Below are 57671 nucleotides of genomic sequence, written 5' to 3' on the forward strand. Positions count from 1 at the left end.
GTGAAAAAGCTCTCCGGCAGCCGCAATCTGATTATCGATATCGATCCTGAATGGCCGTTCCAGCTCACCGCGCTGGACGCCTGGGGCAATAATCTGCAGCTGGCGCGTAACGGCGAATGGGGGATCTGGGGCGGCAACGCCACGCTCAACGCCGCCGCCGCGACGTTTAACCGCGTCGATGTGCGCCGCCCGTCGCTGACGCTGAACGCGAACCCTTCCACTATCGCCATTAGCGAGTTAAGCGCGTTTGCGGGCCAGGGCATGTTGCAGGCCACCGCGACGATTTCTCAGTTACCTCAGAGAATGACAACGGTGAGCCTGAATGGCCGCGCGGTGCCGGTCAACGTGTTGCATAACTGGGGATGGCCGCAGGTGCCGCTGGAGGGCGACGGTAATTTACAGCTCACCGCGAGCGGCAGCCTGGCGGCAGACGCGCCGCTGCGCCCGAGCGTTAACGGGCAGTTGCAGGCGACAGGCAAAAACGGGCAGCAGGTCCAGCAAACCATGCAGAACGGCGTGGTGCCGGGGGCGTGACCCTTGTGGTAACGGAACGTTGAAAGAGACGGCAGGTGCGCTGCGCTTACCTGCCCTACGTTATCGCGGTAACGTCACAGTTCCGTATTTCCGTAGGGCAGGTAAGCGCAGCGCACCCGCCGGATCAAAAAAACCCGGCATTGACGCCTACTCCTCCTCGTTGCCGCCCTCTTCCAGCGGCCCGAAAGGTTTGGCAGGCAACACAATGTAAATGCCTTCAAACACCGCGCCGGGCGTCTCGTCGCCCGAAAGCTCCACCTGCAACTGCACGCGCGCTTTGCGCCCGCGCGCGAGACGGTCGAGATCGCCACTGAGCGACCCTAAATCGGCCACCGCGCCGGGCTTGCCGCTAATCGGTCGGCTGTAACGAATATGCGCGTCGGCCAGGATAATCGTCCCGCCCAGATGCCGCTCGCGCAGCATCAGCCAGATAAGCCCCCAGCCCGTCAGCGTCGCCAGCGAAAACAGGCTGCCTGCGAACAGCGTATGGTGCGGATTCTGGTTGCCGGTCTCCGGCATCGTGGTAATAAATTTCTGCCCGGTATATTGCAGGATGCGCACGCCCATCTTTTCACTAAGCGGAATATGCTCATACCACGCCTGCTGCAACTGCGCGCACCAGTCGGCGCGGTGAAGAATATCATCCAGCGAGGCTATCGGTTTTATCATCAGGAAGTGGCGCAGCGGCGTGGTTTGCGGCGTGGTGATCTCGCCCTCATTCACAAACCCCAGCTTGGCGAAAAACTCCACGGCGTCCTCGCGCGCGCTACAGACCACGCGCTTTACGCCTTCCTGGCGCGCGACCGACTCCAGCGTCATCGCCACCAGCGTGCCGAGCCCTTTCTCCTGCACCGCCGGGTCGACCGCCATAAAGCGGATCGAGCCTTCGTTATCGGCATTGATATACAGCCGCCCGATGGCGACGGGGTTGCCCTCTTCATCCACCACCATCTGATGATGGGCCATCGCATCGTAGCCGTCCCGTTCGGAGCCTTTCGGCTGATGCAGCGGCTTGCGTAACATCTCCCAGCGGAACTGGTAGTAGCGCTCAAGTTCTTCTTCTGTTTCGGGTACACGAAGGTGATACATAGCGGTACTCTCTCTTGTTGTCCGCGACCACGATGGCATCTGGTTCATATCTGCAACCAGAACGTCACGGGGCCGTCATTCGTCAGTGAGACCTGCATATCGGCGGCGAAACGTCCTGTTTCGGTGGTCATGCCCGCAGCGCGGCAGCGGCTGACAAAATAGTCGTAAAGCGCCTCAGCCTGCTCCGGCGGCGCGCCGCGCGAAAAGCTCGGGCGCAGGCCTTTTTCGGTATCCGCCGGTAACGTAAATTGCGACACCACCAGCACGCTGCCGCCCGCCTGCTGCACGTTCAGGTTCATTTTGCCCTGCTCGTCGCTAAAGATGCGGTAGCCGAGCACGCGCTCGCACAGCCGGTTAGCTTTCTGCTCGTCGTCGTCTTTTTCGACACCTAACAGCACTAAAAGTCCCGGCCCGATTTCACCCGTCACTTCGTCTCCCACGCGCACGCTGGCGTGGGTCACACGTTGAATTAATGCAATCATACTGATTCAGCTTCTTCTCTGGCGGCCTGTCTTAATTTGCGATAATCCCCGAGAGTGACAGTAATTTCCGCGCCAAGCAAGACGATGCACCACGTCCAGTAGACCCAGAGAAAGAGGATTGGTATCACCGCCAGCACGCCGTAAATCAGCTGATAAGAAGGGAACATCGTGATGTAAAGGGCAAAACCCTTTTTGCCCAGTTCAAAGAGCAGCGCGGCCACCAGAGAACCTATCAGCGCATCACGAGCTGGCACGCGCGTCGTCGGCACCACGCTGTAAAGCAGCCAGAACGAAAGCCACGACAGCAACAGCGGAAAAATACGCAGCACTTCGTCAATCATAGTGTTAAAGCCGCTCGCCCAGCGCAGCGACAGCAGATACGAGCTAATCACCAGACTTGCGCCCGCGAGCAGCGGGCCTAGCGTCAGGATCATCCAGTAAACGGCAAATGAGTACACTTTTGGCCGTTGGCGAGTGCTGCGCCAGATCGTGTTAAGCGCGCTGTCGATGGCGTACATCAACAGCAGCGAAGTAACAATCAGCCCCAGCGCGCCAACAGCCGTCATCTTGCTGGAGTTAGCGACGAACTGTTCGATATAACGCTGAATAATATCGCCCGTGGCGGGCATAAAATTGGCGAACACAAAATGGCGCAGCTGAACGCTGACGTCAGAAAACATCGGGAACGCGGCAAACAGCGCGAAAATCACCGCCACAAAAGGCACGAGCGAGAGCAACGACACATACGCCAGGTTACCGGCAAGCGTCGTCATATGATCCTCATCGATTCGCACCCACAGCAGCTTAAGCCAGGCGAGCAGCGGCCCGGTTCGACGGGCCACTTTTTGATGAACGGATTTTAACATGCGGGATTCGAGAAATAGCTGGGCACAGTTTTACGGTCAGTCACCAGCACGCTGGTAATGCCCACTTTGCGCGCGCCGTCGATATTCGCTTCGTTATCATCGAAAAACACGGCGTCCCGGGCGCTAAAGCCTTCCTGCTCCAGTACCTTTTGATAGATTTCCGGCTCCGGCTTGCGCATCCCCATCTCCTGCGAAAGATAGATAGCGTCGGCGGCGGCCTGCACTTCCGGGTACTGTTCCGGCCAGTAGGTCGTATGCAGCCGGTTAGTATTGGAGAGCACCACCACACGATGCCCCTGCTCACGCAGCTGCTGCATGATAGTAATCACTTCCGGGCGCAGCCCGACAAACACCGCCTGCCAGCCCGCGGAGAACTGCTCAAAGCTCAGCGGCAACGCCATTTCTTCGCATAGCGCCTTCGCGAAATCCTCGTCGCTCAGCTCGCCACGCTCGTGCTGATGAAACGGCTCGCCCATGGAGAAACTCTGGCGCAGATTCGCCAGCGGCACGCGGCTGTAATCACTCCAGACGCCCAGCACGCGGTTAAAGTCGATATCTACAATGACATTACCTAAATCAAAGATATAGAGCATGACTCACTCTCCTTTCGGGCCATGTGAATGTTAACTGTAGCGAGAAAGGCGAACTTTGACTATGTGCTAACGCGCGGGTTTTGCATCACCCGCGCGCGGCATAAGAAATTAGCGGTCGGTGTCGTCGTCGCCAGACGGCAATTCCGCCTGAACCAGCTCAACCTGATGGGCTTTTAAAATCGTGTTCAGCGATGCGCCAGGCTGCCGATCGGTAAAGAGTGCCGTGGCCTGCGAAAGGTTGCCAATACTGACCGCCGCCGAGGCGTGGTATTTCGTATGATCGGCCGCCAGTAAGATGTGCCGCGAGTGGGCCATCATGGTTTTCACCACGTTCGCCTCGTTCACGTCAAACTCCAGCAGCTCGCCGTCACTCTCAATGGCACCGACGCTCGTTATCAGATAATCCGCACGAAATCCTTCCACAAACGCAGAAGCCCCCGGGCCGATAATACCGCCATTATGCGGGCGCAGCGTCCCGCCGGGCACCATCACTTCAAACCGACTGTTTTTATAGAGAATATGCGCCACGCGCAGGCTGTTGGTAATAATGCGCAGATGATTATGATTCAGCAGCGCGCGCGCTATCTGTTCTACTGTCGTGCCGATAGTGATAAAGAGCGTAGAGCCGTCCGGCACGTAGTCGGCGATCGCCTGAGCTATCGCGATTTTCTCCCCGGTCATCGAGATCTCGCGCTGCTCAAACGCGGTATTCACCACGCTTGATGCCCGCCCCGCGCCGCCGTGATGCCGGGTAATCAGTCCCTGTTCGCTTAGCTTGCGAATATCGCGCCGCACCGTCTGGGTAGAAACGTCCAGCAGTTGCGCCAGCTCGTCGATATTCATATATCCCCGCTCGGCGATAAGCCCGATCAGCTGATCGTGGCGCGGATTGCCCGTCACTCCGGTAAGGCTCATGAACGATCCCCTTAAAATCATTGCTCGCCGGGCATTTTATACAAAAAGAGACAGAAAAGAGCGGGTTTGATCACAGTCGGGGATCCCGGCGCGTCCGCCAGGACGGGTGCATTTCAGCGCGGCAACGGCGCTGGCGAAACGTACTGCCTCCTGCGGCGATTCGCCGCGAGCCAGCATTACCGCCAGCGCGCCGTGAAAAACATCACCCGCGCCGGTGGTGTCCACTGTTTCCACCGTAAACCCGGACTGGCGATGCAGGGTGTCGTCATTTTCAAGCCACAGACAGCCCTCTTTGCCAAGAGTGACATAAACATGACCGTTAGTGAGCATTTTTGTAGTTTTAAGGGCGTCTTGCGGCGCAAGCCCCGGTGCCAGGCGCGCCAGCCCCGGTGCAGAGAACGCGGCGTGATCGCTTAAGGCCACCAGCGAACGAATATCCTGCGGCGTCACGTCGCCATCCAGCAGTGTCATCACACCTGCCCGGCGCGCCAGCGTTAACGCGCGCGTCGCGCCTTCATGCCAGCGCACATCCGCCAGCACGGCGTCGTAGCGGCCGAAGTCGATGTCATCGAGCCAGCTCGCGTCGTCAGGCAGATCGGGGCTCGGATAGTTAACAATCACCCGCTCTCCCGCGGCATCCACAAGAATGGCCGACTGCGACGAGCGCGCGCCCGTAATCTGGCGCGCCCGCGTGGTGTTAACGCCCAGCGATTCCAGCTCCGCAAAGAGTTGTGCGCCCGTCGCGTCATCGCCGACACGCCCAATGAAATCCACCTGCGCGCCCAGCCTTGCCGCCGCCACAGCCGCCGTTGCCGCCGGGCCGCCGCCTACGTCGCGATACTGTTGCGCCACATATTTGCCCCCCTCATGCGGCAAGGCTTCCAGCGTATAAATGCGATCCTGTACGGCGATACCCACACACGCGATGCGAACCATAGCTTCCTCTCTGTTTGCGCTCAGGACGGGCCTGCGCCCGTCACGATTCCTGTCAATCAACATAGCGGCATTTTAATTTTCCCGGATCGTAAAAAAGTGATAGCTGTCAATTTTTTGACTTTAAATTACAAATACGCTCATAAACAGACAGAAATAGTCCACCATGAATGACAAAACTGACATCCCGCTTTTACGCTGACAGGAGCATGTTATGGCGACGATTGGATTTATCGGACTGGGACAGATGGGCGCGCCGATGGCGGCAAACCTGCTGCGCCACGGGCACCGGTTGCAGGTGTGCGATGTAAATACCACCGCCGTGGAGACGCTGGCGTCAGAGGGCGCGACGGCGTGCGCCACGCCGCAGGCCGCCGCCCAGGGCGCGGAATTCGTGATTACCATGCTGCCGAACGGCGATCTGGTGCGCGAGGTGCTGCTTGGCGATAACGGCGTCTGCCAGTCGCTCTCCCGCGAGGCGCTGGTTATCGACATGTCCACTATTCACCCGCTGCAAACCGACAGGCTGATAAGCGATCTCGCCGCGCGCGGTTTTAGCATGATGGATGTGCCGGTGGGTCGCACCTCGGATCATGCAAAATCCGGCACGTTGCTGCTGCTGGCAGGCGGTACGCCCGAGCAGGTGACGCGTGCCGAACCGGTGCTGATGGCGATGGGCTCAGAGCTTATCCGCGCAGGCGGGCCGGGAATGGGCATTCGCGTCAAGCTTATCAATAACTACATGAGCATCGCGCTCAACGCGCTCTCCGCCGAAGCCGCTGTGCTGTGCGAAGCGCTCGGGCTTTCATTCGATGTGGCGCTACAGGTGATGAGCGGCACGCCTGCCGGTAAAGGCCACTTCACTACCTCCTGGCCGAACAAAGTGCTGAAAGGCGATCTCTCGCCCGCTTTCATGATTGACCTTGCCCATAAAGATTTAGGCATCGCGCTGGACGTGGCGAATCAGCTGCACGTGCCGATGCCGCTCGGTGCCGCTTCGCGGGAAGTCTACAGCCAGGCGCGCGCCAGCGGGCGCGGTCGTCAGGACTGGTCCGCGATTTTAGAACAGGTTCGCGTCAGCGCCGGGCTGACGCCGCGCCAGGCCACGCTTTGACATTCACCCTTAAGGAAAACGTTGATGGAAAAATACACCCTGAAAGAGATTGCCCGCCCGTCCGGCGGTTTCGCCATGCTGGCGGTGGATCAGCGCGAAGCGATGCGCCTGATGTTCGCCGCCGCAGGCGCGACGACGCCTGTTGCCGATGCCGTACTGACTGACTTTAAGCTCAACGCCGCACGCGTTCTTTCACCGTATGCCTCCGCCATTCTGGTGGACCGCCAGTTCTGCTACCCGCAGGTAGTGGAGCAAAAGGCCATCGCAGAGAGCTGCGCCATGATTGTCGCCGCCGACCAGTTTATTCCCGGCAACGGCATTCCCGTCGACAGCGTGACGCTGGATGACGCCGTCGACGCGCAGGCGGTGCGCCGGCAGGGCGGCAAAGCGCTCAAGCTGCTGGTGCTGTGGCGCAGCGATGAAGACTCTCAGCAGCGCCTCGCGATGGTGAAAGCCTTTAACGAGAAATGCCACGCCCAGGGGCTACTTAGCATCATTGAACCGGTGGTACGCCCGCCGCGCCGCGGCGATAAGTTCGACCGTGAACAGGCGATTATCGCGGCGGCGAAAGAGCTCGGTGATAGCGGAGCCGATCTCTATAAAGTCGAGATGCCGCTTTCCGGACGCGGCGATGCCAGCACGCTGCTTGGCGCGTCGCAAAAACTGAATGACCAGATCAACATGCCGTGGGTGATCCTCTCCTCCGGCGTCGACGAAAAGCTCTTCCCGCGTGCCGTGCGCATCGCGATGAGCGCGGGCGCCAGCGGTTTCCTCGCCGGGCGCGCCGTCTGGTCGACGGTTATCGGGCTGCCGGATACCGACATGATGTTGCGCGACGTGGCGCTGCCGAAGCTACGCCGCTTAGGGGAAATTGTGGACGACATGATGGCTCGCCGCTGAAAGGAGAACAGACAATGAAATGGTTTAACACACTGAGTCACCACCGCTGGCTGGAACAGGAAACCGACCGTATTTTCGCGTTTGGCCGCAACGCCGCCGTACCCACCGGCTTTGGCTGGCTGGGAAACAACGGCCAGGTGAAAGAAGAGATGGGCACGCATCTGTGGATAACCGCCCGTATGCTGCACGTTTACGCCGTCGCCGCCCTGGCGCTTACTCACTGGTGGAGCATGGCATCAACGCCCTTAACGGCCCGCTGCGTGATAAAAAATATGGCGGCTGGTACGCCTGTGTGAATGACAAGGGCGTGATGGACGCCTCCAAGCAGGGCTATCAGCATTTCTTCGTGCTGCTTGGCGCAGCCAGCGCCGTCACCACCGGCCATCCCGCCGCCCGCGCGCTGCTGGATGACGCCATTGCGGTGATCGAAAAATATTTCTGGAGCGAAGAAGAGCAGATGTGCCTGGAGTCCTGGGATGAAGCCTTCACCGAGACGGAAAACTACCGCGGCGGCAACGCCAACATGCATGCCGTCGAAGCGTTTCTTATCGTCTACGACGTCACTCAGGAGAAAAAATGGCTGGATCGCGCGCTGCGCGTCGCCTCGGTCATCATTCACGATGTCGCCCGTAAAGGCGATTACCGCGTCAATGAACACTTCGACACCCGCTGGAACCCCATCCGCGATTACAACAAAGAGAACCCGGCTCACCGTTTCCGCGCTTACGGCGGCACGCCGGGCCACTGGATCGAATGGGGCCGCCTGATGCTGCACCTGCGCGCCGCACTGCTGGCGCGCGGCGACGCGGCTCCGGAATGGCTGCTGGAAGACGCCAAAGGCCTGTTTAACGCCACGATCCGCGACGCCTGGGCACCGGACGGCGCAGACGGTTTTGTCTACTCCGTTGGCTGGGACGGCAAACCGATCGTTCGCGAACGCGTGCGCTGGCCGATTGTCGAGGCGATGGGCACCGCCTGGGCGCTCTATAACGTCACCGGCGATCCGCAGTATGAAGCCTGGTATCAGAAATGGTGGGACTACTGCATGCAATACCTGATGGATTACGAAAACGGCTCATGGTGGCAGGAGCTGGACGAAAACAATCAGGTGACCACCAAAGTCTGGGACGGCAAACAGGATATCTACCATCTCCTGCACTGCCTGGTGATCCCTCGCCTGCCGCTCGCGCCGGGCCTTGCGCCTGCGGTCGCCGCCGGGTTGCTCGACAGCCTCGCGAAATAACGCGCTGACACCCTCGCGAGGAGACGGACATGCATAAAAGCGGCACCACCATTGCGTTAACGGCAGGTGAATGGCAGGCGACTATCGTGACGGTCGGAGCGGGATTAGCCTCGCTGACGCGGCGGCAGCGCCACGTCGTTATCCCGCACATCCCCGAAGAGATGCCGCTCGCGCATCTGGGCAAAGTGCTGATCCCCTGGCCGAATCGCATCACCGGCGGGCGCTTTACCTTTGAGGGCCAGACGCTGACGCCCGCGATTAACGATCGCGTCGGCAATACGGCCATTCACGGGTTGCTGGCGTGGCACAACTGGGCGATTCGGGAGCAAAGCCCCACGCACGTGGTGCTGAGCGCCTTTTTGCCGCCGACCTATGGTTACCCTTTTATGCTAACGGCAGACGTCACGTACCAGCTTGATGAAGCTGCGGGCCTGCGCGTGCGTATCTCAGGCTCAAACGCGGGTGATACCCCGGCGCCTTATGGCGTCGGGATTCATCCGTACCTGACCTGCAATCTGCATGACATCAGCGCCTGCGAGCTCACGCTGCCTGCCGCGCAAATCCTGGAGATTGACGCCGCGCAGCTTCATCCCGCCGGGGACGAGGGGCTCGATTTCTGCACGCCGCGCCGCATTGCCGATACGCACATTGACCACACCTTCAAAGCGCCGTCTTCCGCACGCTGGGAGGCAAGGCTTGCGCATCCGACGATGTCCGTCTGGCTACGGGCCGAAGCGCCCTGGATACAGGTCTATACCGGCGAAAAGCTGGGCCGCGTCGGGCTTGCCGTTGAGCCGATGAGCTGCCCGCCCAATGCGTTTAATTCCGGCATTGATGTGGTCAGGCTCGCGCCCGGCGAGACGCACACCCTGAATATGGACATCGGCGGCGAATAAGCAAAACAACACCGCCTTACTGACTGATTACCCTACACCGGAGGTCTTCATGGCTTCGTCACACATTAAACTGCTTTCCCGCGACGGCGAATTTACGCTGTCGTACCAGCAAAGAACGATCCTGCACCACTCCCCACAAACGCCCTGCCTGTGGGCGGGCGCAGGCGACGCGGATATCGAAATGTTCCGCGGCAACTTCAGCATCAAAGACCGGTTAAATGAAAAAATCGCCCTGACGCAGGCGACCATCAGCGAGCGCCCCTCAGGCTGGGTGATTCGCTTTACCCGCGGCGATGCAGTCGGCGCCACGCTTGAGGTGAGTACCGATGACCACGATCGTCTGGTGCTGAAGCTCAACAACGACGCCGTCGCGCACAACCGTCTCTGGCTGCGGCTGGCGGCGCAGCCAGAAGATCATATTTACGGCTGCGGTGAACAATTTTCATATTTCGATCTGCGCGGCAAACCGTTCCCCTTGTGGACCAGCGAACAAGGCGTGGGCCGCAATAAACAGAGCCACGTCACCTGGCTTGCCGACTGTAAAGAGAACGCGGGCGGCGACTACTACTGGACCTTCTTTCCGCAACCGACCTTCGTCAGCACCCAGAAGTACTACTGCCACGTCGATAACAGCGGCTATATGAACTTCGATTTCAGCGCGCCGCACTACCATGAGCTGGCGTTCTGGGAAAACCACGCCACGCTGCGCTTCGAATGCGCGCAGACCTACATTGAACTGCTGGAAAAACTCACCGCCCTGCTGGGCCGCCAGCCGGAGCTGCCGGACTGGATATACGATGGCGTGACGCTCGGCATTCAGGGCGGGACGGAGGTCTGCCAGCAGAAGCTCGACGTGATGCGCCGCGGCGGCGTGAAGGTAAACGGCATCTGGGCGCAGGACTGGTCCGGCATTCGCATGACCTCTTTTGGCAAGCGCGTGATGTGGAACTGGAAATGGAACCGCGACCTCTACCCGCAACTCGATACGCGCATCGCGCAGTGGAGACGCGAAGGCGTGCAGTTTCTCGCTTATATCAACCCGTATGTGGCAAGCGATCGCGACCTGTGCGAAGAAGCGGCGGCGCGTGGTTATCTGACAAAAGATGTCGCAGGCAAGGATTATCACGTCGAGTTTGGCGAGTTCTACGCGGGCGTCGTCGACCTGACCAACCCGGAAGCGTATGCCTGGTATAAAGAAGTCATCAAAAAACAGCTGATCGAACTGGGTTGCGGCGGCTGGATGGCAGATTTTGGCGAGTATCTGCCGACCGACACGCACCTGCATAACGGCGTCAGCGCGGAAATTATGCACAACGCCTGGCCTGCGCTGTGGGCGAAGTGCAACTACGAGGCGCTTAAGGAGACCGGCAAACTCGGCGAGGTGCTGTTCTTTATGCGCGCCGGTTATACCGGCAGCCAGAAATATTCCACGATGATGTGGGCAGGCGATCAGAACGTTGACTGGAGCCTCGACGACGGGCTGGCCTCGGTGATCCCCGCCGCGCTGTCGCTGGCGATGTCCGGGCACGGCCTGCACCACAGCGATATCGGCGGTTACACCACGCTGTTTGAAATGAAACGCAGCAAAGAGCTACTGCTACGCTGGTGCGATTTCAGCGCGTTTACGCCAATGATGCGCACCCATGAAGGCAACCGTCCCGGCGATAACTGGCAGTTCGACGGCGACGCGCAAACTATCGCGCATTTCGCCCGCATGACGACAATTTTCACCACGCTCAAACCCTATATCAAACAGGCGGTGGCGCAGAACGCCCGCACAGGCCTGCCGGTGATGCGCCCGCTGTTTTTGCACTATGAGGATGCACCCCGCGCCTACACGCTGAAATATCAGTATCTGTTTGGCCGCGATCTGCTGGTGGCGCCGGTGTATGAGGAAGGCCGCCAGGACTGGACGCTGTGGCTGCCGGACGATCGCTGGGTGAACGTCTGGACGGGCGAAACGCATGGCGGCGGCGACATCACCGTGGACGCGCCGCTCGGCAAACCGCCGGTGTTCTACCGCGAGGGCAGCGAATGGCAGTCCCTTTTCGCCACGCTGCGTCAGATAAACCCCATGTAAAAAGGATACATCATGGGCTTCTTCACCCTTTTGACCCCGGATGGTCTCGTGCTCAGCAACGGTACGGTGATCGTGATTATCGGCATCATGTTTTTATATACCTTCGTTGGGATCTGCGCCGGCTTTGGCGGCGCACTCACCACGATGCCGCTGATAACGCTGCTGTTGCCATTAAAAATGGCAGCGCCTATGTCGGTGATTGTGGGCACCGCCACCGCGCTGTACGCCACCTGGCTTTCGCGTAAGGAGACGCAATGGAAACCGGCGCTGGTGCTAATTGTGTTTTCGTTTGTCGGCGTGCCGGTGGGTCTTTACGCCCTCGCCAGCCTGCCCGATCAGATAATGAAAATCGGGCTCGGCGGCTTTTTGATCCTCTATTCCTTCTACAGCCTGTTTATTCCCAGGCTGCCGGTCTATGACAAAAACTGGCTGGCGATGCCGACCGGCGTTATCGCGGGCGCGTTAGGCTCGGCATTCTCCACCAACGGGCCGCCGGTGGTGGTCTACGGCATGTTGCGAAATCTGGCACCCGCCGCCTTTCGCGGCACGCTCAACGCCTTTTTCACGGCCAACAACGCCGCCATTATCGGCGGGCTCGCCACCAGCGGGATCTTAACGATCTCGACTATCAAGCTGGTGCTGTTCTGTATTCCCACCATGGTGCTCGGTTCGTTTGTGGGCCAGTACGTTCATCAACGTATTTCCGTCAGGGTCTTCCGGGTGATGGTCTTTCTGCTGCTGATAGCCTCCGGAGCGATGCTCATTAAAGGCGCGCTGGGGATTTCCACGCTGAGCGCGCTGGCGCCGCCTTTTGGCGTCCTCGCGGTTTTGCAGCTTCTGTTTGGCAAAAAGGTCGCGGCCATCCGGGCCGCGGATCAGACATAACGCGTCGCCTTCGTGTGCGATGGAGAAAAACAATGTCTCAGACAAATACCGTTCAGAATAACGACGTAGCCACGCTGCGTTTGCCGTTCAGAGAAAAAGTCGCCTATGGAATGGGCGATCTGGGCTCCAATATCCTGCTGGATATCGGCACGCTGTATCTGCTGAAGTTCTATACCGATGTACTGGGGCTGCCGGGGACTTATGGCGGCATTATCTTCCTGATTGCCAAGTTTTTTACGGCGTTTACCGACATGGGCACCGGCATCATGCTCGATTCGCGCCGCCGGATCGGGCCGAAGGGCAAGTTCCGGCCTTTCGTGCTCTACGCCGCTTTTCCGGTGACGCTGCTCGCTATCGCAAACTTCGTCGGCACGCCGTTTGAGATAACCGGCAAAGCCGTGATGGCAACGGTGCTGTTTATGCTCTACGGGCTGTTTTTCAGCATGATGAATTGCTCGTATGGCGCGATGGTGCCCGCCATTACAAAAAACCCGGATGAGCGCGCGTCGCTTGCCGCGTGGCGTCAGGGCGGCGCGACGCTTGGCCTGCTGCTTTGTACTGTCGGCTTTGTGCCGGTGATGAATCTTATCGAAGGCAACCCGCAGCTGAGCTATATCTTCGCCGCCACGCTGTTTTCGCTCTTTGGCCTGCTCTTTATGTGGTGGTGCTATGCGGGTACGCGCGAGCGGTATGTGGAAGCCGCGGCCACCAGCCCGGCGCACAAGCCGGGGCTGCTGGCGTCGTTTCGCGCCATCGCGGGTAACCGACCGCTGTTCGTACTGTGCATCGCCAATCTCTGCACGCTCGGCGCGTTTAACATCAAGCTCGCCATTCAGGTCTATTACACCCAGTACGTGCTCAACGATCCGATTCTGCTCTCGTACATGGGCTTCTTCAGCATGGGCTGCATTTTTATCGGCGTCTTCCTGATGCCGGGCGCGGTGCGGCGCTTTGGTAAGAAGAAAGTCTATATCGGCGGGCTGCTGATCTGGGCCGTGGGCGATGTGCTTAATTACGCCTTCGGCAGCGGTTCGGTGAGCTTTGTGGCGTTCTCCTGCCTCGCGTTTTTCGGCTCGGCGTTTGTGAACAGCCTCAACTGGGCGCTGGTTTCAGACACTGTCGAGTATGGCGAATGGCGCACTGACGTGCGCTCAGAGGGCACGGTCTATACCGGCTTCACGTTCTTTCGCAAAGTCTCCCAGGCGCTGGCCGGGTTTTTCCCGGGCCTGATGCTGACGCAAATTGGCTATGTGCCGAACGCCGTACAGTCGGCCGCCACGACCGAAGGCCTGCGGGAGCTGATTTTCATCTGGCCGTGCGTGCTGGCGGTAGTGACGATCGTCGCGATGGGCTTTTTCTACAACCTTAACGAGAAGATGTACGTGCGGATTGTGGATGAGCTGGAAAACCGCAAGCGGGCGTTTTCGCCTGGCGCGTAACCATCACGGTGCCCGCGCCTGCGCGGGCACTCGCTTTGAGGAACGGCTATGACGGCATTCACGAATCAGGACCCGCTGACGCTGCGACTGAGCCTGCGGGAGAAGTTTTCTTACGGCATGGGCGATTTTGGCTCCAACCTGATGCTGTGCATCGGGACGCTTTACCTTCTGAAATTTTATACCGATGAGCTTCACCTGCCCGCCTTTTACGGCGGCGTGATTTTTCTGGTGGCGAAGTTTTTCACGGCGCTCACCGATATGCTGACCGGCGTGCTGGTGGATTCACGGCGCGCGCCTGGCCCTCGCGGCAAATTCCGGCCGTTTATTCTTTTCGCATCCTTCCCGGTGGCGCTGGTGGCGACGGCGCAATTTGTGGCAAACGATCTGCCGCTGACCATGAAAACCGTGCTCGCCACGGTGCTGTTTATGCTGTTCGGCCTGTTTTACAGCCTGATGAACTGTTCGTATGGCGCGATGGTGCCTGCTATCACTAAAAACCCGCAGGAGCGCGCGCATCTCGCCGCGTGGCGTCAGGGCGGCGCGACGCTCGGGCTGCTGCTCTGTACCGTCGGCTTTATGCCGATCCAGTCGCTGTTTGCCGCGCGCCCGTCGCTGGGCTACCTGACGGCGGCGCTGATTTTCGCCCTCGTCGGGCTTATCAGCATGCTCTGCTGCTACCGCGGCGTGCGCGAGCGCTATGTAGAAGTGGTGCCCGCCGGGCATAAGCCCGGCATGCTGAAATCGTTCTGCGCGATTTTCCAGAACCCGCCGCTGCTGGTGCTGTGCATCGCCAATCTCTGCACGCTGGCGGCGTTTAACATCAAGCTCGCCATTCAGGTCTACTACACGCAGTACGTGCTAAACGATCTGCATCTGTTGTCGTGGATGGGCTTTTTCAGCATGGGCTGCATTCTGGTAGGCGTATTTATGGTGCCGGGCGCGGTGAAGCGTTTTGGCAAAAAACAGGTCTATCTCGGCGGGCTGACGCTCTGGGCGCTGGGCGATATTTTCAATTACGTCTGGGGCACGACGTCGCTGAGCTTTGTGCTGTTTTCCTGCATGGCGTTTTTCGGCACCGCGTTTGTGAACAGCCTGAATTGGGCACTGGTGCCGGATACCGTGGATTACGGTGAATGGAAAACCGGCATTCGCGCCGAAGGATCGGTCTATACCGGCTATACCTTCTCCCGCAAGATTTCCGCGGCGCTGGCCGGGTTTCTGCCCGGCATTATGCTCACGGAGATTGGCTATGTGCCGAATGCGCTGCAAACGCCTGCGACGCTTGATGGCCTGCGCCAGTTGATTTTTATCTGGCCCTGCGGGCTCGCGATAATCGCGGCTGTCACGATGGGGCTTTTTTATAAGCTCAATGAACAGCGCTTCGCCTTTATTATTGAGGAAATCGCCAGGCGGAAGAAATATGTCGCCGCCGCCCCAAAAGCCAGCACCGATAATAAAGCGTCAGCCGTCACGTTATAACGATAATCATCTTCGCTCCTCCCCTTCTGTTTACAGAAGGGGCGGCCTTTCTGTACCTGTTATAGGGAAATACAATGAAAAGAATCGCAACCGCACTGCTCTGTTCGTCTGTGCCCTGCGCGGCTTTCGCGGGTGCCTATGTCGAAACCCGTGAAGCATATAACACCGCCTCGGAATTGCATGAGGTCATCCTGCGCGCGGGCTATAACTTTGATAGGGCGCCGGTCTGATGGCCACCAACGCCTACAACGTAGGGAAATGGGACGAGATCAAGCACAGCTATAATGAAATCGAAGGCTGGTATCCCTTATTTAAACCAACAGAAAACCTGACGTTCCAGCCCGGCGGGCTGATTAATGACAGTATCGACGGCTCCGGCGGTGCGCTCTATTTAGACACCAACTATAAATTTACGCCCTGGTTTAATCTGACGGTTCGTTATCGCTATAACCACAATAATTACGACACGCCGGACTTTAATGGCCAGATGGATAAAAACGACACGCATGAGTTCGCCAATTACTGGAATTTTAAAGTCACGGATAAGCTCGCGTATACATTCGAGCCGCACTTCTTTCAGCGGGTGAATGATTACCACAGTAAAAACGGCAAAGACCATCACTGGGAAATTACCAACGGCTTTCGCTATAAGCTCGATCAGCACTGGCTGCCCTATCTTGAGTTGCAGTGGCTGGACCGCTGGAACGAGTATCACCGTGAACAGTACCGGCTCCGCCTGGGGTTACGGTATTCGTTCTGATATAAAAAAAGCCGCTGAAGATTCAGCGGCTTTTTATTCATACCAGGCGACGCGAACGCCTGCCTGGTTTACGGATGCACCGTATTAGTCTTCTTTCGCACCGCGCATTGCACGTTTACGATCGTTTTCCGTCAGGTGACGTTTACGGATACGTACAGACAGCGGAGTCACTTCGACCAGTTCATCGTCATCGATGAATTCCAGCGCCTGCTCCAGCGTCATTTTGATAGGCGGAACCAGAACCGTTGCTTCGTCCGTACCGGACGCACGCATGTTGGTCAGTTTCTTACCGGTCAGGCAGTTTACCGTCAGGTCGTTAGAGCGGCTGTGAATACCGATGATCTGGCCTTCATAGACTTCCGCACCGTGACCCAGGAACAGCTTGCCGCGATCCTGCAGACCAAACAGCGCGAACGCGACTGCTTTACCCTGACCGTTAGAGATCAGTACGCCGTTGTTACGCTGGCCCACTTCGCCCGGACGGATATCGTCGTAGTGGCTGAAGGTGGAGTACAGCAGACCGGTACCGGAGGTCATGGTCATGAACTCAGAACGGAAGCCGATCAGGCCACGGCTTGGGATCACGTAGTCGAGACGTACGCGGCCTTTGCCGTCCGGATTCATGTTTTTCAGATCGCCTTTACGCTCGCCCAGCGCCTGCATCACAGAACCCTGGTGCTGCTCTTCAACGTCCAGCGTCACGTTCTCGAACGGCTCCTGTTTACGTCCGTCGATTTCGCGGAAGATAACTTTCGGACGGGAAACCGCCAGTTCGAAACCTTCACGACGCATGTTTTCGATAAGAACAGACAGGTGCAGTTCGCCACGACCAGACACGCGGAACGCGTCAGCGTCTTCGGTTTCTTCAACGCGCAGTGCCACGTTGTGCACCAGCTCTTTGTTCAGACGGTCAAGGATCTGACGAGAGGTAACGTATTTACCTTCTTTACCGCAGAACGGAGAGGTGTTGACGTTGAAGTACATAGAAACGGTCGGCTCGTCAACGGACAGCGCCGGCAGCGCTTCGACATTCTGCGGATCGCAGATGGTGTCGGAGATGTTCAGCTCGCCAAGACCGGTGATAGCGATGATATCGCCAGCTTCCGCCAGATCGGTATCGATACGTTCCAGACCCAGGTGGCCCAGCACTTTACCGACTTTACCGTTACGGGTTTTGCCTTCGCTATCGATGATAGTGACCTGCTGGTTCGGCTTCACTTTACCGCGTTTGATGCGGCCGATGCCGATGACGCCAACGTAGTTGTTGTAGTCCAGCTGGGAGATCTGCATCTGCAGCGGGCCGTCGAGGTCAACGTCCGGTGCCGGTACATGGTCGACGATCGCCTGGTACAGCGGGGTCATGTCTTCCGCCATATCAGAGTGGTCCAGACCTGCGATACCGTTCAGCGCGGACGCGTAAACGATAGGGAAGTCCAGCTGTTCGTCGGTCGCGTCGAGGTTCACGAACAGGTCGAACACCTGATCCACAACCCAGTCAGGACGCGCGCCCGGACGGTCAACTTTGTTGATAACCACGATAGGTTTCAGGCCATGGGCAAATGCTTTCTTGGTCACGAAGCGCGTTTGCGGCATGGGGCCGTCAAATGCGTCAACCACCAGCAGCACGGAATCAACCATGGACATTACACGTTCAACTTCACCACCGAAGTCGGCGTGCCCTGGGGTATCAACAATATTGATACGGTAATCATTCCATTTGATCGCGGTGTTTTTCGCGAGGATGGTAATCCCACGCTCTTTCTCCAAATCGTTGGAGTCCATCACGCGCTCTTGAGTTTCAGCACGCTCGTCGAACGTACCGGATTGCTGCAGCAGCTTGTCAACCAGGGTCGTTTTACCATGGTCAACGTGCGCAATGATGGCGATGTTACGCAATTTTTCGATCACAACTTTGCCTCAGGCATTAGAAATAGCGCGTTATTGTACACGTATTAATCGAAGGACTAAACAGGATCACAATCATCTGACGCAAACAAGTGTTGTCGCCAGGCTTTGTGATCCTTTTCACGCAGCGGTAAAAGGGCTATTAAACGTAAATTGCACCAACACAGTGCTTGTTTTTTACACACAGGCACTATATTGGTGCAATCTCTCCATCGTGGTGCAGCCCTTTTGCACTATGACGCGCATCATAGCGCCTTTTTGGGGGAATTTGAAAGTTGGCACAGATTTCGCTTTAAAGAATTCAGGGCGGCAACGCCAATTTTAATAAGTACTGAATACCTCGTTACCACGACGACAATGACAAATCCGGGAGAGTTAAGTATGTCCGCTGAACACGTTCTGACGATGCTGAATGAACATGAAGTGAAGTTTGTGGATCTGCGCTTCACTGATACTAAAGGTAAAGAACAGCACGTCACCATCCCAGCCCACCAGGTGAACGCCGACTTCTTCGAAGAAGGTAAAATGTTCGATGGCTCTTCCATCGGTGGCTGGAAAGGCATCAATGAATCTGACATGGTGCTGATGCCGGACGCCTCCACCGCTGTCATTGACCCGTTCTACGAAGAACCGACCCTGATTATTCGTTGCGACATCCTCGAGCCGGGCACCATGCAGGGCTACGATCGCGACCCGCGCTCCATCGCCAAGCGCGCTGAAGAGTATCTGCGCTCCACCGGCATCGCGGACACTGTCCTGTTCGGGCCGGAACCTGAGTTCTTCCTGTTTGACGACATCCGCTTCGGCAGCTCCATTTCTGGCTCCCATGTCGCGATTGACGACATCGAAGGTGCGTGGAACTCCTCCACCAAATACGAAGGCGGCAACAAAGGCCACCGTCCGGGCGTGAAAGGCGGTTACTTCCCGGTTCCGCCGGTTGACTCTTCTCAGGACATCCGTTCTGTAATGTGTCTGACCATGGAAGAGATGGGCCTGGTCGTTGAAGCGCACCACCACGAAGTGGCCACCGCCGGTCAGAACGAAGTGGCAACCCGCTTCAATACCATGACCAAGAAAGCGGACGAAATTCAGATCTACAAATATGTCGTGCATAACGTCGCGCACCGCTTCGGCAAAACCGCGACCTTTATGCCGAAACCGATGTTCGGCGATAACGGCTCCGGTATGCACTGCCACATGTCTCTGTCCAAGAACGGCACCAACCTGTTCTCTGGCGACAAATATGCGGGTCTGTCTGAGCAGGCGCTGTATTACATCGGCGGCGTAATCAAACACGCCAAAGCCATCAACGCCCTGTCTAACCCGACCACCAACTCTTACAAGCGTCTGGTTCCGGGCTACGAAGCGCCGGTGATGCTGGCTTACTCCGCGCGTAACCGCTCTGCGTCTATCCGTATCCCGGTGGTTGCGTCTCCGAAAGCGCGTCGTATCGAAGTGCGCTTCCCGGACCCGGCGGCTAACCCGTACCTGTGCTTCGCAGCCCTGCTGATGGCCGGTCTCGACGGCATCAAGAACAAGATCCACCCGGGCGAAGCGATGGACAAAAACCTGTATGACCTGCCGCCGGAAGAAGCGAAAGAGATCCCGCAGGTTGCCGGCTCTCTGGAAGAAGCCCTGCAGGCGCTGGACGCAGACCGCGAGTTCCTGACCGCAGGCGGCGTGTTCACTGACGATGCGATCGATGCTTACATCGCGCTGCGTATCGAAGAGAACGACCGCGTTCGCATGACGCCGCACCCGGTAGAGTTCGAACTCTACTACAGCGTGTAATGATTTATTGATGTTGATAGCCAGCGGATTTCAGGTTGTCGCCACTGCGTGAAATCCGCGAATGTTTTTTTGTTGCCGTGGAAACTTTAGCCCATCTTCGGATGGGCTTTTTTCACCATCCGAAACCGGTTTTAACGCCCTTTTTAGCGTTAAAACGCTATAATGCACTAAAATGGTGCAAACCCTGGGGGACTGCTGAATGGCAACAGGCACGCTGCCCGATGCTGGGCAGATCCTTAACGCATTAATCAATAGTATTTTACTGGTCGACGACGAGCTGGCGGTGCATTACGCCAACCCGGCGGCGCAGCAGTTGCTCGCGCAAAGCTCACGTAAGCTTTACGGCACGCCCTTACCGGAGCTGCTGAGTTATTTTTCCCTCAATATCAGCCTGATGCAGGAGAGCCTGAACGCAGGCCAGGGGTTTACCGATAACGAAGTGACGCTGGTCATTGATGGCCGCTCGCACATTCTTTCCCTGACGGCGCAACGTCTGCCGGATGGCCTGATCCTGCTGGAGATGGCCCCAATGGATAATCAGCGTCGTTTAAGCCAGGAACAGCTCCAGCATGCCCAGCAAGTCGCCGCGCGCGATCTGGTACGCGGCCTGGCACATGAAATCAAAAATCCGCTCGGCGGCCTGCGAGGCGCAGCGCAGTTGCTAAGCCGCGCCCTGCCCGATCCGTCGCTGACAGAATATACCAAAGTCATTATTGAACAGGCCGACCGCCTGCGTAACCTGGTGGATCGCCTGTTAGGGCCGCAGCAGCCGGGCATGCACGTCACCGAAAGCATCCATAAAGTGGCCGAGCGGGTCGTGAAGCTGGTCTCCATGGAGCTGCCGGAAAACGTTCGGCTTCTGCGCGACTACGATCCGAGCCTGCCGGAATTTACCCACGACCCGGACCAGATAGAACAAGTACTGCTGAATATCGTGCGTAACGCGCTCCAGGCGCTGGGCGAGGAAGGCGGCGAGATCACGCTGCGCACCCGCACCGCGTTTCAGTTGACGCTGCACGGCGTGCGTTACCGCCTCGCCGCCCGTATCGACGTGGAAGACAACGGGCCGGGCATTCCGGCGCATCTGCAGGATACGCTGTTTTACCCGATGGTCAGCGGCCGCGAGGGCGGCACCGGGCTGGGGCTGTCCATCGCCCGAAATCTTATCGATCAGCATTCGGGAAAAATCGAATTTAACAGTTGGCCAGGCCATACCGAATTCTCGGTCTTCCTGCCTATTCGGAAATAGAGGTGATTATGCAACGAGGGATTGTCTGGATCGTCGATGACGATAGCTCCATTCGCTGGGTGCTTGAGCGCGCGCTCACCGGAGCAGGCTTAAGCTGCACCACCTTTGAGAGCGGTAACGAGGTGCTGGACGCGCTGAGCACTAAAACCCCGGACGTACTGCTGTCGGATATTCGCATGCCGGGCATGGACGGCCTGACGCTGTTAAAGCAGATAAAACAGCGCCATCCGATGCTTCCGGTCATCATTATGACCGCGCATTCCGATCTCGATGCCGCGGTCAGCGCCTACCAGCAGGGCGCGTTTGATTACTTGCCGAAACCGTTTGATATCGACGAGGCGGTGGCGCTGGTGGAGCGCGCTATCAGCCACTATCAGGAACAGCAGCAGCCGCGCAGCGCGCAGGTTTTCGGCCCGACGACCGACATCATCGGCGAAGCGCCGGCAATGCAGGATGTGTTTCGTATCATCGGCCGCCTCTCCCGCTCCTCCATCAGCGTGCTGATTAACGGCGAATCGGGCACGGGTAAAGAACTGGTGGCGCATGCGCTGCACCGCCACAGCCCGCGCGTCAAAGCGCCGTTTATCGCGCTGAATATGGCGGCCATTCCCAAAGACCTTATCGAATCGGAGCTGTTCGGGCACGAGAAAGGCGCGTTCACCGGCGCAAACCAGATTCGTCAGGGCCGTTTCGAACAGGCTGACGGCGGCACGCTGTTTCTTGATGAGATCGGCGACATGCCGCTGGATGTGCAGACCCGCCTGTTGCGCGTACTGGCGGACGGTCAGTTTTACCGCGTCGGCGGCTATGCGCCGGTGAAAGTGGACGTGCGTATTATCGCGGCGACGCACCAGAACCTGGAGCTGCGCGTCCAGGAAGGGAAATTCCGCGAAGATTTATTTCATCGCCTGAACGTGATCCGCGTGCATCTGCCGCCGCTGCGCGAGCGCCGCGAGGATATCCCGCGTCTGGCGCGCCATTTCCTGCAGGTGGCGGCGCGCGAGCTGGGTGTGGAAGCCAAACTACTGCACCCGGAGACGGAAGCCGCGCTGACGCGTCTCGCGTGGCCTGGCAACGTGCGCCAGCTGGAAAACACCTGTCGCTGGCTCACCGTCATGGCCGCAGGCCAGGAAGTGCTGATTCAGGATCTGCCGGCCGAACTGTTTGAAACCAGCGTGCCGGACGCGCCGTCGCAGGCGCTGCCGGAGAGCTGGGCGACGCTGCTCGCGCAGTGGGCCGACAGGGCGCTGCGTTCCGGTCATCAAAACCTGCTTTCCGAAGCGCAGCCGGAGATGGAGCGTACGCTTTTAACCACGGCGCTGCGGCATACGCAGGGACATAAACAGGAGGCCGCGCGCCTGCTGGGCTGGGGGCGGAACACCCTGACGCGCAAGTTAAAAGAGCTGGGAATGGAGTAAGCGGCAGGGCGGTGTAAAAAAGCGCTATCGCCCGCAAATTGCTCTAATTTTGTACTTTACTGTCCGCCAGGCTTGAGTATGATCGGGCGCGGTTATGGGGGAGAGTTATTATGCTGGAATCACTGATCCATATCGCCACGCAAAGCGCAGAAGCGGGCGCCGCCGCGGGCCATACGCCCCAGACGGCGATTGCCGCCCTGCTGTGCGCAGCGATAATCAACTTCTTTAGTTAAAAAAAGCGGGCGTAACGCCCGCTTTTTTTATATCACGCGTGAGAACTGTTGCAGCCGCGCTTTGCGGCGCAGATAGACGTCAAAGCACATGCAGACATTGCGAATCAGCAAACGCCCTTTCGCCGTTACGGTGATTCCGCGCGCGTTCACGTCCACCAGCCCGTCTTTCGCCAGCGGCGCCAGCAGTTGCAGATCTTCGGCAAAATAGTCGGCGAAACGGAGCGACCACGTCTTCTCGATCTCAGCGAAATCGAGCCGGAAATTACAGATCAGCGCTTTGATGACGTCGCGGCGGATGCAGTCGTCGCGCGTCAGCGCAAGCCCGCGCCACAGCGCATTGCCCTGCTCATCCACCGCCTGATAGTAACGCTTAAGCTCTTTCTGGTTCTGCGCGTAGCAGTCGCCGATCATACTAATCGCCGAGACGCCCAGGCCGAGCAGATCGGTGTCGCCCTGCGTGGTGTAGCCCTGGAAGTTACGATGCAGCACGCCGTCATGCTGGGCGATAGCCAGCTCATCATCCGGCTTCGCGAAGTGATCCATACCGATGAACTGATAACCCGCGTGGGTCAGCGACTGGATAGTCTGCTGAAGGATATCGAGCTTCTGCTGCGCCGACGGCAGATCCGCCTCTTTGATTTTGCGCTGCGCGGCAAAGAGCGTCGGCAGGTGCGCGTAGTTAAAGACGCTCAGGCGGTCCGGGTTAAGTTCCGCCACGCGCTGCAGCGTAAAGGCGAAACTTTCCGGCGTCTGCTTCGGCAGACCGTAGATTAAATCGATATTGGCCGAGGTGAAACCCACTTCCCGCGCGCGTTTGATGAGCGCAAAGATGAAGTCTTCATCCTGCTCGCGGTTCACCAGACGCTGCACCTCTTTATTGAAATCCTGCACGCCCATGCTGAGACGGCGGAATCCTTCGGCGTGCAGGTGATCCAGCACATCGAGCTCAATTTCGCGCGGGTCGACTTCAATGGAGATTTCAGCGTCGTCGTTGAACCGGAAATTCGCGCGCAGCAGGCCCATCAGGCGGCTGATTTGCGCTTTGCTGAGATAAGTCGGCGTACCGCCGCCCCAGTGCAGCTGGCTGATGTGACGCCCGGCAAACAGCGGCGCGCGATGAATAATCTCCTGCTCCAGCACGTCGAGATACTGGTCGGCTTTATGCTGCTGGCGGGTGACGATTTTATTGCAGCCGCAGAAGTAGCAGAGCTTGTGGCAGAAAGGGATGTGAACGTAGAGCGAGAGGGGCCTGTCGGGATAACGCGCGACCGCGCGCGCGAAGTCCGGCTCGCCAAACGTTTCAGAAAACTCAAGAGCCGTGGGATATGAGGTATAGCGCGGCCCGGAATAGTTATATTTCTGGATGAGGGCCAGATCCCAGTCGATTACCTGCTCAGACATGCTTACTCCTTCCGACGGTTTCGCCGACGCGTTCGGCGAACTGGCCCACCCGGATGGCGGGTGATAAGCCGGCTGCGCAGCCACTTCTGGCGCCGCGACAGCCGGTGTAGTTTAACGAATAACCACACCAGATAACATACTATCGGAAGGAGTATAAGCAGGACGGTCGGCCCCATCGGAAGGGTTAGTTTCCGCCTTTGAGCAGGCGCATCATATCTTCCTGCTGCTCTTCTTCTTCGTCTTCATCGTCGTCGTAAGAAAGGCCGAGCTGCTGCATCAGCTCATCAATGCGATCGAGACGGGAATCGACCCACGCCTGATCGTCCGCGCTCAGGGTTTCCCCTTCTTCCAGGCGCTCCAGCAGCGCGTCCAGGCGCTCGTCGTTCTCCAGCATGTCCAGCTCTTCCTGCGGTGACAACATAGGTTTCTCACTCTTAGGTTGTGGTTGGTGCTTCTGAGGTCGGGTGTCCTGAGCGTCGCTCATCCCAAGCGGAATCGGTTTTTTACTGCCGATACGCGGATCTTTCTGTGTCGACTGGCCGGAGGATTTTCCGGACGCGCTGGCACCCGTAGCGCGGCTACCCGGCGCATGGCCGCGGTGCTTTTTATCGCGCTTGCGATCGCGGGCTTCCTGATTTAATTCTTCACGCGTTTTACGGCGAGCTTTAGCTTTGGCGGGGCCTTTGCCACGCGCAGAGGATGAGGGTTGCTTCATAATTTTTCGTCTTGGGCCGTTTTAAACAGTATAGAATTGCGGCGGAATCTAGCAGAAAGCAAGTAAAGAAAAAAGGCGACAGGTAAACCTGTCGCCTTTTTTCCTGACTTTTTAACCGGTCATCGGTATCCACCGTCCTGGTGCGCTTACAACCAACCCTGTTTTTCCTTCAGCCGACAACGCTCCGTGTCGTGTTCCTTTGTCCTTGTTAACGTCTCCGACGTTTACCGTCCTGGTATGCTGTGTGCTTCGTCACCCTGACGCTCCAGACCCCTCATCCTGAGTTATTATCCGTTGCGACACTCCGTTGCCCGTGACCATTACTTTACCAGTCTGAGCGAGAGGCTCAAGCTGCAAACGGCTCTAAAAGTCCATTTTCGGACATTTCTGCAAGGTTAACTCACTGTTTTTACTTAAGTAAAATTTAAATGACTGCCTTTTGCACTGGCGAAGTCTCAACCTCACGCGGGCGGATCTCTTACATCTCGCCAGGGCATTTTGTAAGCCTCGGGAGAGAACAACAGCCTTTTATCCCTGTTCAGGTATAATCGCGGCTATTGCTTAAGCTTATCCTGACGGAGACGACCGTTTTGACTCAGTTGAACTATCAACAGACGCACTTTGTGACCAGTGCGCCGGATATTCGCCACCTGCCTTCCGACACCGGCATCGAGGTGGCTTTCGCAGGCCGCTCCAACGCCGGAAAATCCAGCGCGCTCAATACGCTGACTAACCAGAAAAGCCTGGCGCGCACCAGTAAAACGCCGGGACGCACGCAGCTGATAAACCTGTTTGAAGTCGCCGACGGCAAGCGTCTGGTGGATCTGCCCGGCTACGGCTACGCCGAAGTCCCGGAAGAGATGAAGCGCAAATGGCAGCGCGCGCTGGGCGAGTACCTGGAAAAACGCCTGTGCCTGAAAGGTCTGGTGGTGCTGATGGATATTCGCCATCCGCTGAAAGATCTCGACCAGCAGATGATTGAGTGGGCCGTGGACAGCGGTATTCCCGTTCTGGTGCTACTGACCAAAGCCGACAAACTGGCGAGCGGCGCGCGTAAAGCGCAGCTGAATATGGTGCGTGAAGCGGTAATTGCCTTTAACGGCGACGTACAGGTTGAAGCGTTTTCTTCACTGAAGAAAACCGGCGTGGATAAGCTGCGTATCAAGCTGGACAGCTGGTTTAACGATCTGCCGCCTGTAGCCGAAGACGCCGCCCCGCAAGCATAATTCTTCCCGGCGCGGGCCTGGCTCGCGCGTCCGCTTTCTCCGACGCAATAAAAAACGCCCCAGTCATTTCTGACTGGGGCGGCTAAAATATTCAGCCAAATCCGATTACGTGAAGTAAAAGGTCTGAAAGATAGAACATCTTACCTCTGTACCCTACGTGGATAACTCTACCCTTTTTTCGGGACGGGAAAAAGCACTTTTTGTAATTTCTTTTCATCCTTTACATAGCAATTTCTAATGATTATCACAAAAATCTATTAGTTATGTTGCTAAGTTACAAAAGCGACGGCGTGCCTTCGGGCATCAGTGTGCTTCATCCCAGTTCACGCCGCTACCGACTTCCACCAGCAACGGCACGTCAAGCTGCATGCTATTTTCCATGAGCTCATGGATTTTCTGCGATACCGCTTCCACGTCATCTTTATGCACCTCAAACACCAGTTCATCGTGCACCTGCATGATCATTTTCACGCGCGGCTGCTCTTTCTGTAGCCAGCCATCGACCGCGATCATAGCGCGTTTGATGATGTCTGCGGCCGTCCCCTGCATCGGGGCGTTAATCGCTGCGCGTTCAGCGCCTGCGCGCCGCGCCGCGTTGCTGGCGTTGATATCCGGCAGATAGAGACGACGCCCGTCCAGCGTTTCGACATAGCCCTGTTCTTTCGCCTGCTTACGGGTGCGCTCCATATATTCCAGCACGCCAGGGTAACGCTCGAAGTAAAGATCCATGTACTTCTGCGACTCTTTACGCGGGATATTGAGCTGGCGCGACAGGCCGAACGCGCTCATGCCGTAGATAAGACCGAAGTTGATCGCCTTGGCGCTGCGGCGCTGCTCGTTAGAGACGCTCTCCAGCGGCAGGCCAAACACTTCCGCCGCTGTCGCGCGGTGGATGTCTTTACCTTCCGCAAACGCGCTGAGCAGCCCTTTATCGCGCGAGAGATGCGCCATGATGCGCAGCTCAATCTGCGAGTAGTCCGCTGAGACAATGACGTAATCCTCCGGCGCGATAAACGCCTGGCGAATACGGCGGCCTTCGTCGTTACGCACCGGAATGTTTTGCAGGTTCGGATCGGTGGACGACAGACGCCCGGTGGCAGTAACCGCCTGATGGTAGGAGGTATGCACGCGGCCGGTTTTCGGGTTAATCATCTGCGGCAGTTTATCGGTATAAGTCGATTTCAGCTTCGCAAGGCCGCGGTATTGCAGAATGACTTTCGGCAGCGGGTAGTCGAGCGCCAGCTCTTCCAGCACCTCTTCTGAGGTAGACGGCGCGCCGCCCGGCGTTTTCTTCAGCGGCTTGATGCCCTGCTTTTCAAACAGGATGGTTTGCAGCTGTTTGGTGGAGGAGAGGTTGAACGGCTCGCCCGCGATCTCATGCGCTTTTTGCTCAAGCTCGGTGAGCTTAAGGGCAATCTCCTGCGAGTGCGCATGCAGCACCGCCGGATCGATTTTCACGCCGTTGCGCTCGATACGCGACAGCACCGGCACCAGCGGCATCTCAATATGTTCAAAGATATTCAGCGGGCCTTTGTGCTGCTGGAGTTTCGGCCACATTTTCAGGTGCAGCTGGAGCGTCACGTCGGCGTCTTCCGCCGCGTAGCGCCCGGCCTGTTCAAGATCGATCTGGTTAAACGTGAGCTGGTTTTTGCCTTTGCCGGCGATCTGCTCAAACGTGATGGTGGTGTGTTTAAGCCAGCGGCTGGAGAGGCTGTCCATATCGTGGCGGCCAGAGACGCTGTCCAGAATATAGGATTCCAGCATGGTGTCGAAAGCGATACCGCGCAGTTCGATGCCGTAATTCTGCAAAATGCCGCGGTCGAATTTGAGGTTCTGGCCCACTTTCACCAGCGATTCGTCTTCCAGCAGCGGTTTCAGTAGCTCCAGCACGCGATCGCGGGGAAGCTGATCCGGCGCGTCGAGGTAATCATGCGCGACCGGAATATACGCCGCAAGACCAGGCTCGGTGGCGAACGAGATGCCGACGAGGTTGGCCGTCAGGTTATCGAGGCTGTCGGTTTCGGTATCCACAGCCACCACCGGCGCGTTTTTAATGCGCTCGATCCACGCCTGAAGCGTCTCTTCGTCAAGGATAGTCACATAGCGCTCCGCAGAAAGCGCGACGGCCTCTTCTTCCGGCTCGGCTTCGACGACAATCGTTTCTGTCGGCTTCGCGGCGGGTTTGCCGCGGGACTGAAGCCATTTGCCGGCCTCGAGATCGGATGTCCAGCGCTTGAATTCGTACTGCCGGAAGAGCGCCAGCAGTTCATCAGCCTGCGGCTGCTGCACTTCCAGACGGTCGTGGCTTAGCTCCAGCTCCACGTCGGTTTTAATGGTCGCCAGCTGATAGGAGAGATACGCCACCTCTTTGTTCTGCTCAAGCTTCGCCGCCATGGTTTTAGCACCGCGGAAGGAGAGCTCAGCGATTTTCTCCGGGTTGGCGTAAAGCGCGTCCAGACCGCCAAGCCCCTGTAACAGCGCCTGAGCAGTTTTCTCGCCGACGCCCGGCACGCCCGGAATGTTATCGGACGAGTCGCCCATCAGCGCCAGGAAATCGATGATAAGTTCCGGCGGCACGCCATACTTCGCGCACACTTCTTCGGGCCCCAGCACAGTGTTAGTCATAGTGTTGATAAGCGTGACGTCTGGCGTGACGAGCTGCGCCATGTCTTTATCGCCGGTGCTGATAAGCACCGCGCGGCCCGCCGCGGCGGCTTCTTTGGCGAGCGTGCCGATAACGTCGTCCGCTTCCACGCCGGAGACCGCCAGGAGCGGTAGCCCCATCGCTTTAACCATCGCATGCAGTGGCTCTATTTGCGCACGCAGATCGTCAGGCATCGGCGGGCGGTGCGATTTGTAGTGCTCGAACAGTTCATCACGGAAGGTTTTGCCTTTTGCGTCGAACACCACGGCCGCGTGAGTCGGCTGGTACTGCAGTATCAGGCTGCGCAGCATATTCAGCACGCCATACATCGCGCCTGTCGGCTCGCCGGCGCTGTTGGTGAGCGGCGGAAACGCGTGATACGCCCGATACAGGTAAGAGGAGCCATCGACGAGAATAAGGGGATTTTCTGGAATCTGAACCATAATGTCCGTGCCTGATAATGAAGTTATGGATAAAGGATGCCATAGCCTGGCGCAAAACATGAAACCCAAAGGGCCGATCGCAGGGAAAGTTTTGTCGATCCGCGCGATCGCTCGCAATGCTGGCTGTGGATAACTTTGTGCACAAAAACCTAAGCTATTAATAACGCGAGATAAAAAAGTAGCGAAGCGCTATAAATCATCTAAAAAATCAGTGGTTTATAAAAACCCTGACGTCGCTAATTATTTTTCGGCGGAAAAGTTTTATTGTGGATATAAAAAATGGCTTTTGCCGTCTGGCTTACGCCACGCTTAAAACCAGGCGGTTATTCATCGCACGTTACGTTTCGGCTCATTACGTCGGAATGTTTTCTGTTAGAATCTGCGCCCTCTGCCGTCGCTGGCATTTTATCTAACCGCCTGAAAATTATTATGTCGAGATTACTCGCTACGCTGACGCTTATGCTCAGCATCGTACTCACTATTCTGGTGACTATTTTATGCTCCGTGCCGATTATCCTTGCCGGAATAATTAAACTGGTGTTGCCTGTACCGGCGGTATGGCGCACGGTTTCCCGCTTCTGCAATTTTATGATGTATTGTTGGTGTGAGGGGCTGGCATTGCTGCTGCATCTGAATCCGCATCTTAAATGGGAAGTACAGGGACTCCAGGGACTAAATAAAAAGAGCTGGTATTTACTTATCTGCAATCACCATAGCTGGGCAGATATTGTGGTGCTGTGCGTGCTGTTTCGTAAGCATATTCCGATGAATAAATATTTTCTGAAACAGCAACTTGCATGGGTGCCTTTTATTGGGCTCGCCTGCTGGGCGCTGGATATGCCGTTTATGCGCCGCTATTCCCGCAGCTATTTGCTGCGTCATCCGGAACGACGCGGCAAAGATGTGGAAACGACGCGTCGTTCCTGTGAAAAGTTTCGTCATCATCCGACGACCATCGTGAATTTCGTCGAAGGCTCTCGGTTCACCGTAGAAAAACAGCGCCAGTTGCGTTCACCGTTCCGGCATTTACTTCCGCCAAAAGCGGCAGGTATTGCAATGGCATTGAATGTACTGGGAAAGCAGTTTGATAAGATGCTGAATGTGACGCTCTGCTACCCGGAAAATAGCCGAGCGCCGTTTTACGATATGCTCACCGGTAAGTTAACGCGTATTGTGGTGCAGATCGATTTATTACCGGTCGAGGCGTCGCTGCACGGTGATTACCTTAACGATAAAAACTTTAAACGTGGTTTCCAGCAGTGGCTGAACGGGCTGTGGAGCGAGAAAGACGCCAGGCTTGAGGCCATTTATCAGCAATATAAAAAAGCCGGTCAGTGACCGGCTTTTTCGTTTAACGCATTCGATTATTTTTTACCGAGCAAGTAGTTAACGGTATCCGCATATTGCTGGACGAAGACGTCCATATTGCTGGTATCCATGCCCTGCGGGTTCAGCTGGTATTTGCCGTTAACGTACATGGCAGGTACGCCCTGCAGGCCAACATCGGCCGCCGCTTTTTCCTGCTGCGCGACGAGCGATTTCACCACGAAGCTGTTCCAGGCGGCGTCATACTCTTCCGGCTTCACGCCCGCGTCGATAAAGACTTTGCGGATGTCAGCAGGGGTCTGCACGGTCTGGGTTTTCTGCACCGCTTCAAACATCGGGGCCGTAATTTTATCTTCGATGCCCATCGCCATCGCAACCGCCCACGCCTGCGTCAGGTCTTTACCCAACGGGCCCAGGAATTCAACGTGGTATTTGGTCATTTTGGTGCCAGCCGGCAGCTTTTTCTTCACGCTGTCAGAAACGTGCAGCACTTCTTCAAACTGGTAGCAGTGCGGGCAGTAGAAGGAGAAGAACTCCATTACCTGCGGCGCGCCGGCAACCGGCTTCTCCAGCGTGTTGTACTGTTTCCCGTCAGAATAATCGGCGGCGGAAACGCTGAATGCCATCACCATACCGGCCAGCGCCAGCCAAATCTTTTTCATCATTTACTCTCTCCTGAATATTACAGATCAATACATTGGCGTTAGTTGTAAAGGAGGCTCATTGAGCGCCCGAATTTGCTCGTTAAAAGTCGCCGTCTGACGGCGCCAGAAATCTTCCTCAACAAGCCAGGGGAAGTTGCGTGGAAATGCCGGATCTTCCCAGCGGCGAATAAGCCAGGCCAGATAATAGACCTGCCGCATCGCGCGCAGCGGCTCTATCAGCTCAAGCTCTTTGATATTGAATGTAGTGAACTCTTCATAGGCTTCCAGAATGGTTTCCATCTGCATACGCTGTTCTGCGACATCGCCATTCAGCAGCATCCAGAGATCCTGGATGGCCGGGCCGTTGCGAGCGTCATCGAGATCGACAAACAGCGGGCCGTCGCGCCAGAGAATATTGCCTGGATGACAGTCGCCGTGCAGACGCAGGGCATCGTAACCCGGCTGCCAGCGGGCGATGACGGCACTCGTCAGCGCATCGGTGGCCTGCAAAAACGTGGCTTTGAGCGAGGCAGGGATCAGCGTGCTGGTCTCGTAGATCGCGCGCGGCTCGAGCAGATATTCATTGATGCCGATAGTGGGGCGATGGGAGAAAAGACGTTGTTTACCGGTCTGATGAATACGGCCAAGATAACGGCCAACCCATTCCATCTGGTCAAGGTTATCCGTTTCATACTGACGGCCACCGAGACCCGGGAAGACGGCGAACATAAAGCCATCGTGCGTTAACAGCGTGTCGCCATGCAAACGTAACGGTGCGGCAACCGGCACTTCGTCAGTTTCAAGCTCCAGTGCGAAGTGATGTTCTTCGCGGATCTGTTCGGCGCTCCAGCGGTGAGGGCGGTAAAACTTCACAACAAAACGCTTACGATCTTCATCCTGAAAAAGATAAACGCGGTTTTCAAAGCTATTAAGCGCGGTTAAGCCAGAATCCACACGAATGCCATGTTCAAACAGGGCATCCATAATGGTGTCTGGCTGTAGCGTCTGGAAATTAAAAGCGTTATCTGTCATCCCGATATCCGGAAAACACAAGCAATGCTTCAGGATATCATCTCACAGCCGCAGCGAGAGCCTCTCTTACAAGCTTTTACTCTTTTATCACGCCACGGGCACGCAGCAGCGCCGTTTTGAAGTCTTCTTCATAATCTTTCTGAATGCCCGGGATCACCGCGTCTTTATCGGCATCACGCATTTTTAACTGATAAATGAGGATATCATCGGTAAGATCGGCCAGTTCACCGGTAAAACCGGATTCAGCAGCCAGCTTTTGCAGGAACTCCAGCAGGTTGAGATCGGGCTCTTTTTCCCAGGCTGGTTGCAGCAGTTCGATAACTTCATTAAGACGTTTGCATTTCATCATGGTCTCCTTTTATCTGGCTGACACGTTAGCAGGGACAAAACCGTATGAAAAGAGGTGATATTCTTGGATAAGCTTAGCGCGATTACCGGCGTGGTGCTGGCGGGAGGCAGGGCGACGCGAATGGGCGGGCTGAATAAAGGGTTGATGGTGCTCAATGGCAAAGCGCTGTGGAAACATGTGGCGGAGCGCCTGACGGCGCAGGTCGCGCACGTTGCCGTGAGCGCCAACCGGGATCTGGAGGCTTATCGCGCCAGCGGTTATCCGGTCATCACGGATACTCTCCCGGATTTTCCGGGGCCGCTCGCGGGGATGCTTTCTGTCATGCAGCAGCTTCACAGCGAGTGGTATCTCTTTTGCCCGTGCGACACGCCGCATATCCCTGCCGATCTCGCGCAACGTCTGTGGGACGAGAAAGACGCGCGCTCAGCCGTATGGGTTAACGATGGTGAGCGCGATCACCCTGCGATTGCACTGATGCATCATTCTCTTAAAGCACCTCTGGCTGATTACCTCGCACGCGGAGAGCGCCGCGTGATGGTTTTCCTGCGTGAGGTTAATGGCTGTAGCGTAGCGTTTGCGAATAAAGATGACTTTGCCAATGTGAATACGCTGGCCGAGCTTGAACGTTGGCAGGAGGAATAATGGTTCCTTTACTGGGTATTGCCGCGTGGAGTGGTACGGGAAAAACGACACTGCTTAAAGCGCTGATTCCGCTGTTGCGTGAGCGGGGCATCCGCCCAGGCCTCATTAAGCATACTCACCACGATATGGACGTGGATACGCCGGGCAAAGACAGCTATGAGCTTCGTAAGGCGGGCGCGGCGCAGACGCTGGTTGCCAGCGCGAAACGCTGGGCGCTAATGACAGAAACGCCGGAAGAGCTTGAGCCGGACCTGCATTATCTGGCGAGCAGGATGGACAGCTCGCAGCTGGATCTTATTCTGGTTGAAGGGTTTAAACACGAGCCGATCCCGAAAATCATGCTGTTCCGGGAAGCAGCCGGGCGGGACGTCGCAGAGTTAACGCCGGACAACCACGTGATTGCCGTGGCCAGCGATATCCGGTTACCGGGCGTGGCATTACCGGTACTGGATATCAACGAGCCCGCGCTGGTGGCAGCGTTTATCGCTGAGTGGCTGGCGGCGCAGCGCTTTTAAGGGGGTCAGTGCGGGCATGCATGGGGTGAGGGGTATAAAAAGACGCGAACATGCTGCCCGCTGGCGCTTTTTTTTGTGTCACGCGCAAAAGCAAAAACCCCTCAGCGGTGCTGAGGGGTTCTTTTATTTGATGCCTGGCAGTTCCCTACTCTCGCATGGGGAGACCCCACACTACCATCGGCGTTACGGCGTTTCACTTCTGAGTTCGGCATGGGGTCAGGTGGGACCACCGCGCTACAGCCGCCAGGCAAATTCTGTCTCGTTCACCGCCTTCGCCATGAACGTTTATCCGTCACAAGCTGAATATCATCTCTCAACACGCCAGACTTCTTTGGCGTTGTAAGGTTAAGCCTCACGGTTCATTAGTACCGGTTAGCTCAACGCATCGCTGCGCTTACACACCCGGCCTATCAACGTCGTCGTCTTCAACGTTCCTTCAGGAGACTTACAGTCTCAGGGAGAACTCATCTCGGGGCAAGTTTCGTGCTTAGATGCTTTCAGCACTTATCTCTTCCGCATTTAGCTACCGGGCAGTGCCATTGGCATGACAACCCGAACACCAGTGATGCGTCCACTCCGGTCCTCTCGTACTGGGAGCAGCCCCCCTCAATTCTCCAGCGCCCACGGCAGATAGGGACCGAACTGTCTCACGACGTTCTAAACCCAGCTCGCGTACCACTTTAAATGGCGAACAGCCATACCCTTGGGACCTACTTCAGCCCCAGGATGTGATGAGCCGACATCGAGGTGCCAAACACCGCCGTCGATATGAACTCTTGGGCGGTATCAGCCTGTTATCCCCGGAGTACCTTTTATCCGTTGAGCGATGGCCCTTCCATACAGAACCACCGGATCACTATGACCTGCTTTCGCACCTGCTCGAGCCGTCACTCTCGCAGTCAAGCCAGCTTATGCCATTGCACTAACCTCCTGATGTCCGACCAGGATTAGCTGACCTTCGTGCTCCTCCGTTACACTTTGGGAGGAGACCGCCCCAGTCAAACTACCCACCAGACACTGTCCCCACGCCGGATCACGGCGCCAGGTTAGAACATCAAACATTAAAGGGTGGTATTTCAAGGTTGGCTCCACGCAGACTGGCGTCCACGCTTCAAAGCCTCCCACCTATCCTACACATCAAGGCTCAATGTTCAGTGTCAAGCTGTAGTAAAGGTTCACGGGGTCTTTCCGTCTTGCCGCGGGTACACTGCATCTTCACAGCGAGTTCAATTTCACTGAGTCTCGGGTGGAGACAGCCTGGCCATCATTACGCCATTCGTGCAGGTCGGAACTTACCCGACAAGGAATTTCGCTACCTTAGGACCGTTATAGTTACGGCCGCCGTTTACCGGGGCTTCGATCAGGAGCTTCTCTTGCGATAACCCCATCAATTAACCTTCCGGCACCGGGCAGGCGTCACACCGTATACGTCCACTTTCGTGTTTGCACAGTGCTGTGTTTTTAATAAACAGTTGCAGCCAGCTGGTATCTTCGACTGACTTCAGCTCCACCCGCAGGGGCTTCACCTACATGTCAGCGTGCCTTCTCCCGAAGTTACGGCACCATTTTGCCTAGTTCCTTCACCCGAGTTCTCTCAAGCGCCTTGGTATTCTCTACCTGACCACCTGTGTCGGTTTGGGGTACGATTTGATGTTACCTGATGCTTAGAGGCTTTTCCTGGAAGCAGGGCATTTGTCACTTCAGCACCGTGGTGCCTCGTCATCACGCCTCAGCCTTAACTTTCCGGATTTGCCTGGAAAGTCAGCCTACACGCTTAAACCGGGACGACCGTCGCCCGGCTGACATAGCCTTCTCCGTCCCCCCTTCGCAGTAACACCAAGTACAGGAATATTAACCTGTTTCCCATCGACTACGCCTTTCGGCCTCGCCTTAGGGGTCGACTCACCCTGCCCCGATTAACGTTGGACAGGAACCCTTGGTCTTCCGGCGAGCGGGCTTTTCACCCGCTTTATCGTTACTTATGTCAGCATTCGCACTTCTGATACCTCCAGCATGCCTCACAGCACACCTTCGCAGGCTTACAGAACGCTCCCCTACCCAACAACACATAGTGTCGCTGCCGCAGCTTCGGTGCATGGTTTAGCCCCGTTACATCTTCCGCGCAGGCCGACTCGACCAGTGAGCTATTACGCTTTCTTTAAATGATGGCTGCTTCTAAGCCAACATCCTGGCTGTCTGGGCCTTCCCACATCGTTTCCCACTTAACCATGACTTTGGGACCTTAGCTGGCGGTCTGGGTTGTTTCCCTCTTCACGACGGACGTTAGCACCCGCCGTGTGTCTCCCGTGATAACATTCTCCGGTATTCGCAGTTTGCATCGGGTTGGTAAGCCGGGATGGCCCCCTAGCCGAAACAGTGCTCTACCCCCGGAGATGAGTTCACGAGGCGCTACCTAAATAGCTTTCGGGGAGAACCAGCTATCTCCCGGTTTGATTGGCCTTTCACCCCCAGCCACAGGTCATCCGCTAATTTTTCAACATTAGTCGGTTCGGTCCTCCAGTTAGTGTTACCCAACCTTCAACCTGCCCATGGCTAGATCACCGGGTTTCGGGTCTATACCCTGCAACTTAACGCCCAATTAAGACTCGGTTTCCCTTCGGCTCCCCTATACGGTTAACCTTGCTACAGAATATAAGTCGCTGACCCATTATACAAAAGGTACGCAGTCACCCTCTTACGAAGGCTCCCACTGCTTGTACGTACACGGTTTCAGGTTCTGTTTCACTCCCCTCGCCGGGGTTCTTTTCGCCTTTCCCTCACGGTACTGGTTCACTATCGGTCAGTCAGGAGTATTTAGCCTTGGAGGATGGTCCCCCCATCTTCAGACAGGATATCACGTGTCCCGCCCTACTCATCGAGCTCACAGCCTGTGTGCCTTCGTGTACGGGGCTGTCACCCTGTATCGCCGGCCTTTCCAGACCGTTCCACTGACACACAAGCTGATTCAGGCTCTGGGCTGTTCCCCGTTCGCTCGCCGCTACTGGGGGAATCTCGGTTGATTTCTTTTCCTCGGGGTACTTAGATGTTTCAGTTCCCCCGGTTCGCTTCGTTAGCCTATGTATTCAGCTAACGATGATGCACCGAAGTGCACCGGGTTTCCCCATTCGGACATCGCCGGTTATAACGGTTCATATCACCTTACCGGCGCTTTTCGCAGATTAGCACGTCCTTCATCGCCTCTGACTGCCAGGGCATCCACCGTGTACGCTTGTTCGCTTAACCTCACAACCCGAAGAAGTCTTCGTGCTGCGAGTTTGAGAGACTCTGACACACCGCGCATTCCTGATTACGGAAGAATGCAACAGCATGTCTGTTTCAATTTTCAGCTTGTTCCGGATTGTTAAAGAGCAAATATCTCAAACGTGACTTTACAGTCAGTTTTGAGATATCAATCGGTAACGCCTTTCACTCATTACCAGCAGGTGGCGTCCCTTAGGGGATTCGAACCCCTGTTACCGCCGTGAAAGGGCGGTGTCCTGGGCCTCTAGACGAAAGGGACTTCGCTTTCGCAGACAACCCTGCTTCTTTACTTTCTATCAGACAATCTGTGTGAGCACTACGAGGTTGTATCTTTCAGGTAAGGAGGTGATCCAACCGCAGGTTCCCCTACGGTTACCTTGTTACGACTTCACCCCAGTCATGAATCACAAAGTGGTAAGCGCCCTCCCGAAGGTTAAGCTACCTACTTCTTTTGCAACCCACTCCCATGGTGTGACGGGCGGTGTGTACAAGGCCCGGGAACGTATTCACCGTGGCATTCTGATCCACGATTACTAGCGATTCCGACTTCATGGAGTCGAGTTGCAGACTCCAATCCGGACTACGACGCACTTTATGAGGTCCGCTTGCTCTCGCGAGGTCGCTTCTCTTTGTATGCGCCATTGTAGCACGTGTGTAGCCCTGGTCGTAAGGGCCATGATGACTTGACGTCATCCCCACCTTCCTCCGGTTTATCACCGGCAGTCTCCTTTGAGTTCCCGGCCGAACCGCTGGCAACAAAGGATAAGGGTTGCGCTCGTTGCGGGACTTAACCCAACATTTCACAACACGAGCTGACGACAGCCATGCAGCACCTGTCTCAGAGTTCCCGAAGGCACTCCCGCATCTCTGCAGGATTCTCTGGATGTCAAGACCAGGTAAGGTTCTTCGCGTTGCATCGAATTAAACCACATGCTCCACCGCTTGTGCGGGCCCCCGTCAATTCATTTGAGTTTTAACCTTGCGGCCGTACTCCCCAGGCGGTCGACTTAACGCGTTAGCTCCGGAAGCCACGCCTCAAGGGCACAACCTCCAAGTCGACATCGTTTACGGCGTGGACTACCAGGGTATCTAATCCTGTTTGCTCCCCACGCTTTCGCACCTGAGCGTCAGTCTTCGTCCAGGGGGCCGCCTTCGCCACCGGTATTCCTCCAGATCTCTACGCATTTCACCGCTACACCTGGAATTCTACCCCCCTCTACGAGACTCAAGCTGACCAGTTTCAAATGCAGTTCCCAGGTTGAGCCCGGGGATTTCACATCTGACTTAATCAACCGCCTGCGTGCGCTTTACGCCCAGTAATTCCGATTAACGCTTGCACCCTCCGTATTACCGCGGCTGCTGGCACGGAGTTAGCCGGTGCTTCTTCTGCGGGTAACGTCAATCGCTGTGGTTATTAACCACAACGCCTTCCTCCCCGCTGAAAGTACTTTACAACCCGAAGGCCTTCTTCATACACGCGGCATGGCTGCATCAGGCTTGCGCCCATTGTGCAATATTCCCCACTGCTGCCTCCCGTAGGAGTCTGGACCGTGTCTCAGTTCCAGTGTGGCTGGTCATCCTCTCAGACCAGCTAGGGATCGTCGCCTAGGTGAGCCGTTACCCCACCTACTAGCTAATCCCATCTGGGCACATCTGATGGCATGAGGCCCGAAGGTCCCCCACTTTGGTCCGAAGACGTTATGCGGTATTAGCTACCGTTTCCAGTAGTTATCCCCCTCCATCAGGCAGTTTCCCAGACATTACTCACCCGTCCGCCACTCGTCAGCAGAGCAGCAAGCTGCTCCCTGTTACCGTTCGACTTGCATGTGTTAGGCCTGCCGCCAGCGTTCAATCTGAGCCATGATCAAACTCTTCAATTAAAAGTCTGATGCTCAAAGAATTAAACTGTTAGTTCGTAATGAATTAACTGTTGTTCACTTGAGACTTGATATTCGTTTATCGTCCGTAGACGTTAAGATATCAGTGCCCCGAGTGCCCACACAGATTGTCTGATAAATTGTTAAAGAGCAGTGCGACGCGGCCTTCAGCCTGCTGTCGCGAGGTGGCGTATATTACGCTTTCCTCTTTCAGAGTCAAGCGTTTATTTTCGCTTTCGTCTGCCTGACGGGCCGGCTCGTTTGCCGTTGTGCCGTGTCAGTGGAGGCGCATTATAGGGAGTAATCAGAATCTGACAAGAGGAAATTTAAAAAAACTTTCTAAGCGCGCTTTTTTTCACCATTTATCACGCAAAACCGCCATATAGCCTGTTATTTGCCGTTTTTTACATCAGATCATGCCCTGCAGTGGCATACTACTGCGCGAAGTACAGCTTAAGGAATTGCCATTATGTCGTTACTGGCTCATCAACAGGCCGCTCAAAAGAACCTTTCTTATGTCCTGGCCGAGAAGCTGGCGCAACGCATCCTTAAAGGAGAGTTCAAGCCAGGCGAGATTTTACCTGGCGAGATGGAGCTGGGCGAACAGTTCGGCGTGAGCCGCACGGCGGTAAGAGAAGCCGTTAAGACGCTGACGGCCAAAGGGCTGGTCTTACCGCGCCCGCGTATTGGTACGCGCGTGCTGCCTCAAAGCCAGTGGAACTTCCTCGATAAAGAACTACTGACCTGGTGGATGGGCATCGAAACCTTCACCACAGTGGTTAATCACTTTCTGGTGATGCGTCACAGCCTTGAACCTCAGGCCTGCGCGCTGGCCGCGCTAAACGGTACTGAAGAACAAAAGCAGCGCTTCAGGAAAACCCTGGATGAGATGGCCGCGCTCCAGGTCTCTTTTAACCGCGAACGCTGGATAGAAACCGATATGGCCTATCATGAGCAGATCTATGCCATGAGCGGCAATCCCTTTATGACCGCTTTCGCGAGCCTGTTCCGCTCCATCTATTACAATTATTTCACGTCGATAACACACAACCAGGTTATCAAGCCTGACATTCATCAGGCGATTGCGGACGCCATTCTCTCGTCCCAAAGCGAAGAGGCGTATCGCGCCTGTCAGGCGCTTTTGCAGGCGACCGCATCGCAGAAAATATAACAACAGGATCCGCATGACTAAAAAAGCGCGCAGTATGGCGGGCCTGCCGTGGATAGCGGCAATGGCCTTTTTTATGCAGGCACTGGATGCCACCATTCTCAACACCGCCCTGCCGGCTATCGCTCAAAGCCTTAACCGCTCGCCGCTAGCAATGCAGTCCGCGATTATCAGCTACACCCTGACGGTGGCGATGTTAATCCCCGTCAGCGGCTGGCTGGCCGACCGCTTCGGTACCCGCCGCGTCTTTATGACCGCCGTCTCCCTGTTCACGCTGGGTTCGCTCGCCTGCGCCATGTCCGGCTCGCTGAGTGAGCTGGTTATCTTCCGTATTGTACAGGGTATCGGCGGGGCCATGATGATGCCGGTCGCGCGTCTTGCGCTTCTGCGCGCCTACCCGCGCAGCGAACTTCTGCCGGTGCTAAATTTCGTGACGATGCCAGGCCTGGTCGGCCCCATTCTCGGGCCGCTGCTCGGCGGCGTGCTGGTTACCTGGGCGAGCTGGCACTGGATTTTCCTGATTAATATTCCGATTGGCGTCGCGGGCCTGTTTTACGCGCGCAAATATATGCCGAACTTCACCACGCCGCGCCGCCGCTTTGATATGCCGGGCTTCTTTCTGTTTGGCCTGAGCCTGGTGCTGTTCTCAAGCGGCATGGAGCTGTTTGGCGAGCGTATCGTCTCGACGTGGATGGCGATTGCCGTTATTGCCGGTGGGTTATTGCTGATGATGGCTTATATCTGGCACGCCCGCCGACACAGCGCGCCGCTGATTTCGCTGTCTCTGTTCAGAACACGCACCTTTTCCGTTGGCATCGCCGGGAATATCGCTTCCCGTCTCGGTACCGGCTGCGTACCGTTCCTCATGCCGCTGATGCTTCAGGTAGGCTTTGGTTATCCGGCCTTTATCGCGGGTTGCATGATGGCGCCCACGGCGGTCGGGTCGATTATCGCGAAATCTGGCGTGACGCAGGTACTGCGCTGGTTTGGCTACCGAAAAACGCTGGTCGGCATCACGCTGTTTATCGGGCTGATGATTGCGCAGTTCTCATTGCAATCGCCGGATAACCAGGTCTGGCTGCTGATCCTGCCGCTGTTTGTGCTGGGGCTTGCGATGTCCACGCAGTTCACCGCGATGAATACCATTACGCTTGCGGATCTCACGGATGAAAGCGCCAGCGGCGGCAATAGTATGCTGGCCGTGACGCAGCAGTTATCGATAAGTCTTGGGGTGGCGGTCAGCGCCGCGGTGCTGCGCTTCTATGAAGGGTTCGATAATGCCAACACCGTTGAGCAATTCCACTACACCTTTATTACGATGGGCGTGATTACGGTGGTGTCATCGCTGGTCTTTATGCTGTTACGTCCGAAAGATGGCCGTAACCTCATAAAAGATCGCCATAAAGCCTAAGCGGAGCCGCGCACCGTCAGCACCGGCGTTAACTGCAAACGCTGCTGCTGAAGCTCCGGCTGCGCCATCCGATGAATCAGCACATCGATGGCCAGCTCGCCCAGCTCATCTTTGGGCTGATGAATAGTGGTCAGCGGCGGCGTCATATAGCTTGCCAGCTCAATATCGTCATAACCCACCAGCGCGATATCCTGAGGAATGCGAAGGCCAGCCTGATAAAGCGCCTGGTAAGCGCCGACCGCCATCGCGTCATTTCCCATAAATACCGCCTGCGGCGGCTCGGGCAGCGCCAGCAGCGACTGCATCGCCCGCAGGCCGCCCGCGAATTCAAAATCGCCGATCACTTCATAACCTTCTGCCACCGGCAGGCCCGCCCGCTGCATAGCGGTGCGATACCCTTCAAGGCGCAGACGCGCCGGCGTTTTATCCAGCGGGCCAGTTACACAGGCAATACGCGTATAGCCTTTATCGATTAAATATCGCGTGGCGATATCGCCGCCCAAAAGCGAATTGTCCTGAATTACGTCGCTGCCGCCATCGAAAGGCGACCAGTCCATCATCACGGTAGGGATGGCCGGGTAGCGCTTCATAATGGCGGGCGAAGGCTGATGCGTTTCGGTGCAGAGCAGCAGCAGCCCGTCGACGCGTTTTTGCAGCAGCGTCTCCAGATTGCGGTTCATACGCTGTTCGTCGCCGTCGGTATTACACAGCACCAGGCTATAGCCACGCTCAAAACAGCTACGCTCCACGCCACGCACCAGCTCCGAGAAAAAGGGGTTTGAGCTTGCGGTGATCAGCATCCCGATGGTACGGGTCTGGTTGAGCTTCAGGCTGCGCGCCAGCGCTGACGGCGCGTAATTCAACGTTCTGATGGCATCCTCCACCCGCAGGCGGATCGCCTCGCTGACGAAGCGGTCTTTATTAATGACGTGCGAGACGGTGGAAGTGGAGACACCCGCAAGGCGGGCGACATCTTTCATTGTCGCCACGATGGCTTACCCCTGTGCCTGTAAGAAGGCGTCAATCTCATCGCGCCACGGTACAGAGGGCTGCGCGCCAGGGCGCGTCACGGCGATTGCCGCGGCCGCATGGGCAAAGCGAATAGCCTTAAGCATCGGCGTGCCTTCCAGCAGCGCCGTCATCAGCGCGCCGTTAAAGGTATCGCCAGCGGCGATGGTATCGACGGCTTTGACGCTAAAGCCGGGCACGCGCTGCCCTTCGCCGTTAACGCTCAGCAACACGCCGCGGCTGCCGAGCGTAATGATGACCGTTTCAATGCCTTTTTGATGCAGCACCGCCGCGGCCTGCGCGGCACTCTCATCATCAGAGACTTTCACGCCGGTCAGCTTTTCGGCTTCAGTTTCATTCGGGGTAATGATATCCACCAGCGCCAACAGCTCGTCAGAAAGCGCGCGGGCGGGCGCCGGGTTAAGAATCACGGTGGTCTGATTTTCATGCGCGATGCGCGCGGCGGCGATAACGCTTTCCACCGGCGATTCCAGCTGCATCAGCAGCGCGCGGGCGTTGGCGATTTTTTCCCGCTGTTCATTAACGCGCTCGGGCGTTAACGCCGCATTCGCGCCAGCGTGAATGCCGATCACGTTTTCACCTTCGCCATTGACGAAAATGAGCGCCACGCCGGTCGATTCGCCCGCAACGGCGCTGACAGGCGAGACATCAATATTGTCGCGTGAAAGCTGCTGGCGGATACGCTCGCCGATATCATCCTCACCCACACAAGCGATAAACGCGATATCCGCGCCGCTGCGCCCGGCCGCGACGGCCTGGTTGGCGCCTTTACCGCCGAACGCCACCTGATACTGGCTGCCGGTGACGGTCTCACCCGGCGCAGGGAAGGCTTCAAGGTTAAGGATATGATCGGCATTGATACTGCCGAGAACGACGAGTTGGCCAGCGCTTTTCATGATGTGTATCCCTGTAAAAGCGCCACATCCTGTGGCGCGTTGCCCTGCTTTTCTTAATGTCGGTTTTATTTGATAACCAGCTTCAGGTCGACCGGAATGCGGGCGCGTACTTTCTCGCCTTTCAGCACTTTATCCGCGGTCTGGACGCCGATAACGCCGATCTGCTCCGGCTGCTGCGCTACGGTCGCGCTCATCTTACCATCCTGAACGGCTTTCACGCCGTCGGCAGTGCCGTCGAAGCCAACGACCATGACGTCGGTTTTACCGGCGGTTTGCAGCGCACGCAGCGCGCCCAGCGCCATTTCGTCGTTCTGTGCGAATACTGCTTTCACATCAGGATGCGCGGTCAGCAGGTTCTGCATCACGTTCAGACCCTTGGTACGGTCAAAATCTGCCGGCTGGCTGGCCAGTACATTCAGCTTGTGCGCTTCTACCGCCTGTTTAAAGCCTTCGCCGCGCTCGCGCGCGGCAGAGGTGCCTGCGATACCCTGCAGTTCAATCACTTTCGCGCCGTCACCGGCCTGCTTCGCAATATAGTTACCGGCGATTTTACCGCCCGCGATGTTATCAGACGCGATATGGCTCACTACCTCGCCTTTCGACGCCATACGATCGAGGGTGATGACCGGGATTTTCGCCTGATTAGCCATCTTCACGGCGTTACCCACAGCGTCGGAATCGGTCGGGTTAATCAGCACCAGTTTGGTACCGCGCACGGTCAGATCCTGCACGTTCGCCAGCTCTTTCGCCGGGTTGTTCTGGGAATCCAGCACCACCAGCTCGTAACCCAGTTTTTCCGCCTCTTTCTGCGCGCCATCTTTCAGCGATACAAAGAACGGGTTGTTCAGCGTTGAAACCACCAGAGCAATCGTGTCTTTCGCCATCGCGTTGGCGCTGACGGTCGCGCTTAACGCCACGGCGGAAACCAGTGTAGCCAGCTTTTTCATATTCATAATCAGATGTCCTGTTGAGTAATGAGTTACTGCTTTTTGTTATCCACCAGCACCGCCAGCAAAATGACCACTGCTTTGACGATCATCTGGTAATAGGGAGAAACACCTAAGAGGTTCAGACTATTATTCAGGAAACCGAGGATCAGCGCGCCGATCAGCGTCCCAACAATGCGACCTTTACCGCCGGCAAGACTGGTGCCGCCGAGCACGACCGCCGCGATGGCGTCCAGCTCATAACCCGCGCCCGCCAGCGGCTGCGCCGAAGAGAGACGCGCCACTTCTATCACGCCCGCCAGCGACGCCAGCAGACCCGACAGTGAATAAACGATGATTTTGATTTTATTAACGCTAATGCCAGACAGACGCGTCGCCGCCTCGTTACCGCCCAGCGCATAGATATAGCGGCCCAGACGGGTGTGATGCAGCACATACCAGGTCACCAGGAACACCAGCGCCATGATCCACACTGGCGTCGGGACGCCCAGCGGGCGGCCAATACCGAACCAGCCAAACAGATCGGCGTTGTCATTAAACCCCGTACTGACCGGGCTGCCGTTGGTGTACTGAAGCGTCACCCCGCGCAGCAGCAGCATCATCACCAGCGTGGCGATAAACGCCTGTACGCGGCCCTTCGCCACAATCACGCCGGTCACTGCGCCGATAGCCGCGCCAAGCGCGAGGGCGGCAGCCACCGCCACCAGCGCGTTGACCTCGATGCCGACGAGCGAGGCGGCGACCGCCCCGGTTAGCGCCAGCAGGGAACCGACGGACAGATCGATACCCGAGGTAAGGATCACCAGCGTCATCCCGACCGCCATGATGGCGTTCACCGACGTCTGCTGGAGAATGTTCAGCATATTGTTAACGGTAAAGAAATTCGGGCTCAGTGTGGAGACAATCGCAATCAGCACCAGCAGGGCTATCAGCGACTTTTGCTCCATCAGCCACGCTTTTGTAAAAAAGCGACGAGTCGCAACGGTCTGGGTAGTCATACGTCTTTTACTCCTGGGTCACGCGATTGAGCTTGCCGACAGCCGCCGCCATCAGCAGTTCCTGGGTGGCCTGCTCGCGTGTGAATTCACCGCCGAGATGCCCTTCATGCATCACCATGATGCGATCGCTCATTCCCAGTACTTCCGGCATCTCAGACGAGACCAGAATGATGCTCAGCCCGTCGGCTTTGAACTGGTTAATGAGCTGATAAATCTCTTTTTTGGCACCGACGTCCACGCCGCGGGTCGGCTCGTCAAGGATTAGCACTTTCGGGCGCGTCATGAGTCCACGGGCGATCGCCACTTTCTGCTGGTTGCCGCCGGAAAGCAGCCCAATGGCCTGATCCATCGACGGCGTTTTTACATTGAAAAGCCGAATGAAATCGCCCACCGCCTGCTGCTCATCTTTATGCTTCAGGCTGCCGACGTCGCGGCTGAAATAGCGCAGCGCGGTCAGCGACATGTTCTCTTTCACCGACATGCCGAGCACCAGCCCGTCGCGTTTGCGGTCTTCGGAGATATAAACGATGCCGTTGGCAAGCCCGTCCTGCGGGGAGCGCGTCACCACCTCGCGGTTATCCAGCGTGACGCGACCGCCCGTGCGCGGCAGCGCGCCGTACAGCACTTTCATCAGTTCGGTGCGGCCCGCGCCCATCAGCCCTGACACGCCCAGGATTTCCCCCTGACGCAGCGTAAAGCTCACGCCGTTGACGCCAGGGCCGCTCAGGTTGTCGACTTTCAGGCGGATCTCGCCCGGCGCTTTGTCGAGATGCGGGTATTGATCTTCAAGCTTGCGGCCGACCATCATTTCGATCAGCGTCTCTTCGGTGAGCGAGCTGACCTCACGCTCGGCGATAAACTGGCCGTCGCGCATCACCGTCACGTCATCGCAGATCTCAAAAATCTCTTTCATGCGGTGGGAGATATAGACAATCCCGCAGCCCTGCGCTTTCAGCTCGCGGATGGCGCGGAACAGGGATTCGGTTTCGGTATCGGTCAGGGCGTCGGTGGGTTCATCCATAATAATGACGCGCGACTCAAAGCTCAGCACTTTGGCGATTTCCACCATTTGCTGATCGCCTATCGACAGCTCGCCCACCAGCCGGCGGCTGTTAAAGCGCAGGTTGAGCTTCGCCAGCAGTTTATCGGCTTCGGCGTACATCTTTTTCCAGTCGATTTTGCCGAAATGGCTGACAAACTCGCGCCCTAAAAAGATGTTTTCCGCAATCGAGAGCTGCGGGATCAGGTTCAGCTCCTGGTGAATGATACCGATACCGGCTTCCTGAGAGGCTTTCGGCCCGCTGAACGTAGTCTCCTGGCCAAGCCAGAGCAGCGAACCGGCGTCGCGGGTATAAATACCGGTCAGCACTTTCATCAGCGTGGATTTACCGGCGCCGTTTTCCCCCACCAGCGCCATCACGCGTCCGGCGTAGACATTCAGCGTCGCGCCGGAAAGCGCCTTAACGCCGGGGAAGGATTTATCAATGCCTTTGAGCTGGAGTAAAGGTTCCATGGCGGCCTCAGAACGTGACGCCGGCACAGAGAATGATATTCGCATACGGGGAACACTCCCCGCTGCGAATGACCGCCTGACTGTCTGCGGTTTTTAGTTTGAACTGTTCATGTGAAACATAGTGAACAGTGATGGTGTTCCCCTGGTGCTGCTGCAGCCGCTCGATCTGCCCGAGCAACGTTTCGTGGAGTTGCGGATTATGCTGTTTAATCTCTTCTGCGAGGATCGCCGCTTCAACCTGCATTTCTCGCGTGACGACATCAACCACCTGTAAGAATCCCGGCACGCCCTGGGTCAGCGCGAGATCGATACGTTCAGTCGTGGACGGAATCGGCAGCCCGGCGTCGCATACCACAACGGTATCCGTGTGGCCAAGACGCGAGATGACGGATGAAATGCCGGAATGAAGAACGGTGCCTTTTTTCATTTTTTGCTCCATCAGCGAAACGTTTCGCTAACAGGGAGTGTATCCGGCGGAAAGAACAATAAACAAACACCACGTTGCGAAACTGTGATCGCCATCGAAACGTTTCGCTTAAGGAAAAACTGAGAGAAAAAAGAGTGCGCGCCCATCAACAAAAAACGCCTCCCGGAGTACGGAAGGCGTTTCGCTTAAGGATTAAATCTCAACCTGTGTTCCCAACTCGATAACGCGGTTTGGCGGGATCTCAAACTGGTCTGGCGCGCGTAAGGCGTTGCGCTGTAAAAGCAGGAACAGCTTACCGCGCAGGCGTAAATACCAGGGCCGTTTATCACCGATAATGAGCGACTCGTGCGACATAAAGAAAGAGGTCTCCATCATCCGGCAGCTTAAGCCCTCAAGCCCACAGCGGTGGAAGATCTCTTCCACGTTCGGCGTTTCGCGCCAGCCGTAGCTCGCCACCACGCGCCAGAACGTCGGCGACAGCTGTTCGAGCGTCACGCGCTTCACATTATGGACGTAAGGCGCGTCTTCGGTGCGCAGCGTCAGCAGGATCACGCGCTCATGCAGCACTTTGTTGTGCTTGAGGTTATGCAGCAGGGCGAACGGAATGACGTTCAGCGCACGCGACATATACACCGCAGTGCCCGGCACGCGAACCGGCGGCGATTTCTCAAGCGAGGTGATCATCGCATCCAGCGAATTGCCGTGCTCGTGCATCCGGCGCAGCAGACGGAAGCGCTCGCTTTTCCAGGTCGTCATAATGATGAACATCACCAGACCCAGGCTTAACGGCAGCCAGCCGCCGGAGAAGAGTTTCTCCAGGTTCGCCGAGAAAAGCGGTACGTCAACGCACAGAAACGCAGTCACCATCAGGCCCACCAGAATGCGGCTCCAGTGCCAGTTTTTGCGCGCCGCGGTCGCAAACAGAATCGAGGTCAGCACCATCGTACCGGTCACCGCGATGCCGTAAGCCGCCGCGAGATTACTGGAGTGCTCAAAGCTGACGATGACGATCACCACCGCGAAGTAAAGCAGCCAGTTCACCACCGGGATATAGATCTGGCCCGATTCCATCTCCGACGTGTGAATAATGCGCATCGGCGACAGATAGCCCAGACGTACCGCCTGACGGGTGAGCGAGAAGACGCCGGAAATGACCGCCTGCGACGCGATAACCGTAGCGAGCGTCGCCAGAATCAGCATCGGGATCAGCGCCCAGTCGGGAGCTAACAGGAAGAAGGGGTTTTTGATGGCTTCAGGTGTTTTCAGCAGCAGCGCACCCTGGCCGAAGTAGTTCAGCACCAGCGACGGCAACACCACCGAGAACCACGCCACACGGATTGGCAGCTTGCCAAAATGCCCCATGTCGGCGTACAGCGCTTCAACGCCGGTGATAGACAGCACCACCGCGCCCAGCGCCGCAAAGGAAACCGCTTTATATTCCAGGAAGAAATGCACCGCCCAGGCTGGATTCAACGCCTGCAACACTTCCGGGTTGTTCATAATGCCGCGCGCGCCCAGCACCGCCAGAATCAAAAACCAGGCGAGCATAATCGGTGCGAAGAGTTTCCCCACCATGCCGGTGCCGTGCTTCTGGATCATAAACAGCAGCGTCAGTACGACGATAGAGAGCGGAACGATATACGGGTCAAGCGACGGCGCTGCGATCTCCAGACCTTCAATAGCCGACATCACCGAAATCGCAGGCGTAATTACCACCTCGCCATAAAAGAAGCTGCCGCCGATAAGCCCGAGGATCACCAGCACAGACGTCATACGTGCCGAGGTGTTGCGCCCGGCCAGCGACATCAGCGTCAGGATGCCGCCTTCGCCGGCGTTGTCGGCACGCATCACGAAGGTGAGGTACTTAAAAGAAACAACAAAAACCAACAGCCAGAAAATTAAAGAAAGAAAGCCAAAAACGGCGTCCCGCTCCACGCCAAACCCAAACTGGCCGGAAAGACACTCTCGTAATGTATAAAGCGGGCTGGTGCCGATATCACCGTACACCACCCCGATGGCCGCCAGCGTAATCGCTGGCAACGATTGCTTATTCTCAGTGCTCATAGACTAGTCTTCGTTGAAATCCCGTGTGCGCTTCGTCCCTTGGCCCACAAAAAGCGCACAGTATGCACGATTCGTTAAAAAATCGTACCCCTCAATCACCGAGTCTTTACCCAAATCAAGCCAAATAGATAATGGCATCAATCCATTATCAGCATGAATATGAAACGTCTATACTCGCACCAGAAACCAGGCGGCGTAGTCAGAATGCAGAGTAACTATTATGGCTCAACCCAATTTATTGGCGGAAAGAATTTCACGTCTCAGCGCAGCGCTGGAAAAAGGGCTGTTTGAACGCAGCCACGCCATCCGAATGTGTCTGCTGGCGGCGCTGAGCGGTGAAAGCGTATTTCTGCTTGGCCCGCCCGGTATTGCGAAAAGCCTGATAGCCCGGCGGCTTAAATTCGCGTTTCAGCACGCGCGCGCATTTGAATACCTGATGACGCGCTTCTCCACGCCGGAAGAGGTCTTCGGGCCGCTCTCCATTCAGGCGCTAAAAGATGAAGGGCGTTATGAGCGTCTGACCGCAGGGTATCTGCCGGAGGCGGAAATCGTATTTCTGGATGAGATCTGGAAAGCGGGCCCGGCGATTCTGAACACGCTGCTCACCGCCATTAACGAACGCCGCTTTCGTAACGGCGCGCATGAAGAAAAAATTCCAATGCGCCTGCTGGTGACGGCATCCAACGAACTGCCCGAAGCAGACAGTAGCCTTGAGGCGCTCTATGACCGCATGCTGATTCGCCTGTGGCTCGACCGGGTGCAGGAGAAAAACAGCTTTCGCGCCATGCTGGTGAGCCAGCAGGATGAAAACGAAAACCCGGTGCCGGCGGGTCTTCAGGTGAGCGATGAGGAATATCAGCAGTGGCAGACCGGCATCGGCAACGTCAAACTGCCGGACACCGTGTTTGAGCTGATTTTCACCCTGCGCCAGCAGCTTGATGCGCTGCCGAACGCGCCCTATGTCTCAGACCGCCGCTGGAAGAAAGCCATTCGCCTGTTGCAGGCCAGCGCCTTTTTCAGCGGGCGCGATGCCGTGGCACCTATCGATCTGATCCTGCTGAAAGATTGTCTGTGGCATGACGCCAGCGCCATGACGTTAATGCAGCAGCAAATCGCGCAGCTGATGACCTCACACGCGTGGGGCCAGTACGCGATGCTGAGCCGCCTGGGCGCTATCACCCAGCGCCGGATGCAGTTAGAACAGCAGCACAGCGATAAAACGGCGCTGCGCCTTGAGAAGCAGAGCGGCATGTTCAGCCGTCGTCCGCAATATCAGTTGCCCGCAAGCCTCACGGAGCCAACGCTGACGCTGCTGCTGCAAAAGCCGCTGAAGCTACACGATATCGACGTTATTCATGTGACGTTCGCGCGCGAAGCGCTGGAGACGTGGCTGCAAAAAGGCGGCGAGATCCGCGGCAAGCTGAACGGCATCGGCTTTGCCCAGGCGCTGGATCTGGAAGTGGACGCGAGTCAGCATCTGGTGCTGCACGACGTCAGCCTGCAGGGTACGCGCCTTTCGCTGCCGGGCGCGGCGTCTGCCAACGGCATGCCGGATGAAATCAAACAGCAGCTTGACGATCTGGATAATGAGTGGCACCAGCAACATACGCGCTTTAGCGAGCAGCAAAAATGTCTGTTCGTCGAAAGTGACTGGTTAGGACGCATCGAGGCCAGCCTTCAGGATGTGGGCGAGCAGATTAAACAGGCGCGCCAATGCTGACAGCGGATTCGCTGAACCTGATTCTGGCTATCAGCGAAGGCGAGCTGGTAGAAGAGATCGTCATTGCGCTGCTGGCGTCGCCGCAGCTGGCGGTCTTTTTCGAAAAGTTTCCCCGCCTGAAACACGCGCTGACGCAGGATATTCCGCGCTGGCGCGAACAGCTTAAAACCCGGCTTAAAGAGGCGCATGTCCCGCCAGAGCTGGAAGAAGAGGTGATCGGCTATCAGAAAAGCCAGTTGCTCTCCACCAGCCAGTTTATCGTTCAGCTGCCGCAAATCAGCGAATTGCTGCGGCGCGTTGGCTCGCCGTTTGCCGACCAGGCGCAACGGCTTATCGCCGATAACCCGCATTTTACGCCCGCCCTGCATACGCTTTTTTTACAGCGCTGGCGGCTGAGCCTCGTCGTGCAGGCGACCTCCTTTAACCAGCAGTTGCTGGAGGAAGAACGCGAGCAACTGCTGAGCGAAGTGCAGGAGCGCATGACCCTGAGCGGCCAGCTTGAGCAGGTGCTGGTGGAGAATGAAGATTCCGCTGGCCGTCTGTGGGATATGAGCGACGGCAAACTGCGGCGCGGCGATTATCAGCTTATCGTGAAATATGGCGATTTTCTCGCCGACCAGCCGGAGCTGATGCAGCTTGCCGAACAGCTCGGCCGCTCGCGCGAGGCGAAATCGGTGCCGAAAAAAGAGGCGCCGCTGGAAACGTTCCGCACGCTGGTGCGCGAGCCCGCGTCCGTGCCGGAACAGGTCGACGGTTTACAGCGCAGCGACGATATTCTGCGTCTGCTACCGCCGGAGCTGGCGACGCTTGGCATTACCGAACTGGAATATGAGTTTTACCGGCGGCTGGTGGAGAAGCAGTTGCTGACTTACCGGCTTCAGGGCGACGCGTGGCGTGAGAAAGTCATGCAACGGCCGGTGACGCGCCAGGATTATGACGAACAGCCGCGCGGGCCGTTTATCGTCTGCGTGGATACGTCCGGCTCGATGGGCGGCTTTAACGAGCAGTGCGCCAAGGCTTTTTGTCTGGCGCTGATGCGCATTGCGCTGGCCGATAACCGCCGCTGTTTTATCATGCTGTTTTCAAGTGAAGTGGTGCGTTATGAGTTGTGCGGGCGCGACGGCATCGAACAGGCGATCCGCTTTCTGAGCCAGCGCTTTCGCGGCGGCACCGATCTGGCGAGCTGTTTTCGCGCGATTGCGGAAAAGCTACAGGGCGGCGAATGGTTCGACGCCGACGCGGTGGTGGTGTCTGATTTTATCGCCCAGCGGCTGCCGGATGAGGTGGTCAATAAGGTAAAGGAGTTGCAGCGCGTTCATCAGCACCGCTTTCACGCGGTGGCGATGTCCGCGCACGGCAAGCCCGGCATCATGCGCATTTTCGATCACATCTGGCGCTTTGATACCGGGATGCGCAGCCGTCTGGTGCGTCGTTTACGCCGCTGAGTTACAGCAGCTCAGCGACGGTGGACTGCACCTGCTCCGGCCAGACGCCGCACTGCACCTGACCGATATGCGGCAGTTGCAGCAGCAGCATGGTTAGACGCGACTGCCCTATGCCGCCGCCGATCGTCTGCGGCATTTCACCGTTAAGCAGCGCCTGGTGCCACTCCAGCGCCAGACGATCCTGATCGCCGGTGAGCGCCAGCTGACGTTTAAGCGTGTCGGCATCGACACGGATCCCCATTGAGGAAATTTCAAACGCGTCTTCCAGCAGCGGGTTCCAGACGAGAATATCGCCGTTAAGCCCGGCAAAGCCGCTTTCCGTCGGCGTGGTCCAGTCATCATAATCCGGCGCGCGCACGTCGTGGCGTTTGCCATCGGCAAGTTTCCCACCAATGCCAATCAGGAAGACCGCGCCCAGCTCTTTCGCAATCGCGCGCTCGCGCCCTTTGGCGTCCAGCTCCGGGAAGCGGCGCTGCAGCGTTTCGCTGTGCACAAAATGAATGGCGTCCGGCAAGAACGGCGTCAGCCCGAAGCGCTCCGCCGCCGCCAGTTCGGTTTCCTTAATCGCTGACCAGATGCTCTCCACCGTCTGCTTCAGCGTACCGAGATGGCGTTCGCCGTCGCCCATCACCCGCTCCCAGTCCCACTGATCCACATACACCGAGTGAACCGGAGAGAGACGGTCTTCATCGGGGCGCAGCGCTTTCATATGGGTATAAAGCCCTTCGCCCGCGCTGAAATCATGCTGGCCCAGCGTTTTGCGCTTCCACTTCGCGAGCGAGTGCACCACCTCAAACTGCGCCTGCGGCAGCGTTTTGACATTGACCTGCACCGCTTTTTCACAGCCGGAAAGGTTATCCTGCGTCCCGTCGCCGACGCGGCTCAGAATCGGTGCCTGCACTTCAAGCAGACCGAGTTTCTCCTCAAGCTGTCGGGAAAAATGGGCTTTCACAAAGCTAATCTGACGCTGGCGTGTGATGTAGGCGGTTTTCATTTTTTAGGCTCCTGTCCTTCTGTTGCTTTTGATTAAGCAATAAAAAAGCCCATCAATTCAATAATCATCAATAAAAAAGGCCATGTGTCTTTTAATCCGATAATATAGACGGCATGAAACTGACGATTACTGAATAATCATAAGGAAAACGTATGGAAAATTATCAGATCGATAATCTGGACCGCGGCATTCTGGAGGCATTAATGGCGAATGCGCGTACCGCCTATGCCGAACTTGCTAAACAGTTCGGCGTCAGTCCCGGTACGATTCATGTACGCGTGGAAAAAATGAAGCAGGCAGGAATAATCACCGGTGCGCGTATCGATATCAGCCCGAAACAGCTTGGTTACGATGTCTGCTGCTTTATCGGCATCATTCTCAAGAGCGCGAAAGATTACCCAGCCGCGCTCGAAAAGCTGGAAAGCCTGGATGAAGTGACCGAGGCCTATTACACCACCGGCCACTACAGCATCTTTATTAAGGTGATGTGTCGATCGATAGACGCATTGCAGCAGGTGCTTATCAACAAGATCCAAACAATTGATGAAATTCAGTCCACCGAGACATTGATCTCGCTGCAAAACCCGATCATGCGTACCATCCGCCCCTAAAGGGATTTTTTAATACCCATATTATCCACAGGTAGATCCCAGCCCCTGCACAGCGTACAATACGCGTCGTTTACTCAAGGCGGACATCCATGACAGACATTACCCTGATCAGTGGCAGCACTCTTGGCGGCGCGGAATATGTGGCGGAACACCTGGCTGAAAAGCTGGAAGACGCCGGTTTTAGTACCGAAACGCTGCATGGCCCGCTTCTTGAAGATCTTAAGCCTGAAGGCACCTGGCTTATCGTGACGTCCACGCATGGCGCGGGCGATCTGCCGGACAATCTGCAACCTTTATATGATGAGCTTGCAGAACAGAGGCCAGATCTCAGTCAGGTTCGCTATGGCGCTATCGGTATCGGGAGCCGTGAATACGACACGTTTTGCGGGGCGATTGAAAAACTGGACGCGCTGTTAATCGAATGCGGCGCGAAACGTGTCGGCGAACCGCTTAAGATCAACATTCTCGATCATGATATTCCGGAGGATCCGGCTGAGGTGTGGCTCGGATCATGGAAAAATTTACTCTGATCGGCGAAATGATCGCCATTCAGCTGTGGATAAAAGAGCTTAAAAGCTTGGATCAACCCGTAGTTATCCAAGGTATAAGTGTTGTTCGCTTTTTGAGTTGTGTATAACCCTCATTTCTGATCCCAGCTTATACGGTCTGGGATCACCGATCATTCACAGCAAGCGATCCCGGATAACCTTTTGATCCCAAATGGGCGATCCGGGTTATCCACAAGGGATGTCGATCCTAATAAGAGATCATAATAAAACAGATCCTTTAGATAAAAGATCTTCTTTTTAATACCAACGATCCCGGCGCTTTCTCACCAGGCTAAAGTTGAGTAGAATCCACGCCCCGGGCTAGCTAACCCTCTTTCGCACAACCGCGAGGTCATACCAACATGTTTTATCCGGATCCTTTTGACGTCATTATCATTGGCGGGGGTCATGCAGGTACCGAGGCCGCAATGGCCGCTGCACGCATGGGTCAACAGACCCTGCTTTTGACACACAATATCGACACGCTTGGACAGATGTCCTGCAACCCGGCGATCGGCGGTATTGGTAAAGGACATCTGGTTAAGGAAGTGGATGCCCTCGGCGGGCTTATGGCGAAAGCGATCGACCAGGCGGGTATCCAGTTTAGGATACTAAACGCCAGCAAAGGTCCGGCCGTACGCGCTACCCGCGCTCAGGCGGATCGCGTGCTGTACAAGCAGGCCGTGCGTACTGCACTGGAGAATCAGCCGAACCTAATGATCTTCCAGCAGGCCGTTGACGATCTGATCGTCGAAAACGATCGCGTCGTGGGCGCCGTCACGCAGATGGGCCTGAAATTCCGCGCAAAAGCGGTCGTCCTGACGGTTGGTACTTTCCTCGACGGTAAAATCCATATCGGGCTGGATAACTACAGCGGCGGCCGTGCGGGCGATCCGCCTTCCGTACCGCTGGCGCGTCGCCTGCGAGAACTGCCGCTGCGCGTGAGCCGCCTGAAAACCGGAACGCCGCCGCGTATCGACGCGCGCACCATCGATTTCAGCGTGCTCGATCAGCAGCATGGCGACAACCCGATGCCGGTCTTCTCGTTTATGGGCTCGGCGGATCAGCATCCGCGTCAGGTGCCGTGCTATGTCACGCACACCAATGAGAAAACCCATGACGTGATCCGCAGTAACCTCGATCGCAGCCCGATGTACGCAGGGGTTATCGAAGGGATCGGCCCGCGCTACTGCCCTTCCATCGAAGATAAAGTGATGCGCTTCGCCGATCGCAACGCGCACCAGATCTTCCTGGAGCCGGAAGGGCTGACCAGCAACGAAATTTACCCGAACGGTATCTCCACAAGCCTGCCGTTCGATGTGCAGATGCAAATTGTCCGTTCCATGAAAGGAATGGAGAACGCGAAAATTGTCCGTCCAGGTTACGCGATTGAGTACGATTTCTTCGACCCGCGCGATCTGAAGCCGACGCTGGAAAGCAAATACATCCACGGGCTGTTCTTCGCAGGCCAGATCAACGGCACCACCGGTTACGAAGAGGCTGCCGCACAAGGCCTGCTGGCGGGCCTTAACGCGGGCCGTTACGCCGCTGAGAAAGAGGGCTGGGCGCCGGGTCGCTCTCAGGCTTATCTTGGCGTGCTGGTGGATGACCTTTGCACGCTCGGTACCAAAGAGCCGTACCGCATGTTTACCTCGCGTGCCGAATATCGCCTGATGCTGCGTGAAGACAACGCCGATTTACGCCTGACCGAAGCCGGTCGTGAAATGGGGCTGGTCGACGATGCGCGTTGGGCGCGCTTCAACGAGAAGCTGGAGAATATCGAACGCGAGCGTCAGCGCCTGAGAAGTACCTGGGTGACGCCGTCAACGGCTTCCGTCGATGAGATCAACACAATGCTCACTGCGCCGCTCTCCCGTGAAGCCAGCGGTGAAGATCTGCTGCGCCGCCCGGAAATGACCTATGCACAGTTGACCTCGCTGTCGGCTTTCGCGCCGGCGCTGGATGACGCGCAGGCGGCTGAGCAGGTTGAAATTCAGGTAAAATACGAAGGCTATATCGCTCGCCAGCAGGATGAGATCGAAAAACAGCAGCGCAACGAAAACACGCTGCTGCCAGCGACGCTGGATTATCGCCAGGTGAATGGCCTCTCCAATGAGGTGATCGCCAAGCTTAACGATCATAAACCGGCATCGATTGGCCAGGCGTCCCGTATCTCCGGGATCACGCCAGCCGCTATCTCGATTCTTCTGGTCTGGCTGAAGAAACAGGGGCTACTGCGCCGCAGTGCCTGAGTTAAAACGCGCTTCGGGCCAGCCTTGTCTGGCCCTTTTTATATGGAAAAATCGTCGTGCTGAATACACTATCCCGCCTGCTTGATGATGCAGGGATTACGCTGCCCGAACACCAGAAAGCACAACTGGTGGCCTATGTCGATATGCTGAACAAGTGGAACAAGGCTTATAACCTCACCTCCGTACGCGACCCGAACGAGATGCTGGTGCGTCATATCATGGACAGCATCGTGGTGGAGCCGCACTTACAGGGCACCCGTTTTATCGATGTCGGCACAGGCCCTGGTTTGCCGGGGGTTCCGCTGGCGATTGTCCGGCCTGACAGCCATTTCACGCTGCTGGACAGCCTCGGCAAGCGCGTGCGTTTTTTGCGTCAGGTACAGCATGAGCTTAAACTCGACAACATCACGCCGGTGCAAAGCCGCGTCGAAGCCTTCCCTGCCGAGCCGCCTTTCGATGGCGTCATTAGCCGCGCGTTCGCGTCGCTCTCCGATATGGTGAACTGGTGTCATCATCTGCCGGGCGAGGAGGGACACTTTTATGCCCTCAAAGGACAGCGTCCGGACGATGAAATCAGCGCGCTGCCATCAGGCTTTGCTGTTCAGGAAATCATCAGGCTGGCGGTTCCACGTCTCGACGGCGAACGCCATCTGGTTATCCTTAAAGCAAACAGAACTTAATATTTATCAAAAAAAGTAGAAATAAGGCGTTGGTCTTGCGGCAGGTAAAAAAGATACGAGATCCACAATAACAACATCTTATTTCACTT

General features: G+C 56.7%; 46 protein-coding genes, 1 tRNA gene, 3 rRNA genes and 2 pseudogenes (1 of these 52 running past the window's edge). 26 read left to right on the forward strand and 26 right to left on the reverse strand.

The window, feature by feature from the left end; all coding sequences use genetic code 11:
• A protein-coding gene (locus AFK66_RS18995) for an AsmA family protein (RefSeq protein WP_007779566.1) crosses the window boundary here: on the forward strand, window positions 1-534 show its end. 1149 nt of this gene lie to the left of the window's left edge; the window shows 534 of its 1683 coding nt (coding positions 1150-1683); its start codon lies off the left edge, out of view; the stop codon is at window positions 532-534.
• 147 nt (window positions 535-681) lie between these two features.
• Here the strand turns inward: AFK66_RS18995 and fabY are convergent, their stop codons facing one another.
• From fabY to AFK66_RS19025, 6 genes are all read right to left on the reverse strand, one after another.
• The gene (fabY, locus tag AFK66_RS19000) at window positions 682-1623 is read right to left on the reverse strand and encodes a fatty acid biosynthesis protein FabY (protein ID WP_007779569.1); all 942 of its coding nucleotides are present in this window, start codon (window positions 1621-1623) and stop codon (window positions 682-684) included.
• A 44-nt stretch (window positions 1624-1667) separates the two neighbouring features.
• On the reverse strand, window positions 1668-2105 hold the full coding sequence (gene dtd, locus AFK66_RS19005; protein WP_023899694.1) for a D-aminoacyl-tRNA deacylase: 438 nt from the start codon (window positions 2103-2105) through the stop codon (window positions 1668-1670).
• Window positions 2102-2971 (reverse strand): virulence factor BrkB family protein, encoded by an 870-nt coding sequence (locus AFK66_RS19010; RefSeq protein ID WP_007779581.1) that lies wholly within the window; start codon window positions 2969-2971, stop codon window positions 2102-2104. The genes dtd and AFK66_RS19010 overlap by 4 nt, the downstream gene beginning before the upstream one ends.
• Window positions 2965-3564, reverse strand: a complete 600-nt coding sequence (gene yihX / locus AFK66_RS19015; RefSeq protein WP_007779583.1) for a glucose-1-phosphatase — start codon at window positions 3562-3564, stop codon at window positions 2965-2967. Before yihX ends, AFK66_RS19010 begins: the two co-directional genes overlap by 7 nt.
• A gap of 108 nt (window positions 3565-3672) precedes the next feature.
• Window positions 3673-4479, reverse strand: a complete 807-nt coding sequence (locus tag AFK66_RS19020; protein ID WP_032983552.1) for a DeoR/GlpR family DNA-binding transcription regulator — start codon at window positions 4477-4479, stop codon at window positions 3673-3675.
• 36 nt (window positions 4480-4515) lie between these two features.
• Window positions 4516-5415 carry a sugar kinase gene (locus AFK66_RS19025; RefSeq protein WP_032983551.1) on the reverse strand — a complete coding sequence of 300 codons (900 nt, stop codon included), beginning with the start codon at window positions 5413-5415 and terminating at the stop codon, window positions 4516-4518.
• Between the two features lie 211 nt (window positions 5416-5626).
• On the opposite strand from AFK66_RS19025, the gene yihU reads away from it, so the two are divergent.
• The 9 genes and pseudogenes from yihU (at window position 5627) to ompL (ending at window position 16208) form a co-directional block, all read left to right on the forward strand.
• The gene (gene yihU / locus AFK66_RS19030) at window positions 5627-6526 is read left to right on the forward strand and encodes a sulfolactaldehyde 3-reductase (RefSeq protein ID WP_023899697.1); all 900 of its coding nucleotides are present in this window, start codon (window positions 5627-5629) and stop codon (window positions 6524-6526) included.
• A 24-nt stretch (window positions 6527-6550) separates the two neighbouring features.
• The gene (yihT, locus tag AFK66_RS19035; RefSeq protein WP_023899698.1) at window positions 6551-7426 is read left to right on the forward strand and encodes a sulfofructosephosphate aldolase; all 876 of its coding nucleotides are present in this window, start codon (window positions 6551-6553) and stop codon (window positions 7424-7426) included.
• A 149-nt stretch (window positions 7427-7575) separates the two neighbouring features.
• Window positions 7576-8669, forward strand: a pseudogene (locus AFK66_RS19040) (AGE family epimerase/isomerase).
• 29 nt (window positions 8670-8698) lie between these two features.
• Window positions 8699-9565, forward strand: a complete 867-nt coding sequence (locus AFK66_RS19045; RefSeq protein WP_007777234.1) for an aldose-1-epimerase — start codon at window positions 8699-8701, stop codon at window positions 9563-9565.
• Window positions 9566-9614: 49 nt separating this feature from the next.
• Window positions 9615-11645, forward strand: a complete 2031-nt coding sequence (locus AFK66_RS19050) for an alpha-glucosidase (RefSeq protein WP_023899700.1) — start codon at window positions 9615-9617, stop codon at window positions 11643-11645.
• Window positions 11646-11657: 12 nt separating this feature from the next.
• On the forward strand, window positions 11658-12530 hold the full coding sequence (locus tag AFK66_RS19055) for a sulfite exporter TauE/SafE family protein (RefSeq protein WP_007777238.1): 873 nt from the start codon (window positions 11658-11660) through the stop codon (window positions 12528-12530).
• A gap of 32 nt (window positions 12531-12562) precedes the next feature.
• Window positions 12563-13969, forward strand: coding sequence for an MFS transporter (locus tag AFK66_RS19060; RefSeq protein ID WP_023899701.1), 1407 nt, complete (start codon window positions 12563-12565; stop codon window positions 13967-13969).
• A gap of 48 nt (window positions 13970-14017) precedes the next feature.
• A complete protein-coding gene (locus AFK66_RS19065) occupies window positions 14018-15448 on the forward strand; it encodes an MFS transporter (protein ID WP_032983548.1) in 1431 nt (476 codons plus the stop codon).
• Window positions 15449-15522: 74 nt separating this feature from the next.
• Window positions 15523-16208, forward strand: a pseudogene (gene ompL / locus AFK66_RS19070) (porin OmpL).
• Between the two features lie 84 nt (window positions 16209-16292).
• On the opposite strand, the gene typA reads toward ompL, so the two are convergent.
• Window positions 16293-18116: a ribosome-dependent GTPase TypA gene (gene typA / locus AFK66_RS19075; protein ID WP_004387692.1), complete on the reverse strand. Its 1824-nt coding sequence runs from the start codon at window positions 18114-18116 to the stop codon at window positions 16293-16295.
• 378 nt (window positions 18117-18494) lie between these two features.
• Between typA and glnA the strand changes: the two genes are divergently transcribed.
• The 4 genes from glnA (at window position 18495) to AFK66_RS22540 (ending at window position 22804) form a co-directional block, all read left to right on the forward strand.
• The gene (gene glnA, locus AFK66_RS19080) at window positions 18495-19904 is read left to right on the forward strand and encodes a glutamate--ammonia ligase (protein ID WP_023899705.1); all 1410 of its coding nucleotides are present in this window, start codon (window positions 18495-18497) and stop codon (window positions 19902-19904) included.
• A gap of 199 nt (window positions 19905-20103) precedes the next feature.
• The gene (gene glnL, locus AFK66_RS19085) at window positions 20104-21153 is read left to right on the forward strand and encodes a nitrogen regulation protein NR(II) (RefSeq protein WP_007777255.1); all 1050 of its coding nucleotides are present in this window, start codon (window positions 20104-20106) and stop codon (window positions 21151-21153) included.
• A gap of 8 nt (window positions 21154-21161) precedes the next feature.
• Window positions 21162-22571, forward strand: coding sequence for a nitrogen regulation protein NR(I) (glnG, locus tag AFK66_RS19090; protein ID WP_032983554.1), 1410 nt, complete (start codon window positions 21162-21164; stop codon window positions 22569-22571).
• Between the two features lie 110 nt (window positions 22572-22681).
• Window positions 22682-22804: a YshB family small membrane protein gene (locus AFK66_RS22540; protein WP_007703532.1), complete on the forward strand. Its 123-nt coding sequence runs from the start codon at window positions 22682-22684 to the stop codon at window positions 22802-22804.
• A gap of 27 nt (window positions 22805-22831) precedes the next feature.
• Here AFK66_RS22540 and hemN read toward each other — a convergent pair whose 3' ends face one another.
• Together hemN and yihI are read right to left on the reverse strand one after the other, a co-directional pair.
• Window positions 22832-24205 (reverse strand): oxygen-independent coproporphyrinogen III oxidase, encoded by a 1374-nt coding sequence (gene hemN / locus AFK66_RS19095; protein ID WP_023899707.1) that lies wholly within the window; start codon window positions 24203-24205, stop codon window positions 22832-22834.
• A gap of 184 nt (window positions 24206-24389) precedes the next feature.
• The gene (yihI, locus tag AFK66_RS19100; RefSeq protein WP_007779595.1) at window positions 24390-24920 is read right to left on the reverse strand and encodes a Der GTPase-activating protein YihI; all 531 of its coding nucleotides are present in this window, start codon (window positions 24918-24920) and stop codon (window positions 24390-24392) included.
• A 590-nt stretch (window positions 24921-25510) separates the two neighbouring features.
• Here yihI and yihA point away from each other — a divergent pair.
• Window positions 25511-26146 carry a ribosome biogenesis GTP-binding protein YihA/YsxC gene (gene yihA, locus AFK66_RS19105; RefSeq protein WP_032971933.1) on the forward strand — a complete coding sequence of 212 codons (636 nt, stop codon included), beginning with the start codon at window positions 25511-25513 and terminating at the stop codon, window positions 26144-26146.
• 91 nt (window positions 26147-26237) lie between these two features.
• Here the strand turns inward: yihA and spfP are convergent, their stop codons facing one another.
• Window positions 26238-26285, reverse strand: coding sequence for a small protein SpfP (gene spfP, locus AFK66_RS23285; protein ID WP_071892919.1), 48 nt, complete (start codon window positions 26283-26285; stop codon window positions 26238-26240).
• Window positions 26286-26449: 164 nt separating this feature from the next.
• Window positions 26450-29233 carry a DNA polymerase I gene (gene polA, locus AFK66_RS19110; protein ID WP_023899709.1) on the reverse strand — a complete coding sequence of 928 codons (2784 nt, stop codon included), beginning with the start codon at window positions 29231-29233 and terminating at the stop codon, window positions 26450-26452.
• Window positions 29234-29662: 429 nt separating this feature from the next.
• On the opposite strand from polA, the gene AFK66_RS19115 reads away from it, so the two are divergent.
• Window positions 29663-30571 carry an acyltransferase gene (locus tag AFK66_RS19115; protein ID WP_032980476.1) on the forward strand — a complete coding sequence of 303 codons (909 nt, stop codon included), beginning with the start codon at window positions 29663-29665 and terminating at the stop codon, window positions 30569-30571.
• Window positions 30572-30597: 26 nt separating this feature from the next.
• Here AFK66_RS19115 and dsbA read toward each other — a convergent pair whose 3' ends face one another.
• The 3 genes from dsbA to AFK66_RS19130 form a co-directional block, all read right to left on the reverse strand.
• Window positions 30598-31221 carry a thiol:disulfide interchange protein DsbA gene (gene dsbA, locus AFK66_RS19120; protein WP_004387681.1) on the reverse strand — a complete coding sequence of 208 codons (624 nt, stop codon included), beginning with the start codon at window positions 31219-31221 and terminating at the stop codon, window positions 30598-30600.
• 27 nt (window positions 31222-31248) lie between these two features.
• Window positions 31249-32235 (reverse strand): serine/threonine protein kinase, encoded by a 987-nt coding sequence (locus AFK66_RS19125; protein ID WP_007779606.1) that lies wholly within the window; start codon window positions 32233-32235, stop codon window positions 31249-31251.
• Window positions 32236-32311: 76 nt separating this feature from the next.
• Complete coding sequence (locus tag AFK66_RS19130; RefSeq protein ID WP_004387679.1) at window positions 32312-32581, reverse strand: YihD family protein; 270 nt, start codon at window positions 32579-32581, stop codon at window positions 32312-32314.
• Between the two features lie 66 nt (window positions 32582-32647).
• Between AFK66_RS19130 and mobA the strand changes: the two genes are divergently transcribed.
• Together mobA and mobB are read left to right on the forward strand one after the other, a co-directional pair.
• Window positions 32648-33226 (forward strand): molybdenum cofactor guanylyltransferase MobA, encoded by a 579-nt coding sequence (gene mobA, locus AFK66_RS19135; RefSeq protein ID WP_007779609.1) that lies wholly within the window; start codon window positions 32648-32650, stop codon window positions 33224-33226.
• Window positions 33226-33741, forward strand: coding sequence for a molybdopterin-guanine dinucleotide biosynthesis protein MobB (gene mobB / locus AFK66_RS19140; protein ID WP_023899713.1), 516 nt, complete (start codon window positions 33226-33228; stop codon window positions 33739-33741). Before mobA ends, mobB begins: the two co-directional genes overlap by 1 nt.
• Window positions 33742-33873: 132 nt before the next feature.
• Here mobB and rrf read toward each other — a convergent pair.
• From rrf to AFK66_RS19160, 4 genes are all read right to left on the reverse strand, one after another.
• A 5S ribosomal RNA gene (gene rrf / locus AFK66_RS19145) occupies window positions 33874-33989 on the reverse strand.
• A 93-nt stretch (window positions 33990-34082) separates the two neighbouring features.
• Window positions 34083-36984 (reverse strand): 23S ribosomal RNA (locus tag AFK66_RS19150).
• A 201-nt stretch (window positions 36985-37185) separates the two neighbouring features.
• Window positions 37186-37261: transfer RNA gene (locus tag AFK66_RS19155), tRNA-Glu, on the reverse strand.
• A 79-nt stretch (window positions 37262-37340) separates the two neighbouring features.
• Window positions 37341-38882, reverse strand: a 16S ribosomal RNA gene (locus AFK66_RS19160).
• Together the 16S, 23S and 5S rRNA genes with 1 tRNA gene alongside form the textbook arrangement of a ribosomal RNA operon.
• A 466-nt stretch (window positions 38883-39348) precedes the next feature.
• Between AFK66_RS19160 and AFK66_RS19165 the strand changes: the two genes are divergently transcribed.
• Together AFK66_RS19165 and mdtD are read left to right on the forward strand one after the other, a co-directional pair.
• Window positions 39349-40050 (forward strand): FadR/GntR family transcriptional regulator, encoded by a 702-nt coding sequence (locus AFK66_RS19165; RefSeq protein WP_007779621.1) that lies wholly within the window; start codon window positions 39349-39351, stop codon window positions 40048-40050.
• Window positions 40051-40063: 13 nt separating this feature from the next.
• The gene (mdtD, locus tag AFK66_RS19170; RefSeq protein ID WP_004386192.1) at window positions 40064-41458 is read left to right on the forward strand and encodes a multidrug transporter subunit MdtD; all 1395 of its coding nucleotides are present in this window, start codon (window positions 40064-40066) and stop codon (window positions 41456-41458) included.
• Here mdtD and rbsR read toward each other — a convergent pair.
• The 7 genes from rbsR to kup all read right to left on the reverse strand — a co-directional run bounded on the left by rbsR (window position 41455) and on the right by kup (window position 49332).
• Window positions 41455-42438 carry a ribose operon transcriptional repressor RbsR gene (gene rbsR, locus AFK66_RS19175; RefSeq protein WP_032983150.1) on the reverse strand — a complete coding sequence of 328 codons (984 nt, stop codon included), beginning with the start codon at window positions 42436-42438 and terminating at the stop codon, window positions 41455-41457. The genes mdtD and rbsR overlap by 4 nt on opposite strands.
• Before the next feature lie 15 nt (window positions 42439-42453).
• Window positions 42454-43383, reverse strand: a complete 930-nt coding sequence (rbsK, locus tag AFK66_RS19180; RefSeq protein ID WP_007779628.1) for a ribokinase — start codon at window positions 43381-43383, stop codon at window positions 42454-42456.
• Window positions 43384-43448: 65 nt separating this feature from the next.
• The gene (gene rbsB, locus AFK66_RS19185) at window positions 43449-44336 is read right to left on the reverse strand and encodes a ribose ABC transporter substrate-binding protein RbsB (RefSeq protein ID WP_007779630.1); all 888 of its coding nucleotides are present in this window, start codon (window positions 44334-44336) and stop codon (window positions 43449-43451) included.
• 26 nt (window positions 44337-44362) lie between these two features.
• Window positions 44363-45328 (reverse strand): ribose ABC transporter permease, encoded by a 966-nt coding sequence (gene rbsC, locus AFK66_RS19190; RefSeq protein ID WP_004386188.1) that lies wholly within the window; start codon window positions 45326-45328, stop codon window positions 44363-44365.
• A 7-nt stretch (window positions 45329-45335) separates the two neighbouring features.
• Window positions 45336-46841 carry a ribose ABC transporter ATP-binding protein RbsA gene (gene rbsA / locus AFK66_RS19195; protein ID WP_004386186.1) on the reverse strand — a complete coding sequence of 502 codons (1506 nt, stop codon included), beginning with the start codon at window positions 46839-46841 and terminating at the stop codon, window positions 45336-45338.
• Between the two features lie 7 nt (window positions 46842-46848).
• Entirely contained in the window at window positions 46849-47268 is a 420-nt protein-coding gene (rbsD, locus tag AFK66_RS19200; protein WP_007779633.1) for a D-ribose pyranase, read from the reverse strand.
• A 192-nt stretch (window positions 47269-47460) separates the two neighbouring features.
• Window positions 47461-49332 (reverse strand): low affinity potassium transporter Kup, encoded by a 1872-nt coding sequence (kup, locus tag AFK66_RS19205; protein WP_004386183.1) that lies wholly within the window; start codon window positions 49330-49332, stop codon window positions 47461-47463.
• Window positions 49333-49552: 220 nt separating this feature from the next.
• On the opposite strand from kup, the gene ravA reads away from it, so the two are divergent.
• The gene (gene ravA, locus AFK66_RS19210; protein ID WP_007779637.1) at window positions 49553-51052 is read left to right on the forward strand and encodes an ATPase RavA; all 1500 of its coding nucleotides are present in this window, start codon (window positions 49553-49555) and stop codon (window positions 51050-51052) included.
• Window positions 51046-52497 (forward strand): ATPase RavA stimulator ViaA, encoded by a 1452-nt coding sequence (gene viaA / locus AFK66_RS19215; RefSeq protein ID WP_004386180.1) that lies wholly within the window; start codon window positions 51046-51048, stop codon window positions 52495-52497. Before ravA ends, viaA begins: the two co-directional genes overlap by 7 nt.
• A gap of 1 nt (window position 52498) precedes the next feature.
• Here viaA and asnA read toward each other — a convergent pair whose 3' ends face one another.
• On the reverse strand, window positions 52499-53491 hold the full coding sequence (gene asnA, locus AFK66_RS19220) for an aspartate--ammonia ligase (protein WP_007703614.1): 993 nt from the start codon (window positions 53489-53491) through the stop codon (window positions 52499-52501).
• 152 nt (window positions 53492-53643) lie between these two features.
• Between asnA and asnC the strand changes: the two genes are divergently transcribed.
• The 4 genes from asnC to rsmG all read left to right on the forward strand — a co-directional run bounded on the left by asnC (window position 53644) and on the right by rsmG (window position 57582).
• The gene (asnC, locus tag AFK66_RS19225; RefSeq protein ID WP_004386178.1) at window positions 53644-54102 is read left to right on the forward strand and encodes a transcriptional regulator AsnC; all 459 of its coding nucleotides are present in this window, start codon (window positions 53644-53646) and stop codon (window positions 54100-54102) included.
• Between the two features lie 89 nt (window positions 54103-54191).
• Window positions 54192-54632 carry an FMN-binding protein MioC gene (gene mioC / locus AFK66_RS19230; RefSeq protein ID WP_004386176.1) on the forward strand — a complete coding sequence of 147 codons (441 nt, stop codon included), beginning with the start codon at window positions 54192-54194 and terminating at the stop codon, window positions 54630-54632.
• Between the two features lie 380 nt (window positions 54633-55012).
• A complete protein-coding gene (gene mnmG, locus AFK66_RS19235; protein ID WP_007779642.1) occupies window positions 55013-56902 on the forward strand; it encodes a tRNA uridine-5-carboxymethylaminomethyl(34) synthesis enzyme MnmG in 1890 nt (629 codons plus the stop codon).
• Window positions 56903-56958: 56 nt separating this feature from the next.
• Window positions 56959-57582: a 16S rRNA (guanine(527)-N(7))-methyltransferase RsmG gene (gene rsmG, locus AFK66_RS19240; RefSeq protein WP_007779644.1), complete on the forward strand. Its 624-nt coding sequence runs from the start codon at window positions 56959-56961 to the stop codon at window positions 57580-57582.
• Window positions 57583-57671: the final 89 nt, after the last annotated feature.

The organism is Cronobacter malonaticus LMG 23826 (assembly GCF_001277215.2).
In the GTDB taxonomy this organism is placed as follows: domain Bacteria; phylum Pseudomonadota; class Gammaproteobacteria; order Enterobacterales; family Enterobacteriaceae; genus Cronobacter; species Cronobacter malonaticus.

Bases quoted from the DNA above. Each gene is read 5' to 3' on its own strand.
- dtd (WP_023899694.1), bottom strand. From the start codon at position 2,105: ATGATTGCATTAATTCAACGTGTGACCCACGCCAGCGTGCGCGTGGGA.
- rbsB (WP_007779630.1), bottom strand. From the start codon at position 44,336: ATGAATATGAAAAAGCTGGCTACACTGGTTTCCGCCGTGGCGTTAAGC.
- fabY (WP_007779569.1), bottom strand. From the start codon at position 1,623: ATGTATCACCTTCGTGTACCCGAAACAGAAGAAGAACTTGAGCGCTAC.
- ravA (WP_007779637.1), top strand. From the start codon at position 49,553: ATGGCTCAACCCAATTTATTGGCGGAAAGAATTTCACGTCTCAGCGCA.
- rbsK (WP_007779628.1), bottom strand. From the start codon at position 43,383: ATGAAAAGCGCTGGCCAACTCGTCGTTCTCGGCAGTATCAATGCCGAT.
- polA (WP_023899709.1), bottom strand. From the start codon at position 29,233: ATGGTTCAGATTCCAGAAAATCCCCTTATTCTCGTCGATGGCTCCTCT.
- viaA (WP_004386180.1), top strand. From the start codon at position 51,046: ATGCTGACAGCGGATTCGCTGAACCTGATTCTGGCTATCAGCGAAGGC.
- AFK66_RS19060 (WP_023899701.1), top strand. From the start codon at position 12,563: ATGTCTCAGACAAATACCGTTCAGAATAACGACGTAGCCACGCTGCGT.
- AFK66_RS19025 (WP_032983551.1), bottom strand. From the start codon at position 5,415: ATGGTTCGCATCGCGTGTGTGGGTATCGCCGTACAGGATCGCATTTAT.
- yihI (WP_007779595.1), bottom strand. From the start codon at position 24,920: ATGAAGCAACCCTCATCCTCTGCGCGTGGCAAAGGCCCCGCCAAAGCT.
- dsbA (WP_004387681.1), bottom strand. From the start codon at position 31,221: ATGAAAAAGATTTGGCTGGCGCTGGCCGGTATGGTGATGGCATTCAGC.
- asnC (WP_004386178.1), top strand. From the start codon at position 53,644: ATGGAAAATTATCAGATCGATAATCTGGACCGCGGCATTCTGGAGGCA.
- rbsC (WP_004386188.1), bottom strand. From the start codon at position 45,328: ATGACTACCCAGACCGTTGCGACTCGTCGCTTTTTTACAAAAGCGTGG.
- glnG (WP_032983554.1), top strand. From the start codon at position 21,162: ATGCAACGAGGGATTGTCTGGATCGTCGATGACGATAGCTCCATTCGC.
- mdtD (WP_004386192.1), top strand. From the start codon at position 40,064: ATGACTAAAAAAGCGCGCAGTATGGCGGGCCTGCCGTGGATAGCGGCA.
- rbsA (WP_004386186.1), bottom strand. From the start codon at position 46,841: ATGGAACCTTTACTCCAGCTCAAAGGCATTGATAAATCCTTCCCCGGC.
- glnL (WP_007777255.1), top strand. From the start codon at position 20,104: ATGGCAACAGGCACGCTGCCCGATGCTGGGCAGATCCTTAACGCATTA.
- AFK66_RS19045 (WP_007777234.1), top strand. From the start codon at position 8,699: ATGCATAAAAGCGGCACCACCATTGCGTTAACGGCAGGTGAATGGCAG.
- mobB (WP_023899713.1), top strand. From the start codon at position 33,226: ATGGTTCCTTTACTGGGTATTGCCGCGTGGAGTGGTACGGGAAAAACG.
- AFK66_RS19165 (WP_007779621.1), top strand. From the start codon at position 39,349: ATGTCGTTACTGGCTCATCAACAGGCCGCTCAAAAGAACCTTTCTTAT.
- AFK66_RS19125 (WP_007779606.1), bottom strand. From the start codon at position 32,235: ATGACAGATAACGCTTTTAATTTCCAGACGCTACAGCCAGACACCATT.
- AFK66_RS19020 (WP_032983552.1), bottom strand. From the start codon at position 4,479: ATGAGCCTTACCGGAGTGACGGGCAATCCGCGCCACGATCAGCTGATC.
- glnA (WP_023899705.1), top strand. From the start codon at position 18,495: ATGTCCGCTGAACACGTTCTGACGATGCTGAATGAACATGAAGTGAAG.
- rbsR (WP_032983150.1), bottom strand. From the start codon at position 42,438: ATGAAAGATGTCGCCCGCCTTGCGGGTGTCTCCACTTCCACCGTCTCG.
- AFK66_RS19010 (WP_007779581.1), bottom strand. From the start codon at position 2,971: ATGTTAAAATCCGTTCATCAAAAAGTGGCCCGTCGAACCGGGCCGCTG.
- hemN (WP_023899707.1), bottom strand. From the start codon at position 24,205: ATGTCTGAGCAGGTAATCGACTGGGATCTGGCCCTCATCCAGAAATAT.
- mioC (WP_004386176.1), top strand. From the start codon at position 54,192: ATGACAGACATTACCCTGATCAGTGGCAGCACTCTTGGCGGCGCGGAA.
- AFK66_RS22540 (WP_007703532.1), top strand. From the start codon at position 22,682: ATGCTGGAATCACTGATCCATATCGCCACGCAAAGCGCAGAAGCGGGC.
- yihT (WP_023899698.1), top strand. From the start codon at position 6,551: ATGGAAAAATACACCCTGAAAGAGATTGCCCGCCCGTCCGGCGGTTTC.
- rbsD (WP_007779633.1), bottom strand. From the start codon at position 47,268: ATGAAAAAAGGCACCGTTCTTCATTCCGGCATTTCATCCGTCATCTCG.
- yihU (WP_023899697.1), top strand. From the start codon at position 5,627: ATGGCGACGATTGGATTTATCGGACTGGGACAGATGGGCGCGCCGATG.
- mnmG (WP_007779642.1), top strand. From the start codon at position 55,013: ATGTTTTATCCGGATCCTTTTGACGTCATTATCATTGGCGGGGGTCAT.
- yihX (WP_007779583.1), bottom strand. From the start codon at position 3,564: ATGCTCTATATCTTTGATTTAGGTAATGTCATTGTAGATATCGACTTT.
- asnA (WP_007703614.1), bottom strand. From the start codon at position 53,491: ATGAAAACCGCCTACATCACACGCCAGCGTCAGATTAGCTTTGTGAAA.
- AFK66_RS19050 (WP_023899700.1), top strand. From the start codon at position 9,615: ATGGCTTCGTCACACATTAAACTGCTTTCCCGCGACGGCGAATTTACG.
- AFK66_RS19055 (WP_007777238.1), top strand. From the start codon at position 11,658: ATGGGCTTCTTCACCCTTTTGACCCCGGATGGTCTCGTGCTCAGCAAC.
- kup (WP_004386183.1), bottom strand. From the start codon at position 49,332: ATGAGCACTGAGAATAAGCAATCGTTGCCAGCGATTACGCTGGCGGCC.
- AFK66_RS19115 (WP_032980476.1), top strand. From the start codon at position 29,663: ATGTCGAGATTACTCGCTACGCTGACGCTTATGCTCAGCATCGTACTC.
- AFK66_RS19065 (WP_032983548.1), top strand. From the start codon at position 14,018: ATGACGGCATTCACGAATCAGGACCCGCTGACGCTGCGACTGAGCCTG.
- AFK66_RS19130 (WP_004387679.1), bottom strand. From the start codon at position 32,581: ATGAAATGCAAACGTCTTAATGAAGTTATCGAACTGCTGCAACCAGCC.